We start from the raw sequence: 56,360 nt of genomic DNA, 5'->3' as shown, positions 1-56,360 counted from the left end.
CTGGCTCGCGCTCGTCGAGGATCATCTCGTTGACGAGCGGTTCCAGGAGCAGCAGTCCTTTCAGATCCTTTGCATCGGCAAGCTCGGGATCATAGCCGGTGTCGTCATAGACCTTTCGGCGCACCGGGTCCTTCAAAAGGTCATAGGAAGCCTGCAGGCGCGCAAACTGTTCGCTGTCCCCACCGCTGTCGGGATGCGCCTCCTTGGCGAGCCGCCGGTAGGCCGAACGCACCGCCTCCCCGTCGCAATCACGATCTATGCCCAGCACTTCATAGGGGTCGATCAAACCGTCACCCGTGTTGTTCCGCTTCTCAAAACGCTCACTGAACTAACGCGCCGCGCCTGCCGGTTCAAGCTGAAACGCCTGTCTGCAGCACTCTAGGGTCGTGGTTATCCAAGAATTCCACGACAACACAAAAGCGCGCCTCTTGTCGCCGCAAATTTGACTTCTGGCGGTCACAATCCTAGATACTGGCTAGCCGCTGGTCAAAACGATCTGCGACCCGCCTCCGATTGAACTAGCGGAGGCCTTGGCGAAGCCGCACAGGCTTTGCTTGTCCGCGCATTGCGGGCCACACGAAATCAAAACGGTTTTCATGTGTGCAAGCGCTGCCAACAGCGCCGAGTCCATCGGACTTTGACCGAAGAAGGAACAAGAATGAGCGTCAAACTGACCGCGAAAAACGTGTCGAAACTCTTCAACGACGATCAAGGCGAAGGTGCGCGCCGGCTGGCTGCCGGTGAAAGCAAGGAAGACATCTTCAAGGCCACCGGCGTGACCGTGGGCATCGACAATGTCAGCTTCGAGGTCAATGAAGGCGAGATCTTCGTGATCATGGGCCTGTCGGGCTCCGGCAAGTCGACAATGGTGCGCACGCTCAATGGCCTGATACCGCCGACTTCGGGCGAGATCATCATCGACAATGTCGATGTTGCATCATGCGACAAGGCAACGCTGCGCGATGTTCGCCGCCAGAAGATCACCATGGTTTTCCAGCACTTCGCTCTGTTTCCTCATAAAACGATTCTGGACAATGTCGCCTTCGGTCTGAAGCTCAAGGGCATGGGTAAGGATGAGCGCTATCAGGTCGCCCGCACCGCGCTGTCAAAGGTCGGGCTGGAGGCTTACGCCGAAAGCTATCCGAGCCAGCTTTCCGGCGGCATGCAGCAGCGTGTGGGCCTTGCCCGCGGCCTTGCCAACGACCCCGAAATCCTGCTGATGGACGAGCCTTTCGGCGCGCTCGACCCGCTGATCCGCCGGGAAATGCAGGACGAACTGATCGGCCTCCAGAAGGAACTCAAGAAGACCATCATCTTCATCACCCATGATCTGAACGAGGCGATGATCCTGGGCGACCGGATCGCGATCATGAAGGACGGCGCCTTCGTGCAGGTGGGCACCGCGCAGGAAATCGTATCTGAACCTGCGGATGACTATGTCCGCGCCTTCGTGTCTGACATCGACCGCAGCCGTGTGTTCAAGGTATCCGACATTTCCCGCGACGCGGCCTGGGTCAAGGCGGATTCATCGCTGACCGAGGCGCTGGCCGTCATGGACCGGGCAAAATCCGATTTCGCCTATGTCGTCGAACGCGGCGTGCCGGTCGGCCTTCTGATGCGCTCCGACGCAATGGAGGCCGCCCGCAACGCGCCGGTGCGCGACGTCATGTATGCCGAACCGCCGACAGTTTCGGAAGAATCCTTCCTCAACGAGGTCTACGGCGCCGCCCAGGCGGGCGTGCCGATGGCCGTGACAGATGACGACGGCAAGCTGGTCGGCGTCGTCGATCAGGAAGCGATCTTCGAGCAGCTTGCTGCCGATACGGAGGAACCGCCTCCTCAACTCGCCGAAGAAGAAGCCAAGAAGCGGGCCCCCGCGCCTGCCAGCGAATAAGACGAGAGGGCGATAGCATATGTTCGATCCATCACAATATTTCACCATTCCCTTCGACAGCTGGGTCAATGACTTTGTCCGCGGCTTTCTGGTTCCGAATTTCCGGCCGTTCTTCCGCGCCCTGCAGGTGCCCGTCAATCAGGTGCTGATCGCACTCGATTCGGCGCTGGCCTTCATCCCGATGCTGGTGCTGACCGCGATCTTTGCCCTTCTGGCATGGCGCATCGTCGGCAAGACGATGGCGCTTGTGACCATTCTCGGCTTCCTGTTCATCGATCTGATCGGCCTGTGGCCGGATACGATGACAACGCTCGCCATGATCCTGACCTCTGTGATCTTCTGCACGGTCATCGGCGTTCCGGTCGGCATCCTCGTCGCCAAGAGCGATACGACATGGAAGATCGTGCGGCCGATCCTTGATGTGATGCAGACGGTTCCGAGCTTCGTCTATCTGGTGCCGATCGTGATGCTGTTCGGCGTCGGCATGGCGCCGGGTATCATCGCCACCATCATCTTTGCGCTGCCGCCGATCATCAGGATGACCAATCTCGGCATCCGCAATGTCCGCACCGATCTGATCGAGGCGTCGGAAGCCTTCGGCGCCACCTATTCACAGACGCTCTTCGAGGTTCAGCTTCCGCTTGCCATGAGAACGATCATGGCGGGGTTGAATCAGACCCTCATGTTGGCCATGTCAATGGTGGTCATCGCGGCGCTGATCGGCGCCGGCGGTCTCGGTCAGGTGGTCAACACCGGCCTCGGTCGTCTCGATGTCGGTGGCGCAACGGCCGGCGGCGTCGGCATCGTGGTTCTCGCCATCGTGCTCGACCGTATCACCCAGGGCCTCGTCGAGCCTTCAGATCCCAACCGGATGACGTTCCGTCAGGCGTTGGGAACGCTTTTCAGCGGTCAGAAAAAGACCGCCGAATAAAATGAAAGCGGCGCTTCCGTCGCTTTCTCACAGGGATCTCCAATCCCGTCGCCAAGGTGTGTGCCGAAAATGGCGCATGCCGCAACACGTAGAAACGGAGAAACACTCATGAAACTTACGAAACTTACAGCCGCTCTCATGCTTGGTGCCGCAAGCCTCGCTCCCGCTGCCGCTTTCGCAGCGGAAGGTCCGGGCGCCGGCAAGACCATCAGCATGGCGCAGGCCGACTGGGACACCGGCTGGTTCCAGGCCGAAATCTACAAGCAGATGCTTGAAGACCTCGGCTACTCCGTCAGCGGCCCGATGACGCTGAGCGCCTCCGCCTTCTATCAGGCCGTTTCGCAGGGCGACGTCGACCTCTGGGTCAATGGCTGGTTCCCGCTGCACGAAACCTACAAGTCCACCTTCGAAGGCAAGGCCAAGGTCGATGGCGCGGTTGCCAAGGGCGGCGCGCTGCAGGGCTACCTCGTCGACAAGAAGGCCGTCGAGGAATTCGACATCAAGACGCTGGACGACTTCAAGCGTCCGGAAGTCAAGGAAGCCTTCGACCGCAATGGCGACGGCAAGGCCGATCTGGTTGCCTGCCCTCCGGGCTGGGGCTGCGAGCTGACGATTTCGCAGCACATGGAAGACTTTGATCTCGGCGACGACATCAACCCGATCAAGGCCGGCTACTCCGCCTCGATGGCCGATGCGATTGCAGCCTATCAGAACGACGAGCACATCCTGTTCTACACCTGGACGCCGAACTGGACCGTCGACCAGCTGAAGCCGGGCAAGGATGTCGTCTGGATCGAAGTGCCGCAGAAGGAAGGCGTCGAGCTTCCCGCGCCTGCCGAGGGTCTCGAAACCTGCGTGGCCGATCCCTGCTACATGGGCTTTGTCGCCAACGACATCGTACCGGTCGTCAACGACGCGTTCCTGTCGGAAAACCCGGCGGTCGATACGCTCCTGCAGGAAGTCTCGATCCCGCTCGAAGATATCTTCGCGCAGAACTCGAAGATGAATGCCGGCGATGACGACGTGAAGGCGCAGGCCACCGAGTGGATCAAGAACAACCAGGATACGGTTGACGGCTGGCTCGACAAGGCCCGCGAAGCCGCAGGCTGATCAGCCCTGTCGATTGCATGACATGACGAACCCCGGTCTTTCGACCGGGGTTTTTTCTTGGGCGCCCCGATGCGGCAATCGTGGCCGCATTTCAGTGCTTGTCGAGGCTCTTGCCCTTGGTTTCGATCCGGAAGAAGAAGGTCACCAATGCACCGATGAGCGATGTGGCGACCAGCGCATAAAGCAGGGCCGTCGTGCCGATATCGGCCAGCAACACCGGAAACAGGAATGCGGTGAGGCACGCGCCGATCTTGGCGAAGGATGCGGCAAAGCCCGCGCCCGTTCCACGGATATGCGTGGGGAAGACTTCGCCGGCAATCAGGTAGGTCTGGGCGTTGGGGCCCAGATTGGTCATGAAGTTGAACAGCATGAAGCCGGTGAAGATCAGCGTCGTCTGTGTCATGCCGGTATGGGAGCCTGCAAGGGAGGCGATGAACAGGCCGGCCGCACAGCCGACAAAGCCGAAGATCTGCAGCCTGATCCGACCGATCAGGTCCGCAAGCAGCACGGCTGCAACAATCCCGACCAGCAACAGCAGATCGAGCAGCGCGGTTCCCTTCGCGGCAATCAGGTCGTTGTGCACCAGATCGGCAATATTCTGTGCATGGGCCTTCTGATGTCCGACGGTGGCGGCAAGAATCGTCGGTGTGAAGATACCGATGCCATAGGTGCCGAGATCCTGGAGAAACCAGGGAACGGAGGCGAGTATCAGCGCCTTGCGATTTTCTTTCTGGAACAGTCCGCGATAACCGGCGATGTGTGGCCGGGCTCCGTGCCTTGCATGCCGGCTGACCAGCGACACCTTCTTGGGATAGATCGGCTTGCGGGTGAGGAGCTTTTGAAGTTCCGTTTCGGCTTCGCGGTCCCTGCCGTGCACGGCCAGCCAATGGGGGCTTTCGGGGATGAAGAACCGTCCCGCGAAGACCGCAAGCGCCGGCACGATGGCACAGCCATACATCCACCGCCATGCACCGACGGAGGGATCGAGATTGAGGATGATGAAGCCGAGAACCGTGCCAAACAGCGCACCAACCGCCTGAAACCCGAATGCGGAGAGCACGAGCCCGCCGCGCGTGGCAGAGGGCGTGCTTTCGGAAATGACGAGGTGCGCAGTCGGATAGTCGCATCCAAGCGCAAGACCCATGCCGAAAAGGCACACAATCAACCAGGGGAAATTCGGCGTGAACACGATCAGCGCCAGAAAGACGATGAACAGCCCGATCTCGAAGATGAAGACCCGTTTTCGTCCGAACCGGTCAGAGAGGCTGCCGAGCGCGCTTGCGCCGATCAGAATGCCAAAGAGCGAGGCCGAGCCGACAAGTCCGTGCTGGGCGGCGGTGAGGCCAAATTCCTTTGCAATCAGCGGCATGGCGACGCCGGTCATGAAAACCACAAGCCCCTCGAAGAACTTGCCGGCCACCGAGAGGCACCAGATGCGCCACTGCATCATCGTCATTTTCGGCGCCGGCGCTTCCGTGCCATCCGCCCAATAGGGGTGCTCATCGATATAGTGCTGGACGCTGTGGCTGTCCGCACCAGTTCTCATATCGTTGTCGACCACGTTCATGACATTCCTCCTGAACCTTTCGCGACGTCTGCGCACCTCAGGCTGAAGTCGTAATAGCGTCGAATAAGAATTTGATGACAACACCACGCATACGTGTGCCACGCCGAACCGGACGCCGTTAGAAGCGACCGAAATCAGCTGTCCAACCTGCTCTTGGCGCGGCAGGCCGCCGCAGGCGCGCGCCACGGGCGGCGCGCAAGAAAATGCAGGATGGACGCAGCAAAGGCCCAAAACGCGGCATGGCATGTCTGGGAAACAGGTGGGCCGCGACCCGATTTTACCGAAACTCCGGGCTTGGAGCCGGCTTTACATCAACTGGAAGCCCGATGGCCGCGCTTGCGGCCGAGAACGTCGAGAATGATGGCGGCCGCCCGCTCGCCCGGCGGCACGTCCGTCTCCATCAGCGAGATGACCCGCTCGAAGCCTTCGATCATGCCGCGCCGCTGATGGCTGTCGCGGGTGAGGAGCTCCATCCAGCGGGCGAGCGCACCGGCGCGCATGGTGTTGTTGAAATATTCCGGCACCAGCGGCTGATCGGCGATGATATTGGGCAGCGATGCCGACCAGATGGTGATCTTGTCCAGCAACATCCGGCCGATGAAATCCGCCTTGTAGGCCGACACCGCCGGAATGCCCGAAAGCGCCAACTCGAGAACCACGGTTCCGGATGCGGCAACGGCCGCGTCAGCCATGGCAAAGGCTTCCCACTTCGCCTCTTCCCCGACGAAAAGCGCGGGCTTGACCGGCCAATCCGCGATGGCGGCGCGCACCTGCGCCTCGCGCCGTTTCACCGTCGGGAGCACGAAGCGGCACGGGTTGTTGCGGGCTGCAAACTGGGCCGCGACATCGCGGAAGACGGGCGCGAGCGACTTGATCTCTGACCCGCGGGAGCCTGGAAGCAGCATGATCGTGGGCGATGCCATGCCGCGCTCAAGCCGGTTCTGGCGTCGTGCGGCAAGCACCCCCTGCTCCGCCGTCAACCGGTGGCCGACAAAGGTGGTGGGCGGCCCGCCGAGCCGTTCCATCGCCCGGGGTTCGAACGGCAGCACGGCAAGCACATGATCGACATAGGCCACCATGTCGCGGGCGCGATATTCCTTCCAGGCCCAGACGCTCGGGCAGACATAATTGACGATCGGAATGTCTGGCGCGGCCTTGCGCACCTTGCGGGCAACCCGGTGGGTGAAATCGGGACTGTCGATGATCAGGATGACATCGGGCCGCGCGGCAATCAGGGCATTGGCGGTCTGGCGGATGCGTTCCAGCAGTTTGGGAAGGCGCGCGATCACCTGGGTAAAGCCCATGATCGACAATTCGCTGTAATCGAACAGCGAAACCAGGCCTTCCGCCTCAAGCCCGTCGCCCCCGACCCCCACCAGCTCGACCGGCCCGCCATGGATCCTCTTCAGCGCGGCAATCGCATCCGCACCCAGGAGATCGCCAGACACTTCGCCTGCAATCACGCCGACCTTCAATGGCTTTTCCACATTGCGCTCCTCACCGAATAGACGATCAGCCGCCACCGCGCGGCGCCAATCCGTACACGAAGAGGCCCGCCGCATCGGCGTCCGCAAGCGTTTCCGCGCGCTCGAGGATCAGCGATCTCCCGGCCTCCACCGCTATGCCTGCAAGCCCCGCCTCTGCTGCAAGGCGCACCGTATTGCGCCCGATCGACGGAAGGTCGGCCCGCAGATCCTGCTGCGGCTTGCACAGTTTGACAAGCACGCCCTTTCGGCGCTGGCTGATCCGGCCGGCTTTGCGCAGCGCCGCCACCCTTTCGAGCATCTGGTCGGTGCCTTCCGCACCCTCCAGCGCGATCACGCGACCGCCGACGCTTGCAGCCCCCTGCCCGATATCCATGGCGCCGATTGCCGTGGCGGCTTTAGCTGCAGCGGCGATATCGACATGCGCGGCGTCATCGGGTGCATGGCGGCCAAGCGCGCCGGCCTTGGCCAGAAGATCGCCCGCGATCTCCTGTGCCGCGACGATCTCGAAGCCGTGCTTTTCGAAGAGGCCGATCACCATCCGCAGCACCTTGTCATCGCCGCCGCTGCGCAGGATCGACAGGATTCTCGGAATGGAGGTAAGCACCCCGAGTGTGGGCCTGAGGGTCAGAAGCTCCGGCCTGCTGTTGACCCCGCCCGACAACACGATCCGGCGGACATTGCGCTTGCGAAGCGCGGCGACCACAGGCTGAAACGCGCCGAGATCGGCAATGATATGATCGAAGCCGGACCAGTCATGCTCGCCCTGCCCCAGAAGTTGAACGATGAAGGGGGTATTTCCGGCATCGCGCGCAGCGCGCGCGACATAATGCGGCAACAGACCGTTGCCGGAGATGATGGCTATCGGATCGCTGCCGCCGGCCGGGCTCACGCCGCGCCCTTGCGGCGCCTCGAACCTGGCGTCGTCAACGCACGCTCGGCATCGCGATCAAGCACAAAACCCAGCAATTCGTCCGCTGCCGCACTTTGGCCGCCGTATTCGGCGCGCGCGAGCGCCGCATTCTCGAGCACCAGACCCGGAGAAAAGATCGCCTTGTAAACCCTGCGCACCATATGGATCTCGTCGCGCTCCATGCCGGCGCGCTGCATGCCGACAATGTTGAGCCCGCCCATCATGGCCGGGTTGTCGACGATCATGGCATAGGGGATCACATCATTGACCACGCCCGCAAGCCCGCCGACAAAGGCCTGACGGCCGATCTGCACGAACTGGTGGATCGCCGCACCACCGCTGAGGATCACTCGGTCGTGGATCACCGCGTGTCCGCCCACCATCACATTGTTGGACAGGATCACATGGTTGCCCACGCGGCAGTCGTGACCGACATGGGAATTGGCGAGGAACAGATTGTCGTGACCGATGCTGGTAATGCCGCCGCCATGGGACGAGCCGGTATTGACGGTCACGCCCTCGCGGAAGATGCACTGACTGCCGACCTCGAGCCGGGTCTCGCTGTCATCATGACGCACGCTCTGCGGCGCACCGCCGATCACGGCCATCGGGAAGACCTGGCAGCCATCGCCAAGCGTCGTTGTACCCTCAACGATCGCGTGATGCATGACCTTCACACCGTCGCCGAGCACGACATTGCGCCCGACATAGGCCAATGGACCTATCTCGACATTCTCTCCGATAACGGCTCCTTCCGCGACAATCGCTCTGGGATCGATACGGGCGGAGCTTGCGATTCTGGTCATTCTTCGTCCTTGCGCACCATCATGGCGCCGATGTCGGCTTCCGCAACAAGCTGGCCGTCCACGGTCGCCTCGCACTGAAACTTCCACACCCGGCGGCGCTGCTTCTGCTTGACCACCTTGAACCGCACCTGGTCGCCCGGCACGACCGGCTTGCGAAAACGCGCATTGTCGATCGTCATGAAGTATACCAGATTGTCGACCTCATTGGCCTTGCGCGCGCAGATCGCGCCAGCGGTCTGCGCCATGCCTTCGACGAGAAGAACGCCCGGCATGATCGGCATGGTCGGGAAGTGGCCGACGAAATGCGGTTCGTTGGCAGTCACGTTCTTGATGCCCACGGCACTGTCATCGCCATTGATCTCAACGATCCGGTCGACCAGCAGAAAAGGATAGCGATGGGGCAGGAACTTCATGATTTCGAGAAGTTCCATATGCTCCAAAGTCTCGGTCACGCTCTCATTCACCCTGCTCGTCTCCCGCTTTCTCGTTCAGCGCATGAATCTCGGCAACTTCCCGCAGGAAAATCCGGATAGGTCGAACCGGGGCGCCGCCGACGCGCGCACCCGCCGGTATCGAATTCAAAACGCCGCTCTTCGCCGCAATCTGAACGCCATTGCCGATCTCGATATGACCGTTGATGCCCGTCTGCCCCCCGATCATCACGAAATCGCCGACCTTGGTGCTGCCGGCGATGCCGACCTGCGACACGATCCCGCAATGGCGGCCAACCTGCACATTATGCCCGATCTGCACGAGATTATCGATCTTCGTGCCTTCGCCGATGACCGTGTCATCCATCGCACCCCGGTCAACCGTGGTGTTGGCACCGATCTCGACATTGTCCTGAATGATCACCCGGCCGACCTGCGGCAACTTCACCATGCCGGCGGGCCCCGGCGCATAACCGAAGCCGTCCTGGCCGATGCGCGCACCCGGATGAATGATGACATTGTTGCCGATGAAGGCATTCGTGACGCTGACATGGGCAGCAATGGTGCAGTTGCGTCCGATCTGAACATGGGCGCCGATCATGGCGCCGCTCAGAAGGCGGGTCCCTGCCCCAATGACCGCATGCTCGCCGACCACCACGAACGGCTCGATCTCGACGCCCTCCTCCAGCACGGCCGTCGGATGGATCGACGCCTTCGGCGAAATCGGTCCGTCGCCGGTGCAGAACCGCGGGCGCATGGCCTCGGGGTAAAGCAGCTCCGATGCGAGCGCAAAGGCATATTGCGGGGTAGCCGTTACCAGCACCGGCAAATCGTCCGGAAGAAGATGGCGCAGACCCTCAGGGCAGAAGATCGCCGCCGCACGGCAGGTCTTCAGCCCATCGGCAGCACTCTTCGACTGGATGTAGCAAATATCGGTGGGTTCGGCGCGACGAATTGGCGCGATGGATTGCACCATGACATCACCGGCCGAGGCCGGGGAAAGGATAGCGCCAACGCGCCCGGCAAGCTCTCTAAGCGAGAGTGCCTGCCGCGCGCCGAAAAACGGGTTCTGATCCATTTCAGATCTCCAGAACAGTTTCGATATGGTTCTGGAAAGAGAGATCAGAACGTGTTTGCGATACCGAAACGGAAACGCTGGGTTTCGTCGAAGTCTTCCTTGACGAACGGAACGGCGTAATCGAACCGCAGGTCGCCGAAGGGCGAATTCCAGATGAGGGCAACACCAGCAGAAGCGCGGATCGAGAAGTCCACGCCCTCGATCGCCGTGTTGGCAACTTCGACGGCATTACCCCAGGCCGAACCGGCATCCACGTAGGCGGCGCCACGAAGATTGATATCTTCCGGAATGCCGGGAAGCGGGAAGTTGGTTTCAGCCGAGAGCGTCGCATAATACTGCGAACCCAGGGCATCACCCTGCGTCACCGTGCGCGGACCGATACCATTCTGCTTGAAGCCGCGGATCTGCTGGCCACCGATGGTGAACTGGTCGAACACATTCAGCGTATCGTCGAACGGCGTCACGAAACCGCCGCGCGCCGTCAGCGAGCCGATGATATCAGCCTGATCGGAGATCATCTGGTACCAGCGCGCTTTGCCTTCCATCGAGTAGTAGTGCGAGTCGCCGCCAAGACCGGCCACGGTATTGGTCAACTGGGCAAGGACACCTTCACGCGGAAGCTGGCGATTGTCGACAGTTGCGAAGTTGAACTGCTGCTCGATAGACGACACGGTCCACGGACCATTGATGACCAGGTTCTGATAGACCGGCGAAAGATTTGCCGGGTTCTGCCAGTCGCCCTGCCCATCATACTCGAACTGCTGGTAGACATATTTTACCGTCGAATACAGATCGTCCGTGAGCGGCGCGGTCAGGCGCAGCGCACCAGCGGTTTCAGCATAGTTGTAGTACTCGTTGGACGAAGACGATGCCCGATAGATATCGAAGCCTGCGGCCAGACGGTAACCGAGGAAGAAGGGCTCGGTGAAGCTGAAATTGTAAATCTGCGAATCGTCATCGCCGAGACCGGCCGACGCACGGATATACTGACCGCGACCGAGGAAGTTGCGCTCCTCGACCGAGAGTTCCAGCACAAGCGAGTCGCCTTCGGCATCGTAGCCGGCGCCGATCGAGAACGAACCGGTCGGTTCATCCGTGACATTGACCTGCAGGACGACACGATCAGGCGCGCTGCCCGGAAGGGTCTTGATGTCGACTTCGCTGAAATAGCCAAGGGCCTCAAGGCGGCGCTTGGTTCGCGCGATCATCTCGCGGTTATAGGCATCGCCTTCGGCCAGATCGAACTCGCGACGAATGACATAGTCGCGGGTGCGGGTGTTGCCGACAATCTCGATGCGCTCGATATAGGCCTTCATGCCCTGATCGATCTCGTAGTTCACCGAATAGGTGTCATTGGTGAAGCTGCGATCACCGCGCGGATTGACCTGCGCGAAAGGATAGCCCTGGGACGAAACCGAAGCGGCAATCGCTTCAGCCGTCTTCTGAATATCGTCGGCATCGTAGATCTTGCCGGCCTTGGTGCGGATATCGCCGCCGAGGTTCGAAACGTCGACGCCAGCTACCGTGCTTTCCACGCCGATATCACCGAAGCGGTAACGGTCACCCTCGTCGAGATTGAACGTGATCGAATAGGAATTGTCGGTTTCATCATAATCGACATCGGTCGACAGGATACGGAAGTCCGGGAAACCATGATTGTTGTAGAACTCACGCAGGAGACGCTCGTCTTCGCGCAGCTTGTCAGGATTGTAGATATCCTTGCGCGTCAGGAAGGAGAGCGGCGTCGAGCGCTTGGTGAGGATCACCGAAGCCAGGCGCGAGTCACCATAGGTCGTATTGCCCTCGAAGTTAATCTTGCGGGTCTTGGTGCGACCGCCTTCATCAATCACGAAAGCAACGTTGATTCGATTGTCCTGAACGGTGGCGGTCTGGATGGAGACCTCGACATCCGAACGGCCGATCGACGAATAGGCATCCTTGATATGCTGGATATCGAGCTGCGCCTGGGCTTCGTTATACGGGCCGAGGGAATGGAGCTGAACGACGCCCTGGAGCTTCTTGTCGTTAACCTTGCGGTTTCCGTTGAAGACCACCTGGTTGATCAGCTGATTCTCGGTAACGTTGACGACCAGCGTCGAGCCGGAAACCGAAATCTTCACGTCGGAGAAGTAGCCCGAGCTGTAGAGGTTGCGGATCGACTGGTTGATGTCGGCATCGGTGAAGCTCTGACCGGGCTTGATCGAAAGCTTGGACTTGATCGCCTCGTTGCCAGCCTGACCGGCGCCATTGACGACGATATTCCTGACGACGGCGGCATACGCACTCGTGGGCACAGCAACGGCGGCAACAACACCCCCGGAAACGGCGACCGCCATCGTGAGCGCCGCACCTGAAACTGTGTTCAAAAATCTTGAACCGGCCATGCTACTATCTACCCTTTTTAATCGCTCGGTATCAGCGGTTTTCGGCAATGTCGTCTTACGTTCTAAAGACTTCGCATCCCCACGCAATAGAAAGCCGCCTATCAGATGCAACTTCCGACCCGAGCGTGACCAAATCGCCACGTTCTTTTATGTTTATGGTAAACCGATTGCTACGGTGAACCTCAACCGGACGGCGAAGCTGCTTTCTGAAGCGTTTCCTATCATCTCCGACGCCAAAGGCAAGGGCACATTCGCACAAGAACACAATCGCGGCAAGACAAAGGCGGGCGCAGCGTTAACCAAACACTGTCAAAGGGTTAAAAAGCTTTACCCCATACGCCCGATGGTGTCGTTCCAGGTTGCGAACACCATCAGCGCCAGCACCAGGAAGAGGCCGATCCGGAACGCGAATTCCTGAACGCGTTCGGGCAGGGGGCGCCCCCTCACCGCTTCGATTGCGTAGAACAGAAGATGCCCGCCATCGAGCATGGGGACCGGAAGAAGGTTGAACAGCCCGACGGAGACCGACATCACGGCTGCGAAATTGGCAAAGGCAACGAAGCCGAGCGAGGCCATCTGGCCTGCCATGGTCGCAACCCGCACCGGACCGCCGATCTGATCGGCCTTCATGCGCCCGGCGAAGACATTGGCGATATAATCATAGGTGCCCACGACGATATGCCAGCTTTGCAGCGCGCCCTGCCCGATCGCGGCGACCGGGCCATAGCGTTCGACGCGGAAATTGCCGCTCTCGCGGTTGCCCACGACGCCGATGCGGCCAAGTTCCATCTTGTTGCCGAATCGGTCCTCGGTCTCCACCCGCTCGGGCATGACGGTCAGTTCCACCGGCGCGCCATCGCGTTCCACGGTCAGCTTGACCGGGACGCCCGGGCGCACGCTGATATAGCGTACCACCGCATCGAATGTGTCGATATGCTGGCCATCGAGCGACGTCATTACATCTCCGACCTCGAGGCCGGCGGTTTCGGCAGGGCTTCCGGCGACGACCTCGCCGACAACGGGGTCGGACACCGGACGGCCATAGACCGAAAAGATGACGGCGAAAATTCCGATGGCGAGCAGGAAATTGGCGATCGGCCCGGCGGCGACGGTCGCCGCCCGCTTCCAGAGCGCGGCGCCGTTCAGGGTGCGGGCGCGCTCCTCTTCGGGCAGCGTCTCCATGCCCTTGAAGTCCGGCCGGCTCGCAACGTCCTCATCACCATAGAAGCGCACATAACCGCCCAGCGGAATCAGGCAGATCTTCCAGCGCGTCCCGTGGCGGTCCGTCCTGCCGATGATCTCCTTGCCGAAGCCGAGCGAAAAGGCCAGAACCCTGATGCCGCACCATCGCCCGACCAGATAATGCCCGAGTTCGTGAAAGAACACGAGAAACGAGATCGCGATGATGAAGGCGACGATCATTCCCGGGGCATTGGTGAACGCGAACGGCAATATCAGGCTCCATTGCTGGCGTGAAGAAGTCCGGCCCAGTTCATCAGAATGTCGCCCGGCGCAAAGGCCGAGCCCGTCATTCCGACGAGAAGCATGACCACATACATGGCAAAGGCGGCGGCAACGAGACCGTCAACGCGATCCATCACGCCGCCATGGCCGGGAATGAGATGGCTCGAATCCTTGACCCCGCAGCGCCGCTTCAACGCCGATTCGAAAAGGTCTCCGGCCTGGCTGCAGACCGAAAGGAAGATCGTGAGCGCTGCAATCGCAAGGGTCGGACGTCCGCCCCAGGCAAGGCACAGCACGAAGGCAGCGACCAGCGCGAAAAGCGTGCCGCCGGCAGCCCCGGACCAGGTCTTGCCCGGCGAGATGGCGGGCGCGAGCTTCGGTCCCTTCAGCGTACGGCCGACGAAATAGGCCATGATGTCGGTCGTCCAGACGACCGCAAAAAGATAGACGATCGCAAATGCGCCAGCGCCGCCGCTGTTTCTGAGCGCTGCAAGCGCGACCATGCTGCCTGCGGCATAAATCACGGATCCCGCAAACCAGTAGGGCGTCGCGACGCTCCTCGACAAAAGGACACATCCGAAACAGGCAATGACGGCGAAGACCAGCCCCACCCAATAAAGCGCGAGCATCGTGAGGATGCCGACGGCGATCATGACCGCCCAGCCGGCAAGCACCGGCGTCGATAACAGACCGCTTTCTCCGCCCGACGCCCCGGCACGCGCCCTGCTCATCGCCATCCATTCATGAAAGATCAGAAGACCGATCGCGACGGCGAGAAGATTGAAGCTGGCGCCGCCGGCCCAGGTGATCAGCAGAACCACCGCTGCAAGGATGATGCCCGATATGATGCGCAGCTTGAGCTCGCCCGACATCAGAAATCCGTCAACGCGGCCTGGGGCGAGGAAACCGCCCCAAAGCGCCTGTTGCGCCGTGCATATTCGCCAAGCGCTTCAAAAAACATGTCGCGGTCGAAATCCGGCCAGTTGCAGGGAATAAAAACCAGCTCCGCATAGGCGGCCTGCCAGAGCATAAAGTTCGAAAGCCGCTGTTCGCCGCTGGTGCGGATCACCAGATCCGGATCGGGTATGCCAAAGGTATCGAGATGTTCGCCCACCATCGTTTCGTCGATGGCATCCGGGTCGAGCGCGCCTTCCGCAACCTTGCGGGCAAGAACGCGCATGGCCGAGGCGAGTTCGCCCCGCGCGCCGTAATTGATCGCAACGACGACATGCAGACCGGTGTTGTCGCGGGTCTGGGCTTCGGCACGCGTCAATGCGGCAAGCACTTTCGGGCCAAGCCCGTGACGCTCTCCGATCATCTGGAACCGCATGTTCTGCCGGTGATAATTGTCGAGTTCACGCTCGATGAAACTCGCGATGAGTTCCATGATGCCGTTGACCTCGTCGGCCGGGCGCCGCCAGTTCTCCGAGGAGAAGGCAAACAGCGTGAGATAGCGGACACCGCTTTCGCGCGCGGCATCGACGGTCCTGCGGACCGCCTCTACACCCTTGCGATGCCCGAAAATGCGCCCAAGACCGCGGCCAATGGCCCAGCGCCCGTTCCCGTCCATAATGATGGCAACATGGGTCGGCACTGCAGGGTCAGGAATTCGGTTCATAAGCGCACTCGGTGTGTTCGAAACAGAACAGCAGTTAAACCTGCATAATTTCTTTTTCTTTGTCGGCGAGCAAGTCATCAATTCGGGAAATTGACTCATCCGTCAATTTCTGAACGTCATCGGAAAGCGACCGGCTATCGTCCTGGCTGATATCGCCGTCCTTTTCAGCCTTTTTAAGGCCGTCCATGCCGTCGCGGCGCACATGGCGGATCGCAACACGCGCCTTTTCGGCGTATTCGTGCGCGACCTTGACGAGCGAGCGGCGGCGCTCCTCGTTGAGCTCCGGCAGCGGAATGCGCAGCGTCTGGCCGTCCATGATCGGGTTCAGGCCGAGATGCGATTCGCGGATGGCGCGATCTACAGCATTGACCATGGACTTGTCCCAGATATTGACCGACAACATCCGCGACTCCGGCACGGTGATATTGGCGACCTGATTGAGCGGCACCTTCGAACCATAGGCATCAACCTGAACCGGGTCGAGAATGTTGGCCGAAGCCCGGCCGGTGCGCAACGACGTGATATCGCTGATATAGGCGTTGACGGCGCCTTCCATGCGGCGCTTCAGGTCGTTCATATCGGTTGGATCGCTCATCATCTGTCTCCCGTCACCATTGCCCCACTAAAGGCAGGTGTGATCATTCTTCGGTTACGATAGTCTTGCGGCCGCCACCGGCCATGATCTGGCCGAATCCGCCGCGTTCGTGAATGGAAAAAACGATAATCGGAATGCTGTTTTCGCGCGCAACGGCAACAGCTGCAACATCCATCACCTGAAGGCCGCGGTTCAGGACCTCGCGATGGGTCAGCGCCTCGAAACGGGTGGCATCCGGAACCTTCTTCGGATCGGCGGAATAGATGCCATCGACCTGGGTGCCCTTGAAGATCGCCTCGGCGCCCATTTCGGCGGCGCGAAGTGCGGCGGCAGAATCGGTCGTGAAGAACGGGTTGCCTGTACCGCCGGCAAAGATCACCACCCTTCCCGCTTCCATATGCATGCGGGTGGCACGCTGGGAAAACGACTGACAGATTTCCGGCATCGCAATCGCCGACAAGACGACGGTATCGACCTGCATCTTGCGCAGCGAGGTCGCCAGTGCCAGCGCGTTGATCACCGTGCCGAGCATGCCCATGTGGTCGCCTGTCACGCGCTCGCCGCCCTTGGAGGCAACGGCCACGCCACGGAAAATATTGCCGCCGCCGACAACGATGCCGACCTCGACACCCATGGCACGAACCTCGGCAATATCCGAGGCAATACGATCGGCGATATTGACGTCAATGCCGAAGCCCTGATCGCCCATCAAAGCCTCACCGGAAACTTTCAGCAGAACGCGCTTGAAAATCGGGTTCGTCAAAACCGCAAACTCCTACATAAAACCAGTGACATCCCGATACACGAAGGGCGCCGCATTGTCACGCAGCGCCCCGGGATTTCAACGACCGATTCCCATCAAGGATCGGTGATACGCAAAAGCCTCAGCCCTTGGCGGTAGCAGCAACTTCAGCTGCGAAGTCGGATTCTTCCTTCTCGACGCCTTCACCAAGCGCCAGACGGGCGATCGCGACGACCTTGATCGGCGCGCCGACGTCCTTTTCCGCTTCCTTGACGGCCTGTTCGACAGTCAGGTCAGGATTGATGACGAACTGCTGCGACAGCAGAGCGACCTCCTGGAAGAACTTGCGCATGCGGCCTTCAACCATCTTCTCGGCGATGGCTTCCGGCTTGCCGGATTCCTTGGCCTGCTCGAGGAAGACCGAACGTTCGCGCGCGGCGATATCGGCATCGACTTCTTCCGGACGGACGGCCAGCGGGTTGGTTGCTGCAACATGCATGGCGACCTGACGGCCGATTGCATTGAGAGCAGCCTTGTCGCCTTCCGATTCAAGGGCAACGAGCACGCCGAGCTTGCCGAGACCATCGGCAACCGCATTGTGGACATAGGTGGCGACAACGCCAGCGCCAACCGAAAGCTTGGAGGCGCGGCGCAGCGTCATGTTCTCGCCGATCGTCGCGATCGCGTCCTTGATGCTGCCTTCGACGCTCTTGCCGGTCTTCGGATAGTCCGCAGCAAGGATCGCCTCGACCGAGCCGTCCGTGCCAAGCGCTACTTCGGCGATGCCGGAAACCATGTCCTGGAACGCATCGTTGCGGGCAACGAAGTCGGTCTCGGAGTTGACTTCGACGACGACAGCCTCGGTATCGCCGGAAGCGATGCCGATCAGGCCTTCAGCAGCCGTGCGGCCCGACTTCTTGTCGGCCTTGGCAATACCCTTGGCACGCAGCCAGTCGATGGCGGCTTCCATGTCGCCATCGGTTTCGGCGAGCGCCTTCTTGCAATCCATCATGCCTGCGCCGCTCTTTTCGCGCAGTTCCTTCACCATTGCAGCCGTAATCGTGCTCATAACTTGCCTCTCGTCCATTCGCTGGGCGGCGCCTTCCGGCGCGCTGATCGGGAGTTTACCCGCATCTGTGACAGGGTGATGAAGCCCTGCGGCCAGGCCGCTGATGCGGCTGGCGCTATGAAATAGGTATCGGGCGGCCTGCATTCGAGGCCCCGCCCCGTTACCTGAAAACGATGACGGCGCTCTCACGCCGTCACGTTCAGGATTTTCGATGCATCAGGCGCAAGGCCTGATGCAGTACCGGCCTTACTCGGCAGGCTTTTCGGAAGCTTCCTCGACGGCTGCTTCTTCTTCGAGCGCCGGCTCGACCGGAGCATCGGCTGCACCGAGATCGATGCCCGAAGCGCCCTGCTGGCGTGCGATGCCATCAATGGCGGCGCGTGAGATCAGGTCGCAGTAAAGGGCGATGGCGCGCGAAGCGTCGTCATTGCCGGGGATCGGGTAATCGACTTCGTCCGGATCGCAGTTCGAATCGACGATGGCGACAACCGGAATGCCGAGACGTTTGGCTTCCTCGATCGCAATCTTTTCCTTGTTCGTGTCGATGATCACGATCAGGTCCGGTACGCCGCCCATGTCGCGGATACCGCCGAGTGCGCGGTCAAGCTTTTCACGCTCGCGGTCGAGGTTCAGGCGTTCCTTCTTGGTGAAACCCTGAGCTTCGTTGGCGAGGATTTCGTCGAGCTTGCGCAGGCGCTGGATCGAGTTCGAAATCGTGCGCCAGTTGGTCAGCATGCCGCCGAGCCAGCGGGCGTTGACATAGTACTGGGCCGAACGCTGCGCGCTGTCGGCAACGATTTCCGAAGCCTGACGCTTGGTGCCGACCATCAGAACGCGACCGTTGCGGGCGACGGTGTCGGACACGACCTGAAGGGCGCGCTGCAGCATCGGCACGGTCTGTGCGAGATCGATGATGTGGATGTTGTTGCGGTCGCCAAAGATGTAGGGCTTCATCTTCGGGTTCCAGCGGTGGGTCTGGTGACCAAAATGGACGCCTGCTTCGAGAAGCTGACGCATGGTAAAGTCGGGCAATGCCATTGCCTTGTCTCCTTTTCCGGTTGAACCTCCACAGACCTGAGAACAGACAGAAAACCGTCTGGCACCGGCGGAGCGCGCCGGATTTCTCCCGGAACACCCCATGGCCTGCGTGTGGAATGCGGCGGCGATAGCCTGTTTTGCGATGAATTGCAAGCGCGCGCGGCAAATCGACCGTGCAAAGCGGCGATTCTAGCGCTTGTTCGCCGCCGTGGCCGGCTGATCGTCGCAACGCGCCGGGTCGAGCATTTCAAGTTTTGCCAGTTTCCCGGCCATCTTGAAGTCGCCGAAATCCATCAGCAGGTCGCGGCTGACGCCGTTTTCGGCAAGCGACATCGAGATCGTATAATCGGGGGTCTGGTCGCCGCCGGCACCGGTCGAGAAATAGGCCGTGGTGATCGGCCACTGCGGGCTTCCCGCGATCTCCGCGCGGTTGCCGATCAGGGTGACCGCGCGCAGAAGGCTCTTGCCCGAACCGTCAAACGAATCGGCCTGATAGAGTTTCCTGCCGGCAACAGCCGCATCAATGACATGGGAAAGATATTCCGTCGGGAACTCCCCCTTGCCGATGTCGAGCGGGCCTTCATCGCCGACGCTGACCGCGATCGAGCGATCATCCGCGCGGCTTGCCTCTCCGGCACTTTCCGATTGCAGATTGTAATCGGTGAACATCGTGTTCGAGAAGCTGAACGCGCCTTCTTCCAGATCTTCGAAAGACGAGGAAATCTGGTCGGTGACCATCTTGCCCTGCTCGCGGGATATATCCGTCACCATGCGCATTTCGGTGACAAAGCCCTCGCAGGCCGCGCCGGTGAAGGAATAGACGAACCGCCCGTGCAGGCCTTCGATCCCCGACTGACCCGAAGCCCAGGCCAGCGAGAGGTCATAGACGGCGCGGTGCGGCTCGAGCGTGACACGCGGCTGCATCGGCATTCCGGCCTGTGCCGAGAGTGCCAGAGCGGTATAGACAAAACCGGTCAGTGCCAAAGTCCGCATCGATATTCCCCTTGGTTTTGATGATCGATCGTATAGAAAAGTCAAAGCTCTGCCAATCATCATCTCGAACCATATCTGGAGCAGGAAATGCCGGATCCCATAGCCGAAAAACTGGAGGCGCTTGCGATCACGCTGCCGGAAGCTGCAGCGCCCGCCGCCAACTACGTGCCCTTCACGATTTCAGGCAACCTGCTCTATATCTCCGGCCAGTTGCCAATGGAGAACGACCAGATGGTCGCCAAAGGTCATCTCGGGAACACGGTTTCGCTCGAGGATGGTCAGAGGGCCGCGCGCGCCTGCGCCATCAACATCATTGCCCAGGCAAAAGCCGCCCTTGACGGCGACCTGACGCGGATCACCCGCATCCTGCGCATCAACGGCTTCGTTGCCTCGACGCCGGATTTCACGGATCAGCACCTCGTGATCAACGGCGCATCCAATCTCCTGGCCGAGGTTTTCGCAGATGCCGGAAAGCATAGCCGGGCCGCCGTCGGCATGGCATCGCTGCCGCTTGGCGCTGCCGTCGAGATCGATGCCATTCTGGAAATCGCGCCATGACCGCCTGGCTCACGGCCCATCCGATCGCCCATCGCGGCTATCATGATCTCAACGGCGCAATCTGGGAGAATACGCTTCCCGCCTTCCAGCGCGCGATCGATGCGGGCTTTGCGATCGAATGCGACATCCATCTTTCTGCCGATGGCGTGCCGATGGTGTTCCACGATGACGACCTGAAACGGCTTTGCGGCCGTGAGGGCGAGATCGAGGCGTTGACGGCTGCAGAGGCGCGGCAAGTCCCGGTTGGCGGCACGACGGCGACGATCCCTTCCCTGAGCGACCTTCTCGACGCCACGGCCGGAAAGGTTGCGCTGGTGATCGAGCTCAAATCCAGCAAGGCCGATCCCGCCGCCTTTGCCCGGGCCACGCTTGACGCGCTGGAAGATTATCGCGGCCCCGTCGCGCTGATGAGCTTCGACGCCGAAATCCTCTCCGCCCTGAAACAGGCTGGCAGCAGATTTCCGCTCGGCCTGACGGCCGAAGGCAGGGATGAGGATGCCATCGCCCGCCACCACGAAGCCTTTGCGATCGGCCTTGATTTCGTCTCCTATTATTACGATGATCTACCCAATGATTTCGTCACCGGGGCGAGAGCGAAGGGTGTGCCGGTCATCACCTGGACAGTCAGAAACGAAAAAGCCCGCGCCCACACGTTCCAGCATGCCGACCAGATGACCTTCGAGGGTTTTGATCCGCGCGAAAGCGCGTGACCGCAGCCTGATGGGAACCGGTCGAGGGTACGCAGCCTGAAAGGCTCCCGCCCGCAATCGCATTTTGAGAGAAGTCTTGAGCGAAAACCTGCAGATCCGGATCGAGAACAGCTTCGCCGATATCGACCGCGAAGCCTGGGACGGTCTTTCCTCCACCACGCCATCGCTTTCCGGCAGCGGGTTTTACAGCCCGTTCCTGTCGCATGCCTTCCTGTCGGCGCTGGAGGAATCTGGCTCGGCGACCGCCGAGACGGGCTGGCTCGGCCACCATCTGCTGCTTGAAACCGAAGAGGGTCGGCTGATCGGCGCGGTGCCCTGCTATCTCAAGAACCACAGCCAGGGCGAATACGTCTTCGATCACGGCTGGGCCGATGCCTTCGAACGGGCCGGCGGGCGCTATTATCCGAAGCTGCAGGCCTCCCTGCCCTTCACGCCGGCGACCGCGCCGCATCTTCTTGTCTGCGACGGCTATGATCGCGCGACCGTGGCAAAGGTTCTCGCCGAAGGCCTTGTAGCCGTCAACGACAGGCTCGGCGTCTCCTCCACCCATGTCACCTTCGTGCCGCAGACCGAAATTGGAACCTTCGAGGATGCCGGTTTCCTGCACCGCACGGACCAGCAGTTTCACTTCCTCAACCAAGATTATGAAAGCTACGACGCCTTCCTCGAAACGCTCGCCTCGCGCAAGCGGAAGGCGCTGAAGAAGGAGCGCCGGACCGCGCTCGAAGCGGGCATCACCATCGACTGGCTGACGGGCGCGGACCTGACGGAGGAAATCTGGGACCAGTTCTACGCCTTCTACATGGATACCGGCAGCCGCAAATGGGGCAGGCCCTATCTCACCCGTGCCTTCTACTCCCTGATCGGCGAGCGCATGGCGAGGGATATCCTGCTGGTCATGGCGAAGCGCGATGGCCGCTATATTGCCGGCGCGATCAATTTCATCGGCTCCGATACGCTCTATGGACGCCATTGGGGCTGCATCGAGGATCACCGCTTCCTGCATTTCGAGGTGTGCTACCATCAGGCGATCGATTACGCGATTGCCCATGGCCTGACGCGCGTTGAAGCCGGCGCGCAGGGCGAACACAAGCTTGCGCGCGGCTACCTGCCCGTCACCACCCATTCAGCGCACTACATCGCCCATGAAGGGCTGAGACGCGCTGTCGCCGACTTCCTTGACCACGAGCGCGAGGACGTCGCCAGGTTCAACGACATTCTCACCGATCACGGCCCCTACAGGAAGGCCGGCGGTGGCACCAACGAGGAGGACTGACCGATGGCCGACTATGATAACGACAACATCTTCGCCAAGCTCCTGAGAGGCGAAATCCCCTCGATCCGGCTTTACGAGGACGAGCATGCGGTGGCGATCATGGATGTCATGCCGCAGGCGCCGGGCCATGTCCTGGTGCTCCCGCGCGCGCCCTCCCGCAACCTGCTTGATGCGGATCCGCAGGCGCTGGCCAGGACGATTCCCGTCGTCCAGAAGCTTGCCCGCGCCGTGAAGACCGCCTTCGATGCCGATGGTGTCTATGTCGGCCAGTTCAACGAGGCCGCCGCCGGCCAGACCGTCTATCATCTCCACTTCCATGTGGTTCCGCGCCACGAGGGCGTCGAGATGAAGCGCCACAGCGACGGCATGGAAGACATGGACGTGCTGAAGGCGAATGCCGAGAAGATACGCGCGGCGCTGAAGGCCTGAACGACGCTGACGCGATACCGGAGCATGTGGACCGCCCTTGCGACGCACCTTTCCCGCGCGCCGCAAGGGCGGCTTTATGACTGATGAATCGCGTTTCTAATTCAATGATTTCAAACCATTGAACCAGAAAACCGAGAATCTGCCTCAAGCACTCTCGAGCATGATGATGTCTGCCGCATCGCCCAGCGCGCGTCTCGCAATGTCGATCATGCTCGTCTCGTGGGTGAACAGGATCGTCTGGAGACCCGACAGGCCGGCAAGGGCCGAGAGGCCTGCCGCACTGCGTTCGTCATCGAAGGTCTGGAAGATATCGTCGACGATCAGCGGCGGCGGTTCGTTGCGGCCGGCATAGTCCTCCAGAAATGCGAGTCTCAGCGCCAGATAGAGCTGGTCTCTGGTGCCGTCGCTGAGCCCCTCCACGGGAACATCTTCTCCCCCGAGGCGCCTTGCGGAAAGCACCAGCGCATCCTGCTCGCCATAAGCCTGAGACAGGCCCTCGAAGCGGCCACGGGTGAGCGTGCTGAAATGGCGGCTAGCGGCACCGAGGATCGGGTCGGCCCGGCCTTCGCGGTGACGCTCCATCGCGCCGTCGATCAGGCGTCCGGCGAGTTTCAGGACCACCCATTGCCGGGCAAGCGCTTGCGCCTCCGCCTCTGCCGACTGGCGATCAAAGGCGGCGGTCTCGCTGCCCTCGCCCGCCTCAAGCGCCTGCTTGCGGTGTCGAAGCGCGGTGCGCCGTTCACGCAGGGCTTCGATTTCCGCCTTGTCTTCCTCGCCATCGGCCTCCAGATGCTGAAGCTCCTGGCGGCAGCTCGCCTCATCCAGCGTTTGCGACAGCGTTCGGATATCGGCTTCCGATGCCCCTTCGGCGAGCGTTGCAAAGCGCTGGCGCGCCTCCAAAAGCGCGCGGCGCGCATCGGCACGGGCCGCAAGGCGCGCGGAAAGCCCTGTGGGCTGAACGCCGGCGGGCAGCGTCTCTGCAATCTGGCCAAGGCGTGCGTCGATCGCGGCGCGGGCTTGCCTTGTGCCGTCAAGCTCGCGGGAAAGGCGCTCCGCATTCTGTTTCAGCGTGGCCCGTTGCGCCGCGCGCGTGGCATGCTCGGCGACGCGCTCCGAAAGACGTTCGGCAATCCGCAGCGGCGGTTCGCCGGAAAGGTCCGGCGCCACCGCCGCACAAAACTGCAGAGCCGCGGCTTCGAAGTCTGAAATCCGCGCTTGGTCGATCTCGGCCTCCCTGGCAAGCCGATCCCGGGTGCTGAGCAGGGATGGCAGCGAGGCCCAGAGCGAAAGCGCTTCGGACGCGCCTTCGAGGCCCGTTTCCGGCGGCAATCCGACGCTTTGCAGACTTTCGGCAAAACGCGCGGCCACGGTTGCCTCCTCGCGCTCAAGGCGCTCCACCTCCGCCATGGCCTTTTCAATCGCCTGTCGCGCAGCCTTGAGCGCCCCCTCATGCTCGCGTGCCTCGGCCCAGCGCTCTGCGAGACGGTTCAGGTCTGCCTCCACCGCGCGCGCCAGAGCGCTGAGCGGCAGCGTGCTGTCGCTGCCAAGCTCCGCCGCAAGCCTGCCGAGCGCTTCAAGAAGGAGGTCATTCCTGCGCGACAGAATTTGCAGCCGGTCATCAAGCGCCGAGAGTGCCGTGCGCGAATCGAGAAGCTGCTCGACTCTCTGAAGCCATTCCAGCATGATCTCCGGTGTCGCAGGCATCACATCCAGCGCGGAAAACAGCGCGGCATAGGCCTTCTCGCCCGACGCCAGCGCCGCCGCAGCTTCGGCGCGCCTTGTCTCCGCCTCGGCGCGCCGCGCCTTCTCGCCGTCGAGCCTGCGCAGATTGTCGGCGTGACGCGCCACCCGCTCGGCATCATCCAGCGCGCTGTCTGCGAGATCATCGGCAGCACGAACGGCGGCGGCATAGCCCGCTGCATCGCCGCTTTCGCCAAGCTGCGAAAACAGTTGGTCACGCCGGGCGCGGGCGGCAGAGATTCTGTCCCGGGTCGGAACCGGACCGGCTTTTCGGTCGCCAGCAATCAGCCCTTCCAGACGGGTGCATTCCTCGCTGATCGCCGCAAGCGCCGTCTCGGCCTGAGAAAGCGCGTCATGCGCCGCTGCCAGCCGGTCACGCGAGGCCTTCAGCTCTTCACGGGCCGGAAGTGCCGATCGCTTCAGCGACATGATATCGCCGGGCTGAGGCCGGAGCCGCTCCGCATCATCGAGAAGCTGACGCGCCTTGTCGGCACGCTCGACCTCCAGCGCGTCCGCCTCCCGCATGCCGGCAAGATCGTCACGAAGCGCTTCATACGCCCGACGAAGCGGCGCGGGGTCGCGCAGATGGCCGTCGCCGTGCTGCTCTTCGAGCCGCATGAGGGCGTCGCGGTTGCGGTCCAGCCCCTCTCTTGCGGCCCGGCGCGCGCGCCGCTGCTCCCGCAGGTTCTCGACCGTCGCCTCAAATTGAGAGCGCAAGATACTGTTTGGAAGACGCTTTTCCAAGTCTTCTATCGACGGGAAACCGAGCTTCATGGCGGCAGAGCGCAGCGCATCCTCCGCTTCACGAAGGCCATGCTGACGCGCAGGAAGGGCGTCGAGCGCCTGTTCGTAGAGCCCGCTGTCCCTTTGAAGGTTCCCGATTGCGGCACGCTGGACGAGCAGTTCCTCATCGACAACCAGCGCGGCAAGCTCGGCCTCCGCAGCCTCAAGCCGGGCGGTCAAGGCGGCGATCGCCTCATCTGCGCGCGCGCCATCGACTTCGAGTGTCGCAAGCTCGGAGGCAAGTCCATCGTCCACGCCGGCGATCGCTTCAAACTGATCGAGCGCGGCGCGGTGACCGTCGATCTCCGCCAGAAAGGTCCTCAACCGCTGCAGGCGCTGCAATTCGTCAACGCGGCGCTGGCGCTTGAGCTGGCGCTCCTCCACGGCAGCGAACTGATCGCCAATGTCGCGCTCCTCTTTCAGAAGCGCGTTCCAGTCGCTGGCATTGAGCTGGCGCTCACGTTCGGCCTTGCGGGCCTCGTCATAGCGATCGAGCGCCTGATAGAAGCTGCGGCTCTGCGACTTGCGCGGCGCGTAGATCGAATCCGCCTCGCGCGACAGGGCATCGCTTGCCGCGCGCAGGCCTGTCAGCCCGGACGCTGCCGAAAACAGGATCTGGCCGATCTCGCCGCCATCGGCCAGCATCTCCCGCCCACCCTGCACTAGCCGCTCGGAGTTCAGCGCGAAGGCGCGCTCGAATACCATCTGCTCCATCACGCCGAGGAACGGGCTGAGAGCGTCGTCGTTGAGCGGTTTTTCGCTATCGGGTTCAAGAAGCGTATTCTTGTCGCCGCGGCGCCTTCGGAAGGAAAGGCGCATCCCCTCCTTGTTCTCGATCGTGGCGCCGATCCTGAGGTCTGCGGCCTTGTGGGCGAAATCGAAGCCGATCCTGCGGGGAAAGCCGAACAGGAGATCCGAAAAGGCGGAAAGCGCAGAGGATTTCCCAGCCTCGTTCGGACCATAGACGATATGCAGTCTGGCATCGCGCCGGAACGGGATGGTCCGGTCTGTGAAATGGCCGTAGCGCATGAGATCGAGCGACAGGAAGCGCATGAATCAGTTCTCCAGCCGCGCAGCAAGAATGGCGCGGGCCTCGGCCAGGAGCGCGTCATACCCGTCCGGAAACGCCAGATCCCTGGCCGCGATCCCGCCGGGCAGCTTCACGGCGATCTCCTCGATCAGCCCCTCGATCTCGACGGCGATCGCATCATTGCCGGCAATCGCATCGATCATGGCGGTGATGTCGAGATCGCTTTCCTCGGCTTTCGGCTTTTCCGGAGGCACAAGCGCGATCACCAGCTTCTCAAGCCAGAGATCGGCATGAACCCGCTGACAGGCCGCCTGCAGGTCATCATGCCATTCAGCGTGGGCTGCGATCATCCGGTTGGCATCCTCGTGAACGCCGGCAAGTCTGAGGCGCAGCGCCACTGGACGCTCGTCCGCCTCTTCTGCGATGCCGCCGAGGACTCTCTCCACCGCCTGAAGGATATCGCTCTCGCGCATGTCGGGCGTCACCATCACCTCGACCATCTCGAAGCGCGCGCGATCCAGCGTCAGTCGCTCATAGCGCGCAACGCCATCCTCGACCGTCACCAGCACAGCCCCCTTGGCGCCCGTCTCGCGAATATTGCGGCCTTGCAGATTGCCGGGATAGATCGTCAGCGGTTCGCGCGAGACCTCCTCAAAGGCATGAACATGGCCGAGCGCCCAGTAATCATAACCGCGCGAGGCAAGATCTGCCGGCGTGCACGGGGCATAGACGGCATGCGGCGGACGGCCGGAGAGCGAAGTGTGGAGCACGCCGATGTTGAAATGCCCTGGAACCGCCGGCGGGTAGGAAAGCGCCAGATTGTCGCTTGCCACGCGCTCTGCAAAGCCCTGACCGTGGAGTGCAACCTTGAGGCTTTCGATGATGTAGGTCTCGGGCTTGCGCGTCGAGAACTCGTTCACGCCCGCTGGCATGGCGATGGTGCGGGTGACGATGCTTTCCGCATCGTGATTGCCGCGCAGAAAGTAGACCGGGATAGCGGCGCGCGAGAGCCGCGCGATCTCGCGGTTGAAGAACAGGCCGATGCTGTTGTCGCGCCACGCCCCGTCATAGACATCGCCCGCGATCACCATGAAATCGACGCCGCGCGCGATCGCGACATCGATCAGCGCCGTGAAGGCGTCGCGGCCGGCGGCGGCGAAGCGCTCTGCAATCTGGCGGTCTTTCAGCGCCAGGCCGGAAAGCGGACTTCCCAGGTGCAGATCGGCGGCATGGATGAAGCGGAAGCTGGTCAATCGTCCCTCATTTGTAATCTCGCCTCAAAGGGGTAAAAGAGTTTCCGATATCACATCAACCCCGAAGCGCCGATGCCGCGCTTTATCCCGTCCCATTTCGCGTGGATGGCAGCTGAAACCGGAGGAACACATGCACTATCACAATTTCGGCCGCACCGGACGGCCGGTCTCGAACGTCGGATTCGGCGCTTGGCAGATCGGCGGCGACTGGGGATCGGTCAGCGAGGATGACGGCCGTCAGGCCCTCAACGCCGCCCTTGATTCGGGAATCAACTTCATCGACACCGCAGACGTCTATGGCGATGGCCGCTCGGAAAAGATCGTGGCCGATGTGCTGGCAAGCCGCGGCGGCGAAAAGCCCTTTGTTGCCACCAAGGCCGGCCGCAGGCTGAACCCGCACACCGCCGAGGGCTACAATCTCGAAAATCTCGAAGCCTTCGTCGACCGCAGCCTGAATAACCTCAGGATGGAGCGGCTCGATCTGGTCCAGCTCCACTGCCCGCCGACCGAGGCCTTCTACCGCCCCGACGTCTTCGAAGCGCTCGACACGCTGAAGTCCAAGGGCAAGATCGCCGAATACGGCGTCAGCGTCGAAAAGGTCGAGGAAGCGCTGAAGGCGATCGAGTATCCGGGCGTCGCCAGCGTCCAGATCATCTACAACATCTTTCGCCAGCGCCCGGCCTCGCTGTTCTTCAAGGAAGCAAAGCGCCGGAATGTCGCCGTGATCGTGCGCGTGCCGCTCGCAAGCGGCCTTCTGTCCGGAAAGATCACCCGCGACACCGCCTTTGACAGCTCCGACCACCGCAACTTCAACCGCAATGGCGAGGCCTTCGATGTCGGCGAGACCTTTGCGGGCGTGCCGTTCGAGATCGCGCTCGATGCCGTGGAAGAGGTGCGCAAGCATGTGCCGGGCGGCACCGCCATGGCCGCTTTCGCGCTGCGCTGGATCCTGATGAACGAGGCCGTCACCGTCGCCATTCCCGGCGCGCGCAACGCCGAGCAGGCAAAGGCAAATGCCAGCGCCTCCGACCTTCCGGCAATCAGCGCCAACGTGATGAGCGCGATGGAGGAGATCTATCGCAGCCGCATCGCAGCCCACGTTCACCAGCGCTGGTAGCACACGGCGCTGGGCGCCTCAGGCGTCCAGCGCTTTCAGCGTGGCCTGGATGAAACTCTCGCGCGCCGTGTCCGGCTTGATGCCGCGCGGCTCGTAGACGTGGCGGTCGAGAAAGAACCCGGTCAGGCGAAAGCCTGCCATCAGGTCCTCCCGCTCGGCCGCCGCATTGATGTCGGCACGCAGGAACAGCGGCATGGCGAGCATGCGGTCCGCATAGGGCGTCCCGGCGATGCGCGAGACCGCGCGGCCGGTCTTTGGCGACACGAAGGCCAGATCGCTGGTCTCACCGCTTGCGGCGCAGCGCGCCAGATCAAGGCCGAAGCCGAGTTCGTTGAGGATCGCAAGCTCGAAGCGGACGAACAATTCTCCCGCGGCACTGGTATCGTCGAGATGGGCGATGATGACTTCCATCGCCTCGCAGAGGCTGCGGTGAGGATCGCGCTCCGGCAACAGCCTGAGCAGCGCCGCCATCGCCTGCACGCCGTGGAGCGCGGGCGCCGACAGCATCAGAAGCGCTGCCCGCTGCTCGATCGGCTCCACCCTGAATTCGCCGAGATGTTCCGAAAGCCGCGCCCGCCAGTGGAGCGAAACGCGGTTGCCGGGCTGCAGCACGGGCCGCATGGATCGCGAGCGCCCGCCGCGCACCATGCCAAGATGACGGCCGTGATCGAGCGTCATGACCTCGGCAATCACGCTGGTCTCGCCATGACGGCGGCTGCCCAGAACAATGCCCTCATCCTGCCATTCCACGCCAGCAACCTCAGTCGGAGTAGTCGAGCCCGATTTCGCGGTAACGCGCGGGATCGTCGCCCCAGTTTTCCCGCACCTTGACGAACAGGAACAGGTGAACCGGCTGATCAAGGATTTCCGACAACTCCTTGCGCGCATTCATGGAAATTGCCTTGATGGCATCGCCGTTGCGGCCGAGCGCAATCTTCTTCTGGCTGTCGCGCTCGACATAGATCACCTGCTCGATCCTGACCGAGCCATCCTTCCGCTCTTCCCATTTTTCGGTCTCGACATGGGAGGAATAGGGAAGCTCCTGATGCAGCCGGAGGAACAGTTTCTCGCGGGTGATTTCGGCAGCAAGCTGGCGCATCGGCAGATCGGAAATCTGGTCTTCCGGATAATACCACGGACCTTCCGGAAGCCGCTTGGCAAGGAAATTCATCAGGTCGTCGCAGCCTGAACCATTGGTGGCCGAAATCATGAAGGTCTGCTCGAAATCGACGGCCTCATTGGCGGCGGAGGCAAGCTTCAAAAGGTCCTCGTGCCGCACCCGGTCGATCTTGTTCAGGACCAGGATCTTCGGCTGGCGAACCTCCTTCAGGCCTTCCAGAATGGCTTCCGCATCGCCCTTCAGCCCACGCTCGCTGTCGACCAGCAGCATGATCACATCGGCATCGCGCGCGCCGTTCCAGGCCGCCATCACCATGGCGCGGTCAAGCCTGCGGCGCGGCTTGAAGATGCCGGGCGTATCCATGAACACGATCTGCGTCCGGTCGTGGATGGCGATGCCGCGCAGCATGGCGCGCGTCGTCTGCACCTTGTGGCTGACGATCGTGACCTTGGCGCCGACAAGCCGGTTCACAAGGGTGGATTTGCCCGCATTGGTGGGGCCGATCAGGGCGACAAAGCCGGAGCGCGTCGGATCAAGCGTGATTTCAGTTTCGGTCATGGCAAACTCCTGCGGCGCGGCGCTAACGGCGCGGCCCGCATCCTATCATAATTGGAATGGCGAGGGCTCAGTTTTCGGCAGCCCACACGCCCTCACGTTCCAGCAGACGCGTCGCGGCCACCTGTTCGGCGGCACGCTTGGAACGGTCGACGCCGACTTCGGGCTCGACGCCCTCAACGCTCACCTTGACCGTGAAGCGCGGTTCGTGGTCGGGGCCGGAGCGGTCTTCGACGGTATAGACCGGCGTCTTGCCGAAGCGGGCATGCGCCCATTCCTGCAACTCCGTCTTGGCATCGCGGCGCAGCTCGAGGCCGTCTTCGAAAAGCGGCTGCCAGTAGGTTTCGATGAAGCTGCGCGCCGGCGCCATGCCGCCTTCAAGGTAGATCGCGGCAATCACGCTTTCCACCACGTCGGCGCGAATCGACAGCACCCGCTTGCCGGTCAGCTTCTTGACGTCCTGCCCGGTCTTGATGAAGCGGTGCAGCGAAAGGTCATCGGCCACGCGCGCGCAGGCTTCCGCGCTGACGAGCTGATTGAGCCGCACCGAGAGCTCGCCCTCGCTTGCGCCCGGAAACAGGCGGAACAGATTCTCGGCAATCACGAGACCGAGAACGCGGTCTCCCAGAAACTCGAGGCGCTCGTAATTGCCCTCCTTGCCGTTGCGCGCGCTCGAATGGGTGAGCGCGCGGGCAAGACGGGATCTGTCATCGGCCGGAAAGCCGATCAGCTCTGCGAAGGCCTCTACTGTACTCTTGTCGGCCATTCAGCCACCGATGACCTTGAAGATGCGGTCCCAGCGCATGTTGAACGGCCACTTCCAGATCTCGGCGAACGACGTATCATTGCCGAGCGAGAAGAAGATCAGGCTGGCACGGCCGATCAGGTTCTCCGCCGGCACGAAGCCGACATCGAAACGGCTGTCGAGCGAATTGTCGCGGTTGTCGCCCATCATGAAGTAATGGCCTTCGGGCACGATGAACTCGCGGGTATTGTCGCCTGGCGAACCACGCATCTCGTCCAGCGTGTCGTAGCTGACGCCATCCGGCAGCGTTTCCTTGAAGACCGGAATGTTGCGGCCCGGATCGCGCCTGTAGTCGGATGTAAAGGTGCCATCCGCAGTGCGGGGCACCGGCTGGTCATTGAGATAGAGAATACCGTCCTTGACCTGGACCCGGTCGCCCGGGAGCCCGATCACGCGCTTGATGTAGTCGACCGAAGGATCCGGCGGATAGCGGAACACCACGACATCGCCGCGATCCGGCGACCTGCCGAAGATGCGGCCTTCGAACAGGTCCGGCGAGAACGGGAGCGAATAGCGCGAATAGCCGTAGGAAAACTTGTTCACGAACAGATAGTCGCCGACGAGAAGGGTCGGCATCATCGAACCTGAGGGGATCGTGAAAGGCTGAAACAGGAATGTTTTGATCACGATCGCAAGCAGCAGCGCCTGCACGATGACCTTCACATTGCTCCAGAGCGAGCTTTCCTGTTTTTCTTCTTTTTCAGACACGCAGTGCTTCCTTTTGCTCACCCGTTTTGCCTAGAGCTTTATCCGCTTCGTGGTAACCGGGCAATGAATTTAAGAGGATTCGGGCCCTGCTTGCACCGCCTCGATGATCACGAAGGCCTGGGCGAGCGGATAATCGTCGGTGATGGTCACGTGGATGCGTGCGTCGTGCCCTGCGGGCATCATCTTCTTAAGATGGTTGGCTGCCCCGCCCGTCAGCTTCATCGTCGGCTTGCCACCGGGCAGGTTGACCACGCCCATGTCCTTCCAGAAGACGCCCTGGGCGATGCCGGTGCCAAGCGCCTTGGAACAGGCTTCCTTGGCCGCAAACCGCTTGGCATAGGAGGCCGCGCGGTTGCGCCTGCGGTCGGATTTGGCGCGTTCGATATCGGTGAAGCAGCGGGCGGTGAACCGCTCGCCGAACCGTTCGATCGTCTTTTCAACGCGCCTGATGTCGATCAGATCACTGCCAAGCCCCACTATCATCTCAACCTTCTCCGCTCAGTTGTGCGATCCGTTCACCGACGCGCTGCGCTCCAGTTCCGCCTGACGCGCGGCAATCATCGCCTGACGGCGCTGCTGGAAGGATCTGACCGCGATATAGGTCGCAGCATAGGACGCCCCGCCTGTGATCAGCCCGGGAATGATGGCGCCGACCAGCATGGGCTCCAGCAGCGGTCCCCAGATCTCGGAAAGATGGAACTCCTTCACCTGCGCCGCAAGGTTGATATGGTCTCGGCCCTCGGCGCTGCGTCCCAGAAGAAAACTGCCGATCTTCCAAGTGGACAGCCAGATGAACGGGAAGGTCAGCGGGTTTCCGAAGGCGGTGCCCAGGGCGGCTGCAAAGAAATTGCCGCCGAAAAGGAAAGCGATCGCGAAGGCGGAAACGAAATGGAGCCCGAGAAGCGGAGTCCAGGATACGATCACGCCCGCCGCAATTCCCATGGCGATCGCATGCGGGGTGCCGCGCAGGCGGACGGTGCGGTGGTAGATATAGACCGGTGCCCGCCAGATGCCCTTTTGGGGCCACACGGCGCTGCGGAATCGCTGCCAAAAACTTGCCGGAGAACGTCTCTTGAAAAGCATGGCCCAGTTTCGACAGGTGAGCGCGCGAATGCAAGCGCGATCTGTTGATCGTCAGTCCGAAGTTACGCGTCTGCGCGCCTCGGGATCGTCATCGACCTGGTAGTCTGCAGGTTTCGGTCGCTCAGGATCGAAATTCTCGTCGATGTTGTCGAAGACATGCTTCATGCCTTCTGCCTCGGTTTCGCTCACCTTCGGCTGCGTGAAACGCTTGAAGAAGTCGCGGATACCATCCCACATGCTATTCCTGCCTTTCGTCGGTTTCAAAGGTTAGACGCAGCGGGAGGTGAAATGTTCCATGTCGAAAGAGGCGGTTTTCAGGCAAATTCCCGTTTGACCGTGGCAACGCAATCGAGCGCCTTCAGCTGGTTGATCGTCTGCGTCAACTGCCGGAGATCCCAGACTTCCATATCCATCTCGACCTCGGCGAAATCCTCGGCAATGACATCCATGCGGATTGAGCGGATATTGACGTCGAGCGTGGCGATGGTGGACGTAATGCGCGCAAGCGTTCCGGGCTCGTTCAGCACATTGACGCCCAAGCGGGCAAGGAAGCGCTTGTCATTGGTCGAATCAATATCCCAGCGGATATCGATCCACCGGTCCGGCTGGTCCTCGTACTGTTGCAGACCGGGCGACTGGATCGGATAGACCGTGATGCTGCCGTCATCTTCGGTAATGCCGACGATCCGGTCCCCGGGCACGGCGCCCGACGGTGAAAACCGGACGATGGCAGCGCCGTTCAGGCCCCTGAGCGGAACGCCCGTCTCGCCCTCGCCTTCCGGGAGACGGAAAGCCATGCCCGCACCTTTGGGAAGGCTCACCCACCCATCTTCCGGGCTCGGCTTGATGGTGACCCGCTCATCCTTGTGATCGGGGAACACCGCTTTCAGCACATCGCTCGAGGACAGCTCGTTGCGGCCGACGGCGGCAATGACATCCTCGACATCGCTCTGGCCCAGCCGGTGCAGGACGCTTGCCAGCACTTCGCGGGAGAAGGTCTTGCCGGAGCGCGCGAATGTCCGCTCCAGGATCCGGTAGCCAAGGCCGCTATACTGTTTGCGGATCGCGGCCCGCGTCGCGCGCCGGATTGCAGCCCGCGCCTTGCCGGTGACCACGATGCCTTCCCAGGCCGGCGGCGGAACCTGCACGCCGGAGCGGATGATCTCGACCTCGTCGCCATTGTTGAGGCGGGTGACGAGCGGCATCATCCGGCCGTTGACCTTGGCGCCAACGCAGGTATCGCCGATATTGGTATGCACCGCATAGGCAAAGTCGATCGGGGTCGCGTCCTTCGGGAGCGCGATCAGCTGGCCCTTGGGCGTGAAGCAGAAAACCTGATCCTGAAACAGTTCAAGCTTGGTGTGCTCCAGAAACTCTTCGGGACTGTCGCCTTCGGCGAGCGCTTCGATGGTCTTGCGGAACCACGAGAACACGTTGGTCTCGTCACCGCCGGCCTTGCGGCCTTCCTTGTAGAGAGAATGGGCGGCAATACCGTATTCGGCGACGTCATGCATCGCCCTCGTGCGGATCTGCAGCTCGATACGCTGGCGCAGCGGCCCCACGATCGTGGTGTGCAGCGACTGGTAGCCGTTCTGCTTCGGGTTGGAGATATAGTCCTTGAACCGCTCCGGCACCATGCGCCAGCGGGTGTGAACGAAACCGAGCGCGCGGTAGCAGCTTTCAAGCTCATCGACGATGATGCGGAAACCGTAGAGATCGGACATCTGCTCGAAGGAGAGCGACTTCGACTGCATCTTGTTGAAGATCGAGAATGGCTTCTTCAGCCGACCCTTGACCTTGACGCCCTCCAGGCCATGTTCGGTCAGCAGCGCCCTCAGCTCGTCCTCGATGCTCTTGACCAGCGCCTTGTTCTGGCCCGAGAGATCCTCGAGCTTGTCCTTTATGGTCTGATAGGCTTCCGGATTGATGTACTGGAAGGACAGGTCCTCCAGCTCCTCACGCATGTCCTGCATGCCCATGCGGCCGGCAAGCGGCGCATAGATTTCCATCGTCTCCTCGGAAATCCGGCGGCGTTTGTCAGCACGCATGTAATAGAGCGTGCGCATGTTGTGGAGCCGGTCGGCCAGCTTGACCAGCAGCACGCGAACATCGTCGGCGACGGCCAGAAACAGCTTGCGCAGGTTTTCCGCCTGCTGCGCCTTGCGCGATACCAGGTCTAGGCGCTTGATCTTGGTAAGTCCCTCGACGAGCGCTCCGATCTCGTCACCGAAAAACGCATCGATCTCGGCCCGCGTGGCGGATGTGTCCTCGATCGTGTCATGAAGCAGAGCAACAGCGATCGTCGACTCATCCATGTGGAGTTCGGTCAGGATCGCAGCCACTTCGAGCGGATGGGAAATATAGGGGTCGCCGCTTGCGCGCTTCTGGCGGCCATGCTTCTGCATGGCATAGACATAGGCCTTGTTCAGCAGAGCGATGTCGGCATCAGGCTTATATTTCTGTACCCGCTCAACGAGTTCGTATTGCCGCATCATGGCTGAGTGACCGGGCCCGTCGGGGGCGCATTGCGGGTGATTTCAGCGCCCGCCAGAAATGAAAAGAGCGGCGCGGGGCCAAAGCCCCGCTGCCGGCAATATCAGTAGTCGTCGCCTTTTTCCGGCGGAACCAGGCCCTCGATGCCGGCACGAAGCTCTTCTTCGGACATCTGGTCGAAGGGGATGGCATCCGGCATGTCCGGACGCTCGGCGCCTTCGCCTGCATCCTCATCGGCCGCGGAGCTGGCCGAGGTATCGGCTTCCGGCTCGTCCACTTCAACATGACGCTGGAGCGAATGGATCAGGTCTTCCTTCAGATCGTCGGGCGAAAGGGTCTCGTCCGCGATTTCCCGAAGGGCGACGACCGGGTTCTTATCATTGTCGCGGTCGACGGTGATCTGGGCGCCCTGGGAGATGAGACGCGCACGGTGCCCTGCAAGCAGAACAAGATCAAACCGGTTGTCGACTTTGTCGATACAGTCTTCAACTGTGACACGAGCCATTGACTGTCCTTTTAGGAGATTTGTTTGGAAAGGCACCTCATAAAGCGTCCGCGACAGGAATTCAAGGGCGCAAATCACATAGCAAGCGGCACTATAGATTGCGAACGGTTCCGAGACTTGAAAAACTTTCGATTGAATTCGATATCAGGTGTGACTAAATCGAGACCTAGTTATAAATTTAGCGGGCACCAATTCTGGATGTCGGCGTTAGGCCTTTTATAGCCTCCGCGAGTTTGAGAACGGCGGCGGCACACTCGGTTTTCATTGAGGATAATGTTTAATGTTTGATCCGCGCGAGAAAATTGCGCTCTTCATTGATGGTGCGAACCTCTACGCAGCATCGAAGAGTCTCGGCTTTGATATCGACTACCGCAGATTGTTGAAGACTTTTCAGGGCAAGGCCTATCTGTTGCGCGCCTATTATTACACAGCGCTAATAGAAGACCAGGAATATTCCTCGATCCGTCCGCTCATCGACTGGCTCGACTACAATGGGTATAAGGTCGTGACCAAGCCCGCCAAGGAGTTTACCGATTCCATGGGTCGCAGGAAGATCAAGGGCAATATGGATATAGAGCTTGCGATCGACGCCATGGAACAGTCAGCGACTGTCGACCATCTCGTGATCTTTTCCGGCGACGGCGATTTTACCACGCTCGTCGAAGCGCTGCAGCGAAAAGGCCGCAAGGTTTCGGTCGTCTCGACCATGGCGACCCAGCCGCCGATGATTGCCGACGACCTGCGCCGCCAGGCCGATCACTTCATCGATCTTGTGACGCTGAAGGCAGAGGTCGGGCGCGAACAGGCAGAGCGCCACCAGCGCACCGCCGAAGTGGTGGAATCCGACTTCGACGACTGACCGGCGGCCGATCCATTTGGCAGGTTCGTTTTTTTGCTGGGTGGACTCTGGTGCCCGTTGGCCGCTCCGGGAGGAACGATCCCGCTTCGGCTGAGCCCAGGTCGCAGGGTATATCCGCAACCAGACGAGCCGAACAGCTGACCGCCAAGGCGGTCAGCCCATGTTTTTCAGCAAGCGGCTCTTCTCCCGGTTCCAGTCCCGCTTCTTTTCCGTCTCGCGCTTGTCGTGAAGCTTCTTGCCCTTGCCGAGCGCAAGCTCAAGCTTGGCCCTGCCGCGATCGTTGAAATAGAGCTTCAGCGGGATCAGCGTCATGCCTTCACGGTTGACGGCGGAGCGCAGCCGGTTGATCTCGCGCTTGCCGAGCAGGAGCTTCCTGCGGCGGCGCGGTTCGTGGTTGAAGCGGTTGCCCTGGAGATATTCCGGCAGATAGGAATTGATCAGCCACATCTCGCCATCCTCGTCCGAAGCGTAGGATTCCGCGATATTGGCCTTGCCTTCGCGCAGCGATTTCACCTCGGTACCCGTCAGCACCAGACCCGCCTCAAGCGTGTCGATGATTTCGTAGTTGAACCGCGCCTTGCGGTTTTCGGCGACGATGTTCTTGCGCTCGCCCTTGCTGCCTTTCGGAGCCATTACAATCTTCCAGTCTGCAAACCGCCGGGCGCGGTCAACCCAAAAGCCCGGCGTGCTTCAATGCCGCGTCGATCTCGGCGGCTGTCTTTTCTTCCACCGGCATCAGCGGCAGACGGACCGTATCGCTCATTCGACCGATCCGCTTCAGGGCGTATTTAGTGCCGCAGACACCCGGTTCAAGAAACAGCGCGCGATGGAGCGGCATCAGCTTGTCCTGATATTCCAGCGCCTTGGCGAAATTTCCCGCCAACAGCGCATTCTGGAACTCGGCACAGAGCTTCGGCGCCACATTGGCGGTGACCGAAATGGCGCCGACGCCGCCCTGCGCTGCAAAGCCGAGCGCCGTCGCATCCTCGCCCGAAAGCTGGATGAAATCCTTGCCGCACGTCATGCGCTGCTCGGAGACACGCTCGAGCTTGGCGGTCGAATCCTTGACGCCCACAATGTTGGAATGCGCCTTGACCAGCGCGCCCATCGTTTCCGGAAGGAGATCGATCACCGAACGCGGCGGGATATTGTAGATGATGATCGGCAGCTTGACCGCTTCGGCGATCGCCGAGAAATGGGCAAACAGGCCGCGCTGGGTCGGCTTGTTGTAATAGGGCGTCACCACAAGCAGCGCATCCGCACCCGCCTTTTCGGCGTGCAGCGCAAGCTCGATCGCTTCGCGTGTGTTGTTGGAGCCTGCACCGGCGATCACCGGAACGCGTCCGGCAACCACTTCCACGCAGAGATCGACCACCCGTTTGTGCTCGGCATGGCTGAGTGTCGGACTTTCGCCGGTGGTACCGACCGGTGACACGCCATGGCTGCCCTCGCCGATCTGCCAGTCGACATGCGCGGCAAAGGCCTGCTCGTCGACAGCGCCATCGGCTGTGAAGGGCGTAACAAGGGCGGGTATGGACCCCTTGAACATGCAGATTCTCCTGGCGGCCTTCATTTTAAAGCCGCATTCCTGTTATCAAATCGGGCGCACCATAATGCCGGACATAGGGCACTGCAAGCATTTGCGTTCGGTGGTTGATCAGCGGCATTTGTGATATGTATTAAAGCGTTCTTAACCGAGAGCAACGATAGTGGGAGAGCCCCCCTGAATTCGACCCCTGGGACGATCGAATGAAGAAAACGCTTTGCATACTCTCGCTCGCCGCCACCGTGACGGCTGCGGACCTGACATCTCTCGCCGCGCAGGATTTTCCTTCGATGGCGCCCATCCCCTATGCGCGCCCCGACCGGGCTGCGCTGCCGCCCTCCCTTGAGGTAACCGGCGCGATCACCCAGCCGGTCTCCACCCCAGCCTCTAACTCGATCCTGAAGCAGGGCCTCGATGCGCTGAAGGCCAGCAATGTGTCCGGCGCGATGCAGGCACGAGCACGGCTTGCAACCGGCAGCCTCGATCATCAGATCCTCAGCTGGGCGATCGCGAAATCGGGCGAGCCGGGCGTCCCCTCCTCCGAAATCGCCGAAGCCCAGCAGGAGCTGCGCGGCTGGCCGGGCCTTTCGTCCCTGCGCGCCAATTCCGAACGCGCCTTCGCCCGTGAAAACCCTGCGCCCAACACCGTATTGGCCGCCTTCGGCAATTCGCTGCCGGAGACCGCTGAAGGCACGATCCTGGTCGCACGCGCCTATCTGGCCACCGGCCAGAAGCAGAAGGCGCATGACATCATCATGCGGGCCTGGAGCGGATGGGCGCTCGACACGAGCTCGGAAAACCAGATCCTCAAGGAATTCGGTCCGATCCTGAGCAAGAACGACCACAAGAACCGGATGATCTACCTGATGTATCGCGACCGCGCGACCCAGGCGAAGCGGTTCTCCGAAATGGGCGGAGCGCAGTCTCTCTACAATGCCTGGGCAGCCGTCATCCTGCGGCAGAACAATGCGGGCAGCCTCATCAACGCGGTGCATTCTTCATGGCGCAGCGATCCGGCCTTCCTCTATATCCAGATCCGCAATGCCCGGCAGACCAATCAATATGATACGGCCGCAGCGCTTCTCAACAAGATGCCGCGCAATCAGGCAGCGCTCGTCAATCCCGATCAGTGGTGGGATGAAAGCCGGATCATCGGCCGCCAGTATTATGAGGATGGCAAGCCGCGCCAGGCCTATCAGGTGGTGGCATCAGCTATGCCCACCGGCCGTCTTGATCGGCTCGATGCATCCTTCACCGCGGGCTGGTTCGCGTTACGCGGGCTGAATGACGGCCGCACAGCGTCGAAACATTTTGCCGATATCGTGGCCGTTTCCAACACGCCGATCTCGGCATCGCGCTCCTATTACTGGCAGGGCCGCGCCGCTGAAGCCGGCGGCCCGGGCAATGCGCGCGACTTCTACCGCAAGGCGGGCTCCTACGAGACCACCTTCTATGGCCAGCTTGCGCTGCAGAAGCTCGGCCAGACCCAGATCAAGGCGCCCTACCCGAGCCCGTCTGCCACCGACCGCTCCAATTATCAGCGCAACCCGGCTGTCCAGGCGATCAACCGGCTCGAATCGGTCGGCCATGGCTGGCGCGCCGATGCGCTTTATCGCGGGCTTGCCGAGCAGCTGACGAGCCCCGGCGAACTTGCACTTCTCGCCTATCAGGCCGAGAAGGATCGCAGCCATCTTCTGTCGCTTCAGGTCGGCAAGATCGCCTATGGCCGCGGCATCGATGTCGCAGCGCTGGCCTTCCCGATCGGCGTCATTCCCTCCAACGCCAACATTTCCGGCTCCGGCATGGCGCTGGCCTATGCGATTGCACGGCAGGAAACCGAGTTCAATCCGGGAGCGGTGTCGCCCGCCAATGCCCGCGGCCTGCTGCAGCTTCTGCCAACGACCGCCCAGCGCGTGGCAAGCCGCCACGGCCTTGCCTATTCGGCAAGCAGGCTGACGACGGACCCGGCCTATAACGCGACGCTAGGCGCGCATTACCTTGGCGAGCAGATCGACCGGTTCGGCGGTTCCTACATTCTCACCTTCATCGCCTACAATGCCGGTCCCGCGCGCGTGCCGCAATGGATCGAGCGTTTCGGCGACCCGCGCGGCAAGAACCTCGATTTCGTGATCGACTGGATCGAATCGATCCCCTATCCCGAGACGCGCAATTACGTGCAGCGCGTGATGGAAAACTACGAGATCTACAAGGCCCGATTCGGCCAGCCGACCGATATTGCCCGGGATCTGATCTACGGCCGCACCTGATTTTCCTCAAGTCAGACGGCCGATGCCCGCCATCGGCCGTCCGAATGCGCCGCATGACCGCCGCGCCCTAACCCCAGATAGCTCCGATGGACATGATCGCTGATTTCGACCTGACCGCCCACAACACGTTCGGGCTGAAATCGACGGCCGACCGGGCTGTTCTCATCGACGACGCCGCAATGCTGCCGGAGCTTGCAAAGGCGAGCGCCGAAACCGGTAGGCCTCTGAAAATCCTCGGCGGCGGCAGCAACGTCGTGCTGGCGGAACGGCTCGACGCGATCGTCGCCATCATGCGCATTGCCGGGCGAAGCGTTAACCAACAGACCACGGACGCGACCATCGTGACGGCGGGCGCCGGGGAAAACTGGCACGATTTCGTGGTCTGGACGGTCGATCAGGGCATTGCCGGGCTCGAGAATCTGGCGGGCATTCCGGGAACCGTGGGCGCCGCCCCGATCCAGAACATCGGCGCGTATGGCGCGCAGCTTTCCGATTTCTTCCAGTCCCTGACCGCCTACGATCTCAAGACCGGCACGATCGAGACCTTCGATGCCGAAGCCTGCCGGTTTGCCTATCGCCAGAGCGCGTTCAAGAGCGAACCCGGCCGCTACGTCATTCTGACCGTCACACTCGCCCTTCCCCGCACATGGAAGGCGAAACGCGACTATGCCGGCCTCGACAGGCTGCCTGAGGACGCAACCGCAAGGGCGGTTCTCGACCATGTGGTGGCGCTGAGAGCATCGAAGCTGCCGGACTGGCGCGTGCTCGGCAATGCCGGCTCCTTCTTCCACAATCCGGTCGTGAGCGCCGAGGCGGCCCGCGCTTTCGAAGACGCGCCGCAATATCCCCAGGTGGACGGCACCGTCAAACTCTCGGCTGGCTGGCTGATCGAGCAGAGCGGGCTCAAGGGCTTCCGTCTCGGCCCCGCCGGCACCTATGACCGCCACGCCCTCGTCCTCGTCAACCACGGCGGCGCCACGGCACGGGACATCGCCGCCCTCGCCACCCATATCCGCGACAAGGTACGCATCCGCTACGGCGTGGATCTGGTCCAGGAACCGATCGTGCTCTGATGTTATTTTCTTGGAAAATGGTCGGAGTGGAGAGATTCGAACTCCCGACCCTCTGGTCCCAAACCAGATGCGCTACCAGGCTGCGCTACACTCCGACGATGCGGCCCGGATACACGGTTCGCGGGACGACCGCAACCGTTAATCCGCGCTTTGTGCGCTATTGAGGAAGCGCCGGGCCGCTGATCGTGTCGCCGGGCTTGAGATCATAGGCCTGAACCTGGCCTCCGGCGAGCTCGAGAACGTACTTCACCGGCTCTTCCGAGGAAATCACGCGCTTTGAACCGGGTTCGGCGCCCTCGTAATAGCCTTCGACAGAGCCATCGGCGCGGATGAACACCATGTCGAGCGGAATCAGCGTATTGGCCATCCACATCGTTGCCTGGCGCGGCTCACCGAGATCGAAGATCATGCCGTGGTCCGGTTCCAGCGCCGTGCGATACATCAGGCCGCGCTGGCGCTGTGATTCCGTGAGCGCCATTTCGACGACGATCTCGTGATCGCCGGAAGCAGTGTGCAGCGTCAATGACGAGGTATCGAACGTGATCTCGCTCTGCGCAAGGGCGAGCCCGCCGAGAATCAGGCAGAAAGCGGCTGCGAGCATGGTGCGGATGCCGAAAAAGCGTGTCATGGGGTCCTCGTTCAAAGCACGGTCCGCGGTGCGCGGCAGCCGTGACCTTATGCCTGCAAAGCTGGAAGTTCAACGCGTTGCCGAAGCGAGCGAAGACAGGCGAGCCCGACCGGTGTGCGAAACTGGCCCACCCTGGCTCGTTGAACGCGGCAAACGAGATGCGCACTGGTTTCACCGGCACGTGGCGAAGCGCATTTCGCGGAAAGAGGCTTTGGAAGGCTCAGTTGGTCCGCATCTGCGGCGCAGGCATATCGGGATGGACTTCCGCTGCCATCAGACCTTTCGGTCCATTGCCGAATCGCACCAGCAGCGTCTGACCCTGGAAGAGTTCGGTCAGGCCGTAACGGCGCAGCGTTTCCATGTGGATGAAGATGTCTTCGGTGCCCTCGCCCCGCGTCAGGAAGCCGAAGCCCTTCTCGCGGTTGAACCATTTGACGATGACCCGTTCCAGCCCGCTTTCGGCTTCCACCTGTACATGGGTCTTCACCGGCGGCATCTGCGAGGGATGAACGGCGGTGGTCTGATCCATGGAAAGAATGCGGAAGGCCTGATAGCCGCGCTCGCGCTTCTGCACCAGCGCAACCACGCGGGTGCCTTCGAGAATCGTCTGGTAGCCATCCTTGCGCAGGCAGGTGACGTGCAGAAGAATATCTTCCATGCCGTTGTCGGGCACCACGAAGCCGAAGCCCTTGCCGACGTCAAACCACTTCACGAAGCCGGTCACCTCGATCAGTTCGCCCGCATCCAGGCCCGCATCCTCTGCGACAGAGTATCTTTCCGATTGAGACCTTTCGGCCATGTCGCCCCGCTCCTTGAAAAACGCCGGATGCGAATTAACTGATTCTTTGCACAAGAATAACATTCATCCGTCTGATTCCCGCAAGAGCCAAACGCAGGAAATCGGGCCTGGCGGCCAAACTCCGCCCAAATTCATGACCAGCCCACAGGAAAGTGACACAATGCATTATCTCCACACCATGGTCCGCATTACGGATATCGACGCCTCGCTGCACTTTTATTGCGAGCTTATGGGGCTGAAGGAAGTTCGCCGGGTGGAAAACGAAAAGGGCCGGTTCACGCTGATCTTTCTCGCAGCGCCCAAGGATCTCGAAAAGGGCGACGGCGAGCATGTGCCGAAGCTCGAGCTTACCTACAACTGGGACAAGGAAGAGTATTCCGGCGGTCGAAACTTCGGTCACCTCGCCTATCGGGTCGAGAACATCTACGACTTCTGCCAGAAAATGGCCGATGCCGGGGTCACCATCAACCGTCCGCCGCGCGATGGCCATATGGCTTTCGTCCGCTCGCCGGACGGCATTTCGTTCGAGATTCTCCAGGAGGGCGACGCACTTGCGCCACAGGAGCCATGGGCTTCGATGGAGAATACCGGAAGCTGGTAAGCGGCTTTTCATCAGGCCCTGAAGGCCTGAGAATTATGCACGCCAAAACAACAGCTTACGGAGGCGCCCCGGTCGGCGCCTCCCATATGTCTTTTTTTTGAAGAAATCGCTGATTTGCGCTTGCGGCAATTCATCTGCCTGATTATAAGGCCTCCCAGCAACCGCACGCGCCCTTCGTCTATCGGTTAGGACGCCAGATTTTCATTCTGGAAAGAGGGGTTCGACTCCCCTAGGGCGTGCCATTCCTTGCTCAAGGTCAGCGACCTTTTGTGAAGATGGTTGCGAGGGTTTTGCCTTCGCGTTGCTGTTGCGACGGTTCCGTTTGCGGTAATCGTCGGTCTTGAAATGTGCGCCCTTCGTCTATCGGTTAGGACGCCAGATTTTCATTCTGGAAAGAGGGGTTCGACTCCCCTAGGGCGTGCCATTTCAATCTCCTTCGGGAGTCCCCTTTAAAATCATAGGATCTGATCGGTCCGTCGCTTTCGACACATTGTGCTGCCGTGAGCACCCCTTCTCATGTCCGCATTTCAGGTGGGCATGGCCGAATCGATGATTCGCAACTGCACCCTGCGTTGCCCCTGCCAGTGATCGCCGGCAAGCGTGCCTGCCACATGAAGGCTGCGGCCGCGCGCGGATAGAAGCGCCTCGCCAAGCGGCTTGTCGGCCGCCCGAAACGCGATCGCATCGAGCGGCGTTCCCTCGGCACTGACCAGCCGGACCTTCACATGGCCTCCTGCCCCGATCACGCGCGCATCGCCGATGCGGTGCTGCGGCAGCGCGAACACCGGCTGGGGATGGCCCGAGCCATAGGGCCCTGCGGCCTCAAGCCTGTCGATCAGGTCGAGCGTCGCACCGGAGGCGCTGAGCGCTCCGTCGATTTTCAGCACCGCATCCGCGGCAAGCTGTTCCACCGCGTCGCGGGCATGATCCTCGAAAAAGGCCCTGAGCGACGACAGCTTCTCGCGCGTCACCGTAAGCCCCGCCGCCATGGCATGCCCGCCGCCCTTGACGAGAAGCCCGTCCTCGACGGCAAGGCGCACCATGCGCCCGAGGTCGAACCCGGCGATCGAGCGCCCGGAGCCTGTTCCCCTGCCATTGGCATCGAAGGCGATGGCAAAGGCGGGTCGCGCGAACCTGTCCTTCAGGCGGGAAGCCAGCAGGCCGACAATGCCCGGATGCCAGCCCTGCCGTGCGGTCACAATCACGCCGACGCCCGCGCCATCGCCAAACTCGGCGATCGCATCGGCCTCGGCCTCCTGGAGCATTGCCGTTTCAATCGCCTGCCGCTCGCGGTTGAGCTGGTCCAGGCGCTCGGCGATCGCCTCCGCCTCTTCCGTGTCTTCAACCGTCAGAAGCCGGCTGCCGAGCGCCGCATCGCCGATCCGGCCGCCCGCATTGATGCGTGGGCCGATCAGGAACCCCATATGATAGGGCGTCACCGGGCCGGAAAGCCCGGCACGGCGGAAGAGTGCCGCAAGACCGGGATTGGACATGGCGCGCGCCACGATCAGCCCCTTGACCACATAGGCCCTGTTGAGGCCCTTCAGGGGCACGACGTCGCAGACGGTCGCAAGCGCCACCAGATCAAGCCAGGACAGAAGGTCGATCCGCCCTGCCCGCATGTCGCCGGATTGCCGGAGCGCGCGCAGTGCCGCGACCAGCACCAGAAACACGACGCCCGCCGCACACAGATGCCCCTGCCCCGACAGATCATCCTCGCGGTTGGGATTTACCAGCGCCCGGCATTCCGGCAGGTCAACGCCCACCTGATGGTGATCGATGACCACCACATCAATGCCGCGGGCCTTGGCGACGGCAAGTGATTCATGGCTGGTCGAGCCGCAGTCGACCGTCACGATCAGCTTTGCGCCATCGGCAATCAGGCTCTCGATCGCCTTGGGGTTCGGGCCGTAGCCCTCGAAAATCCGGTCCGGGATATAGATCTCGGCCTCAAGGCCGAGCGTGGTGAGGAACTTGTAGAGAAGAGCCGAGGAACAGGCGCCGTCGACATCGTAGTCGCCAAAGATCGCGACCTTTTCGGAGCGCTTGATGGCCAGCATCAGGCGCTCGACAGCAGCGTCGCAATCCGTCAGCGTTGCCGGATCTGGCATCAGCGCGCGCAGCGTCGGGTCGAGAAAGGCCGGAGCGTCGTCAACCGGAACATCGCGCCCGACCAGCACGCGTGCAATCAGTTCGGAAAGGCCGTGGTTCTGCGCCATGGCCAGCGCACGGTTCTCGCCGGCCTGGCCCAGTCTCGGCACCCAGCGCAGACCGGACGCGGATCGCTCCACCCCCAGAAATGCCCTCTGGACCGGTTTTCTCGGCGCACTATCAGTCATCAGGCCTCCGCTTCGACGTTCTCACCCCTAGATAGTGACAGAAAGGCCGCAATGCACCGGCTCAGGGCTTTTCGATGCGGATCACCTGCGGCTTGCCGACAATATAGCCATCGCTTTCCATCGCCGTCACCGCATTGCGGACCGAAAGTTCGGTCGTCGCGTGGGTCACCATGATGATGGTCTTGGTCGGCGCATCGTCGCTTTCGCCATTGGTCGAATGCTGCACGATCGATTCCAGCGAGATCTGGTTATCGGCCATGCGCCGGGCGATCGCAGCGATTACGCCGATCCGGTCGGCAACCCGCATCCGGATGAAATAGCCGCCCTCGTGGCTGCGCATCCGCGCCCGCTTGTAGGGCTCCAGCGATTTCGCCGGCCGGCCGAGCGCTGGCACCGTCTGGGCGCCGGGCCGCGACTTGGCGATATCGGCAATGTCACCGAGGACGGCAGAGGCCGTGGCGTCGCCGCCGGCACCGGGGCCGACCATCAAGAGGTCGCCGAGAATGTCTGATTCGATCGCGACCGCATTGGTGACGCCATCCACCTGGGCAATCACCGTGTCATGCGGCACCATGGTGGGATGCACGCGCTGCTCGATGCCGCTGCCGGTGCGCTGGGCAACGCCCAGGAGCTTGATCCGGTAGCCGAGTTCGGCGGCTGCGCGAATATCGTCCTGGGTGATATTCGAAATGCCTTCAAGATAGATATCGTCGGAGGAAATCCTGCAGCCGAAGGCGAGCGAGGTCAGGATCGCAAGCTTGTGGGCCGTGTCATTACCGTTGATATCGAAGGACGGATCGGCCTCCGCATAGCCAAGGCGCTGCGCCTCCTTGAGGCAATCCTCGAAGGAGAGCCCCTCCTTCTCCATCCGCGTCAGGATGTAGTTGCAGGTGCCGTTCATGATGCCGTAGACGCGCGTCATAGCGTTGCCGGTAAGCGATTCCCGGATCGCCTTGATCACAGGGATACCACCTGCCACCGCCGCCTCGAAATTGAGAAGCACACCCTGCTCTTCCGCTTTCGCTGCAAGCTCGACGCCATCTGCGGCCAGCAGCGCCTTGTTGGCGGTCACAACGTGGATGCCTCGCGCAAGGGCTGCGTTCACCGCATCCTTCGCAGCGCCCCGCGCGCCGCCAATCAGCTCGACCAGAACGTCGATATCGGCCTCGCGCGCCATTGCCACCGGATCGTCGTACCATGTCGCTGTCGAGACATCGACACCCCGGTCCTTGGTGCGGTCACGCGCCGAAACAGCCGTCACCGTAATGGCGCGGCCGCAGGATACGGCGAGGTTGTCATGTCGCTCGCTGATGATGCGCACAAGCGAGGCGCCGACGGTTCCAAGACCGGCGACGCCGATTTTCAGGGCATCTGCCATGGGGTATTCCTACTGACCCGAATTTCACGTTCGGACTAACGCGTCCGCGCTTCATTTAGATCGTTTCGGCGGCAATTGGAACATTCTGAACCGGGAAATTTGGAAGGGCCAGCAGAGCGCCGGCCTTGCGCAGGTGCGCGCCTGCGGCTGCCTCACCGCCGCGCCGGAAGAACACTTTTGCCGGGCGCGCGCGTTGTGAACGGTTTCGACCAGATCACCGACGGTTTTGCTGGAGAGCAGATATTCATCCATGATCATCACATCAAACTCCTCCTCCAGGGCCATGCCCAGTTCAAGGAGATCGAGCGAACCGATGCCAAGCTCGTCCAGGCTCGCGCTCGGGTTCACGTCACGCTCGGCCGATCCGATGACGGCGATGATGATCCTCTTAACGCGGATAAATGTCTCGCTCATCTGCAAATACTCTTAGTTCGCAAAAAAGCCCTGCCGAAAGGAACTTTTCGCCGCCGATGTCCCCGAAAATCTAACTGGAAACGACTCCCTCCAGCCAAATCCCCTTGTACGTGATAGCGCTATCATTTTCTATCGAAAATTGCTCCGGTCGAAAGATAAACCGGATAAGGTGCAGGAGCGAAACCGGTAGTCGTTGGTACCTCTGGAACTTGGTGCCGGCCAGACAGGGAGGCTCACGCCACCCTGTCCGCAAGATACAACAGCACGAAGGGTCGAGCGCCCTTCTCTCCCGATGCTAACGATGCGCCTTCAGCGGCACGATATTGTCGGGGGCGATCTGGGTCGTGGAGAAGAAGCGCTTCAGATTGCGCGCGGCCTGGCGAATGCGATGCTCGTTTTCGACCAGCGCTATGCGGACGTGCTCGTCGCCATGCTCGCCAAAGCCGATACCGGGAGCCACCGCCACGTCGGCCTTTTCAACCAGCAGCTTGGAGAATTCGAGCGATCCCATCGCAGCGAACGGTTCGGGGATCTTTGCCCAGGCGAACATGGTCGCCGCCGGCGGGGTGACCTGCCAGCCGGCCTTCCCGAAGCTTTCCACCATCACGTCGCGACGCTTGTGATAGATGGAGCGCACTTCCTCGATATCGGAACCATCGCCGTTCAGCGCATGGGTGGCCGCCACCTGGATCGGCGTGAAGGCGCCGTAGTCGAGATAGGATTTGACGCGGCTCAGCGCCGAGATCAGCCGCTCATTACCGACGGCAAAGCCGATGCGCCAGCCCGGCATCGAGAAGGTCTTCGACATCGAGGTAAACTCGACGGCGACATCCTTGGCACCCGGCACCTGCAGAACGGAGGGCGGCGGCGCGCCGTCGAAATAGATCTCCGAATAGGCAAGGTCGGACAGCACGATGATCTCGTGCTTCTTCGCAAAGGCGACGACCTCACGGTAGAAGTCGAGGCCTGCGACCTTCGCCGTCGGGTTCGAGGGATAGTTGAGGATCAGCGCCAGCGGCTTGGGGATAGAGTGTTTCACGGCCCGCTCCAGCGGCGCGAAGAAACTATCATCCGGTTCCACCGAGATCGACCGGATCACGCCGCCCGCCATCAGAAAGCCGAAGGCATGGATCGGATAGGTCGGGTTGGGGCAGAGGATCACGTCACCCGGGGCGGTGATCGCCTGTGCCATATTGGCAAAGCCTTCCTTGGAACCGAGCGTGGCGACGATTTCGGTTTCCGGGTTGAGCTTGACGCCGAAGCGGCGCGCATAATAGCTCGCCTGCGCCCGCCTGAGGCCGGGAATGCCCTTGGAGGACGAGTAGCGGTGGGTGCGCGGGTCGCGCACAACCTCGCACAGCTTGTCGACGACCGATTGCGGGGTGGGAAGATCCGGATTGCCCATGCCAAGGTCGATGATATCGGCGCCCGCCGCTCGCGCGTTCGCCTTCAAACGGTTGACCTGTTCGAAAACGTATGGCGGCAGTCGCCTGACCTTGTGGAACTCTTCCATCTTCTTCCTCTTGGAACTTTGGGTTGATCGACCCTCCTTTTTCGAAGGTTCAACGAAACGAGAGCAGCAAAAACCGGCTCCACGCAAGAATCAACTGCACTTGCGTCGATTTTGCGGCAGAAATCCTAATACTCTGTTTCATCCTTGCCACAGATGGAGGGCGCAAAAGCGCCTTGAGGATCGCCTGCTATTGCGGCGGCTTGATGCCCGCAAGTCCGTCAAGCTTGGTGGTCATGGTCGATACATCGTCGTCGGTGAACTGCGGATAGGCGGCCGTGCCCGTGTCACAGACATCCGGCTTGCCGCATGTCTGCGTGGAGCAGGCCGAGGTAAAGACGGCGAGAACCATCACGCACAGGATCATCCAGCCGAATTTCATGGTCGCATCCTCTCAACAGGCGCCATCCGGGCGCAAATCATCTCGGCGGAACTTGCCCGCTTTGGCGTCGAGGCGCAAGCGCGCGATGGCGCTGCCGTCTCACGTGGCAGGACAAGCCTTGGAGCGCCTGCGACGGCCCCTAATCCTCACTCCGCCCGTTACGCTCGCGGTCGTGGGTGTAATGGTGGATGACGGGCAGGCCTTCCAGCCAGGCTTCTCGCCGGACAGTCCAGAGTTCATAGCTGGGCATGAAGCGATCCGTTTCGTCGAACGTTCCGAGATTGACCTCGATCTCATCCCCGCTCACCGCATAGACCGGAGAGCCGCATGTCGCGCAGAAGTAGCGCCCCTCGAAGGCGCTGGCGTCACCTGCGGTACGGACCGCATCCGAAGGGAATACCGCAAAGGCCTGAAACGGCGCGCCGTGATGCTTGCGGCAGTCGAGGCAGTGGCAGAGCCCGACGCGATAGGGCTTACCCGAGACCACGATCTTCACCCGCCCGCAAAGGCATCCTCCCGTGATGCGATCCATCCGCAACCTCCTTTTTGACAGCCGCCTCTTGCAAGCGGCGTTTCCAGGGTTAAAACCCTCACCCATGCAATTCGATCCACCGCTGATACCGGCAAGGCTGACCCGCCGCTACAAGCGCTTCCTGTTTGACGCCGTGCTTGAAGACAGCGGCGAAGCCATCACCGGCTCCTGCCCCAACACGGGCTCGATGCTGGGCCTCAACACGCCCGGCTCCCGCATCTGGCTCTCGCGCAATGATGACGGCAAGCGCAAATATCCGCATCGCTTCGAGCTGATCGAAGCGGACGGCACCGTCGTCGGCGTCAATACCGGCCTGCCCAACCGGCTGGCGGAAGAGGCGATCCGTGCCGGAATGATCGCCGATTTTGCCGATTATCCCATGATCCGGCGCGAACAGAAATACGGAGTCCAAAGCCGCGTCGACCTGCTGCTTAGCGGCGCAGACCGCCCCGACCTTTACGTCGAGGTGAAGAATGTCCATTTCACCCGGGAACACGGGCTTGCCGAGTTTCCGGACACGCCGACCGCACGCGGCACGCGCCACCTCAGCGAGCTTGCCCAGATGGTGGCGGAAGGCAAGCGCGCGGCCATGGTCTACCTGATCCAGCGCAGCGACTGCGACCGCTTTGCCATCGCCGCCGGTCTTGACCCGACCTATGCCCAAGCGTTCAGAGCGGCCCGTCGCGCGGGCGTCGAGGCCTATGCTATAAAATGCGATGTATCCCGTGACAGCATCACGCCAGATGCTACAGTATCAGTTGAAGAGATGTAAGGACGCACGCCCAGGCGGTGCAGAGGATGACCATGGTAAATTACGTCGACGCGGCCACCGCGCCCTTGAAGAATGACGGTTCGATCCGCCTTTATGACGCGGCCGGTTTCGACAAGATGCGCCAGGTCTGCCAGATCACCGCGCGTTGCCTCGACAGCCTGTACGATCTCATACAGCCCGGCGTCACCACCGCCGAGATCGACCGCCACGTCTTGCAGTTCGGCCTCGACAACGGCGTGGTGCCGGCAACGCTCGGCTACCGCGGTTACAAATACTCAAGCTGCACCTCCATCAACCATGTGGTCTGCCACGGCATGCCGAACGACAAGCCGCTGCGCGACGGCGACATCGTCAATGTCGACGTCACCTACATTCTCGATGGCTGGCATGGCGATTCGAGCCGGATGTATGCGGTTGGCCAGTTGAAGCGCGCGGCAGAGCGGCTCCTTGAGGTCACCTACGAATCGCTGCTGCGCGGCATCGCGGCCGTAAAACCCGGTGCGCGCACCGGCGCGATCGGCGAAGCGATCCAGAGTTACGCGGAAAGCGAGCGCTGCTCGGTTGTGCGCGATTTCTGCGGCCACGGCGTCGGCCGGCTTTTCCACGATACGCCGAATATCCTGCATTACGGCCGCACCAATGACGGGCCGGTGCTGAAGGAAGGCATGATCTTCACCATCGAGCCGATGCTCAACATCGGCAAACCGCACGTCAAAGTGCTGAATGACGGATGGACGGCTGTCACGCGCGACCGCTCGCTGTCGGCGCAGTACGAGCACACTGTGGGCGTTACCAAGGATGGCTGCGAGGTCTTCACGCTTTCGCCGGGCGGCCATGACCGGCCGGGTCTGAAGCCCCGGCCTTAGCCGCCTGCCTACCGGGACATCGCCAGGGGAGCCGCATGAAAAAGCCACCTGCCAAAGACAAGCCCGCCCTGCCCGGCATGCAGGAGGACGGCCCGGACGAGCGCGCATTCTTCGCCGATCAGCCGCCGGAACGCCCGTTCCAGGGCGGCGAGATCCGAAGCAAGACGGCGAGCCACGTCCACGGCCATCGCGACCGCCTGCGGGCCCGCTTTCGCGAGAGCGGCGCCAATGCGCTTGCCGATTATGAAATCCTCGAGCTGTTGCTGTTTCGCCTGATCCCGCGGCGCGACACCAAGCCGATCGCCAAGGCGCTGATCGAACGGTTCGGCTCGCTCGGCGGCGTCTTCGGCGCACCGGCAGAGCTTCTGCAGGAGGTCCCGGGCATCGGCGAAAGCGTCGCCTTCGATCTGAAGCTGATGTCGGCGCTTGCCCAGCGCAGCCTCAAGAGCTCGCTGAAGGAGCGGCCGATCCTTGGCTCGTGGTCCTCGGTGATCGACTATTGCAGTGCCGCGATGGCGCACGAGACCCGCGAGCAATTCCGACTTCTCTTTCTCGACAAGCGCAACAAGCTGATTGCCGATGAAATCCAGGGGATCGGCACGATCGACCATACGCCGGTCTATCCGCGCGAGGTGATCAAGCGCGCGCTCGAGCTTTCGGCAACAGCCATCATCCTCGTCCACAACCATCCATCCGGCGACCCGACGCCCTCGCGCGCCGATATCGACATGACGCATATGATCATCAACTCGGCAAAACCGCTTGGCATCACGGTGCATGACCACATCATCATCGGCAAGGACGGATATGTGAGTTTCAAGGGTCTGAAGCTGATCTGAGGCCATGGACTCCTGTTGCAGCTTATGGCTGTATGTTATCAAAATATCACGGAGCGGGACCATATTGCGCCGCAAAGCCGGGCGCTGTTGCGGCGCGGGAAACATTTCCCTTCAACGGCGAAACATTCTAAATGTGCCACACGGCATTTTCATCGGCATTTGAATACTCAAATCGAGGTGGTTTCATGAATTCTTACGATCTGGTCGTCATCGGCAGCGGCCCGGCCGGCCGGCGCGCTGCGGTGCAGGCCGCCAAGCTCGGCAAGACGGCACTCGTCATCGACAAGGGATCGCAGGTTGGCGGCGTCTCCGTCCACACCGGCACCATCCCTTCCAAGACGATGCGTGAAACCGTGCTGAACCTCACCGGCTGGCGCGAACGCGGCTTCTATGGCCGTTCCTACAAGGTGAAGCAGAAGATCACCGCGGATGACCTGCGCGCACGGCTGATCAAGACGCTCGATTACGAAATCGATGTGCTGGAGTGGCAGTTCGAACGCAACCGGGTCGAACAGATCCGTGGTTTTGCCCATTTTGTCGATGAACACACCATCGAGATCGAAAAGGACACTGGGGAGATCCAGCGGGTTCATGCCAATGCCGTGCTGATCTCCGTCGGCACCAGGCCCTATCGTCCGCCGAACGTCCCCTTCGACGGAAAGACCGTGCTCGACAGCGACGAACTCCTCAACATCCCGCAAATTCCGCGCTCCATGATCGTCGTTGGCGCTGGCGTTATCGGCATCGAATATGCAACGATCTTTTCCGCGCTCGACACCCAGGTGATCGTGGTCGAGCCGCGCGACAGCATGCTCGACTTCATCGATCGCGAGATCCGCGACAATTTTGCGGCCCAGCTGCGCGACCGCAACGTCAAGCTTCTGTTCGGCGCCGGCGCCGACAAGGTCGAGAAGATTGCAGACGGCAAGGCGCGCGTGACGCTGTCGAACGGCCGCGTGCTGATGGCCGAATCGGTGCTGTTTGCGGCTGGCCGCCAGGGCGCCACCGATACGCTGAACCTGCAGGCCGTCGGCCTTGAGGCCGACCGGCGCGGGCGGATCAAGGTCGATCCGATCACCTTCCAGACAGACGTTGCGCATATCTATGCCGCCGGCGACGTCATCGGCTTTCCCGCCCTTGCTTCGACATCGATGGAACAGGGCCGCATCGCCGCCCGCCATGCCGTCGGCGCGGAAGCCGAGGAGCCGCCGCAATTCTTTCCCTACGGCATCTATGCCGTGCCGGAAATGTCGACCTGCGGCATGACCGAGGAGGAGATCCAGGAGCGCGGCATCGCCTATGAATGCGGCGTTGCCTTTTTCCGCGAAACGTCGCGCGGGCATATCATGGGGCTTCAGAACGGCCTCCTGAAGATGATCTTCTCATTGAAGACCCACCGCCTGCTTGGCGTCCACATCGTCGGCGAAGGTGCGACCGAGCTGATCCACATCGGCCAGGCGGTTCTGAACCTCAAGGGCACGGTCGAGTATTTCGTCGAGAACACCTTCAACTATCCGACCCTTGCCGAGGCCTACAAGATCGCTGGCCTCGACGCGTCCAACAGGATCGCGATGCTGGAGGCCGCCCAGCAGCAGCAGGGCTGAAACGTGTTTAGCGAACAGATTCGGGCGTGGGCTCTCACGCCTGCGGGCGCGGCGATCACCACTGCGACCGGCACGCTGTTGCCGGTTGAGGCTGGCGGGACGCCCGCGATGCTGAAGCGGTTTACCGATCCGGAGGAAGCGCGCGGCGTCGGCCTGCTCACATGGTGGGATGGCGAAGGCGCTGTCCGTATACTCGCCGCTGCAAACGACGTCATCCTGATGGAGCGTGCAACCGGGCCGGCCCTGAGTGCTCTGGCGCTTGCGGGCGACGACGAGAGGGCCTGTGGCGTGCTCTGTGATGTCGCAGCAAGGCTCCATGCCGGCCGCACCTCGCCCCCGCCCCCGCTTGCGCCGCTTGCGCCGCGCTTCGATGCCCTGATGCGCCGCGCGGAAAGCGACCCACGTCTTTCACCAGCGGCAGCGATTGCCGCGCAACTGCTTGAGCAGCCGGAGGACATCCGCCCGCTCCATGGCGATCTGCACCACGACAATGTCCTCGATTTCGGTGCGCGCGGCTTTCTCGCGATTGACCCCAAGGGGCTCGTCGGCCCGCGCGCTTTCGACTTCGCCAATATCTTCTGCAATCCCGATCTCGCCCACCCAGACCAGAAGATCGCACGCGATCCGGCACGTTTTGCCCGCAGGCTCTCCCAGATTTCCCGAGCGGCAAAGCTCGATCCGCAACGACTGAGGGCCTGGATCATCGCCTGGTGCGGCTTGTCGGCCGCCTGGTATCTGGAAGACGACAACCGGCTTGCAGATATTCCGCTCGAGATCGGCAGGATCGCACGCCAAGCGAAGGGCTGACCTGCGGAGCGTCGAAAGCCTGGACGAGCAGGAGAGCAACTGAACGGTTTTCCTGAAAGCAAAACGCCCGGCACTTTCATGCCGGGCGTTCGCAATCAGTTCGAGAAGAAGCGAGGACTCAGGCCTCGTCAGCCTTCTTCTTCGGAGCGGCCTTCTTCTTCGGCGCAGGCTTTTCTTCGCCCTCGGCATCGGCCTTCTTGGCAGCAGCCTTCTTCGCCGGCGCCTTCTTGGCGGCAGGCTTTTCCTCGGCGGCGTCTTCAGCCGCTTCGTCAGCCTTGGCGGCAGCCTTCTTCGGAGCAGCCTTCTTCTTGGCGGCGGGCTTCTTGTCTTCAGACGCTTCGCTCGAAAGCTCGTCCTCGTCGTCCGCCATCAGCTCTTCCTTGGAGACCGTGACATCCTTGACGTCGATGTTTTCGAGGAGATGGTCGACGACCTTCTCTTCGAAGATCGGCGCGCGGAGCGATGCCTGGGCACCGGGGGTCTCGCGGAAGAACTTCAGGATTTCCTGCTCCTGACCGGGATACTGGCGCATCTGGTCGTACAGCGCGCGCTGCATTTCCTCGTCAGAGACCTGAACCTCGGCCTTTTCGCCGATCTCGGAAAGAACGAGACCAAGGCGGACGCGACGCTCTGCAAGCTTGCGATAGTCGGCGCGGGCGTCTTCTTCGGTCGTGTCTTCATCTTCGAAGGTCTTGCCCGAACGCTGCAGGTCGGCCTGGACCTGGCGCCAGATGTTTTCGAACTCGGCGTCAACCAGGGACTGCGGCGCTTCGAAGGAATACTGGGCGTCGAGCTGGTCGAGGATCTGACGCTTTACCTTCTGGCGGGTGAACTGGTTGTACTGGCCAACGATCTGCTCGCG

55 protein-coding genes and 3 tRNA genes (2 of these 58 running past the window's edge) are annotated in these 56,360 nt (G+C 61.6%); 19 read left to right on the top strand and 39 right to left on the bottom strand.

Annotated elements, in window-relative coordinates; genetic code table 11:
- Nucleotides 1–286, bottom strand: the 5' end (the start) of a protein-coding gene (locus HPQ62_RS01895) for a J domain-containing protein (protein ID WP_174800808.1). It extends 335 nt beyond the left edge of the window; only the first 286 of its 621 coding nucleotides appear in the window; its start codon is at nt 284–286; the stop codon falls past the left edge of the window.
- A gap of 372 nt (nt 287–658) precedes the next feature.
- On the opposite strand from HPQ62_RS01895, the gene HPQ62_RS01890 reads away from it, so the two are divergent.
- From HPQ62_RS01890 to proX, 3 genes are all read left to right on the top strand, one after another.
- Entirely contained in the window at nt 659–1,894 is a 1,236-nt protein-coding gene (locus tag HPQ62_RS01890; protein ID WP_174800807.1) for a quaternary amine ABC transporter ATP-binding protein, read from the top strand.
- 19 nt (nt 1,895–1,913) lie between these two features.
- A complete protein-coding gene (locus tag HPQ62_RS01885; RefSeq protein ID WP_174800806.1) occupies nt 1,914–2,825 on the top strand; it encodes an ABC transporter permease in 912 nt (303 codons plus the stop codon).
- 108 nt (nt 2,826–2,933) lie between these two features.
- Nucleotides 2,934–3,935 (top strand): glycine betaine/L-proline ABC transporter substrate-binding protein ProX, encoded by a 1,002-nt coding sequence (gene proX / locus HPQ62_RS01880; RefSeq protein WP_174800805.1) that lies wholly within the window; start codon nt 2,934–2,936, stop codon nt 3,933–3,935.
- A 91-nt stretch (nt 3,936–4,026) separates the two neighbouring features.
- Here proX and HPQ62_RS01875 read toward each other — a convergent pair whose 3' ends face one another.
- From HPQ62_RS01875 to HPQ62_RS01805, 15 genes are all read right to left on the bottom strand, one after another.
- Nucleotides 4,027–5,502, bottom strand: coding sequence for an MFS transporter (locus HPQ62_RS01875; RefSeq protein ID WP_174800804.1), 1,476 nt, complete (start codon nt 5,500–5,502; stop codon nt 4,027–4,029).
- A 311-nt stretch (nt 5,503–5,813) separates the two neighbouring features.
- Complete coding sequence (gene lpxB, locus HPQ62_RS01870; protein ID WP_342343662.1) at nt 5,814–6,989, bottom strand: lipid-A-disaccharide synthase; 1,176 nt, start codon at nt 6,987–6,989, stop codon at nt 5,814–5,816.
- 25 nt (nt 6,990–7,014) lie between these two features.
- Nucleotides 7,015–7,878, bottom strand: a complete 864-nt coding sequence (locus tag HPQ62_RS01865) for a UDP-2,3-diacylglucosamine diphosphatase LpxI domain-containing protein (protein ID WP_174800802.1) — start codon at nt 7,876–7,878, stop codon at nt 7,015–7,017.
- Nucleotides 7,875–8,705 carry an acyl-ACP--UDP-N-acetylglucosamine O-acyltransferase gene (gene lpxA / locus HPQ62_RS01860; RefSeq protein ID WP_174800801.1) on the bottom strand — a complete coding sequence of 277 codons (831 nt, stop codon included), beginning with the start codon at nt 8,703–8,705 and terminating at the stop codon, nt 7,875–7,877. Before lpxA ends, HPQ62_RS01865 begins: the two co-directional genes overlap by 4 nt.
- Nucleotides 8,702–9,136, bottom strand: a complete 435-nt coding sequence (fabZ, locus tag HPQ62_RS01855) for a 3-hydroxyacyl-ACP dehydratase FabZ (protein WP_174801407.1) — start codon at nt 9,134–9,136, stop codon at nt 8,702–8,704. The genes lpxA and fabZ overlap by 4 nt, the downstream gene beginning before the upstream one ends.
- A gap of 25 nt (nt 9,137–9,161) precedes the next feature.
- Nucleotides 9,162–10,214: a UDP-3-O-(3-hydroxymyristoyl)glucosamine N-acyltransferase gene (gene lpxD, locus HPQ62_RS01850; RefSeq protein WP_174800800.1), complete on the bottom strand. Its 1,053-nt coding sequence runs from the start codon at nt 10,212–10,214 to the stop codon at nt 9,162–9,164.
- Between the two features lie 44 nt (nt 10,215–10,258).
- Entirely contained in the window at nt 10,259–12,598 is a 2,340-nt protein-coding gene (gene bamA, locus HPQ62_RS01845) for an outer membrane protein assembly factor BamA (RefSeq protein WP_174800799.1), read from the bottom strand.
- A 327-nt stretch (nt 12,599–12,925) separates the two neighbouring features.
- Nucleotides 12,926–14,020, bottom strand: a complete 1,095-nt coding sequence (rseP, locus tag HPQ62_RS01840; protein ID WP_174801406.1) for an RIP metalloprotease RseP — start codon at nt 14,018–14,020, stop codon at nt 12,926–12,928.
- 32 nt (nt 14,021–14,052) lie between these two features.
- Nucleotides 14,053–14,934, bottom strand: a complete 882-nt coding sequence (locus HPQ62_RS01835; RefSeq protein ID WP_174800798.1) for a phosphatidate cytidylyltransferase — start codon at nt 14,932–14,934, stop codon at nt 14,053–14,055.
- Nucleotides 14,934–15,758: an isoprenyl transferase gene (locus HPQ62_RS01830; RefSeq protein WP_280516248.1), complete on the bottom strand. Its 825-nt coding sequence runs from the start codon at nt 15,756–15,758 to the stop codon at nt 14,934–14,936. The genes HPQ62_RS01835 and HPQ62_RS01830 overlap by 1 nt, the downstream gene beginning before the upstream one ends.
- Complete coding sequence (gene frr / locus HPQ62_RS01825; protein ID WP_174800796.1) at nt 15,715–16,275, bottom strand: ribosome recycling factor; 561 nt, start codon at nt 16,273–16,275, stop codon at nt 15,715–15,717. Before frr ends, HPQ62_RS01830 begins: the two co-directional genes overlap by 44 nt.
- 43 nt (nt 16,276–16,318) lie before the next feature.
- Nucleotides 16,319–17,038, bottom strand: a complete 720-nt coding sequence (pyrH, locus tag HPQ62_RS01820; RefSeq protein WP_174800795.1) for a UMP kinase — start codon at nt 17,036–17,038, stop codon at nt 16,319–16,321.
- 121 nt (nt 17,039–17,159) lie between these two features.
- On the bottom strand, nt 17,160–18,086 hold the full coding sequence (tsf, locus tag HPQ62_RS01815; RefSeq protein WP_174800794.1) for a translation elongation factor Ts: 927 nt from the start codon (nt 18,084–18,086) through the stop codon (nt 17,160–17,162).
- A gap of 246 nt (nt 18,087–18,332) precedes the next feature.
- Nucleotides 18,333–19,124 (bottom strand): 30S ribosomal protein S2, encoded by a 792-nt coding sequence (gene rpsB / locus HPQ62_RS01810; RefSeq protein WP_174800793.1) that lies wholly within the window; start codon nt 19,122–19,124, stop codon nt 18,333–18,335.
- A 189-nt stretch (nt 19,125–19,313) separates the two neighbouring features.
- Nucleotides 19,314–20,117 carry an EipB family protein gene (locus HPQ62_RS01805; protein WP_174800792.1) on the bottom strand — a complete coding sequence of 268 codons (804 nt, stop codon included), beginning with the start codon at nt 20,115–20,117 and terminating at the stop codon, nt 19,314–19,316.
- 87 nt (nt 20,118–20,204) lie between these two features.
- Between HPQ62_RS01805 and HPQ62_RS01800 the strand changes: the two genes are divergently transcribed.
- The 4 genes from HPQ62_RS01800 to HPQ62_RS01785 all read left to right on the top strand — a co-directional run bounded on the left by HPQ62_RS01800 (nt 20,205) and on the right by HPQ62_RS01785 (nt 23,090).
- Nucleotides 20,205–20,675, top strand: a complete 471-nt coding sequence (locus tag HPQ62_RS01800) for a RidA family protein (protein WP_174800791.1) — start codon at nt 20,205–20,207, stop codon at nt 20,673–20,675.
- The gene (locus tag HPQ62_RS01795; protein ID WP_174800790.1) at nt 20,672–21,385 is read left to right on the top strand and encodes a glycerophosphodiester phosphodiesterase; all 714 of its coding nucleotides are present in this window, start codon (nt 20,672–20,674) and stop codon (nt 21,383–21,385) included. Before HPQ62_RS01800 ends, HPQ62_RS01795 begins: the two co-directional genes overlap by 4 nt.
- Nucleotides 21,386–21,461: 76 nt before the next feature.
- Nucleotides 21,462–22,661 (top strand): GNAT family N-acetyltransferase, encoded by a 1,200-nt coding sequence (locus HPQ62_RS01790; protein WP_174800789.1) that lies wholly within the window; start codon nt 21,462–21,464, stop codon nt 22,659–22,661.
- A 3-nt stretch (nt 22,662–22,664) separates the two neighbouring features.
- Nucleotides 22,665–23,090 (top strand): HIT family protein, encoded by a 426-nt coding sequence (locus tag HPQ62_RS01785; protein ID WP_174800788.1) that lies wholly within the window; start codon nt 22,665–22,667, stop codon nt 23,088–23,090.
- A gap of 144 nt (nt 23,091–23,234) precedes the next feature.
- On the opposite strand, the gene HPQ62_RS01780 is transcribed toward HPQ62_RS01785, so the two are convergent.
- Both HPQ62_RS01780 and HPQ62_RS01775 read right to left on the bottom strand, forming a co-directional pair.
- Complete coding sequence (locus tag HPQ62_RS01780; RefSeq protein WP_174800787.1) at nt 23,235–26,666, bottom strand: ATP-binding protein; 3,432 nt, start codon at nt 26,664–26,666, stop codon at nt 23,235–23,237.
- Nucleotides 26,667–26,669: 3 nt separating this feature from the next.
- Nucleotides 26,670–27,896 (bottom strand): metallophosphoesterase family protein, encoded by a 1,227-nt coding sequence (locus HPQ62_RS01775; RefSeq protein WP_174800786.1) that lies wholly within the window; start codon nt 27,894–27,896, stop codon nt 26,670–26,672.
- Between the two features lie 130 nt (nt 27,897–28,026).
- On the opposite strand from HPQ62_RS01775, the gene HPQ62_RS01770 reads away from it, so the two are divergent.
- Complete coding sequence (locus tag HPQ62_RS01770) at nt 28,027–29,013, top strand: aldo/keto reductase (RefSeq protein ID WP_174800785.1); 987 nt, start codon at nt 28,027–28,029, stop codon at nt 29,011–29,013.
- Nucleotides 29,014–29,031: 18 nt separating this feature from the next.
- Here the strand turns inward: HPQ62_RS01770 and recO are convergent, their stop codons facing one another.
- From recO to rpoZ, 9 genes are all read right to left on the bottom strand, one after another.
- On the bottom strand, nt 29,032–29,763 hold the full coding sequence (gene recO, locus HPQ62_RS01765; protein ID WP_174800784.1) for a DNA repair protein RecO: 732 nt from the start codon (nt 29,761–29,763) through the stop codon (nt 29,032–29,034).
- 10 nt (nt 29,764–29,773) lie between these two features.
- Nucleotides 29,774–30,691, bottom strand: a complete 918-nt coding sequence (era, locus tag HPQ62_RS01760; RefSeq protein WP_174800783.1) for a GTPase Era — start codon at nt 30,689–30,691, stop codon at nt 29,774–29,776.
- Between the two features lie 67 nt (nt 30,692–30,758).
- Nucleotides 30,759–31,454 (bottom strand): ribonuclease III, encoded by a 696-nt coding sequence (gene rnc / locus HPQ62_RS01755; protein ID WP_174800782.1) that lies wholly within the window; start codon nt 31,452–31,454, stop codon nt 30,759–30,761.
- On the bottom strand, nt 31,455–32,201 hold the full coding sequence (lepB, locus tag HPQ62_RS01750; protein ID WP_174800781.1) for a signal peptidase I: 747 nt from the start codon (nt 32,199–32,201) through the stop codon (nt 31,455–31,457).
- 69 nt (nt 32,202–32,270) lie between these two features.
- Nucleotides 32,271–32,684: a holo-ACP synthase gene (gene acpS, locus HPQ62_RS01745; protein WP_174800780.1), complete on the bottom strand. Its 414-nt coding sequence runs from the start codon at nt 32,682–32,684 to the stop codon at nt 32,271–32,273.
- 15 nt (nt 32,685–32,699) lie between these two features.
- Nucleotides 32,700–33,230 (bottom strand): DUF2062 domain-containing protein, encoded by a 531-nt coding sequence (locus HPQ62_RS01740; RefSeq protein ID WP_342343661.1) that lies wholly within the window; start codon nt 33,228–33,230, stop codon nt 32,700–32,702.
- Nucleotides 33,231–33,335: 105 nt separating this feature from the next.
- Nucleotides 33,336–33,521, bottom strand: coding sequence for a hypothetical protein (locus HPQ62_RS01735; protein ID WP_174800778.1), 186 nt, complete (start codon nt 33,519–33,521; stop codon nt 33,336–33,338).
- 77 nt (nt 33,522–33,598) lie between these two features.
- Nucleotides 33,599–35,779: a RelA/SpoT family protein gene (locus tag HPQ62_RS01730; protein WP_174800777.1), complete on the bottom strand. Its 2,181-nt coding sequence runs from the start codon at nt 35,777–35,779 to the stop codon at nt 33,599–33,601.
- 101 nt (nt 35,780–35,880) lie between these two features.
- Nucleotides 35,881–36,282 carry a DNA-directed RNA polymerase subunit omega gene (rpoZ, locus tag HPQ62_RS01725; protein WP_174800776.1) on the bottom strand — a complete coding sequence of 134 codons (402 nt, stop codon included), beginning with the start codon at nt 36,280–36,282 and terminating at the stop codon, nt 35,881–35,883.
- A gap of 280 nt (nt 36,283–36,562) precedes the next feature.
- On the opposite strand from rpoZ, the gene HPQ62_RS01720 reads away from it, so the two are divergent.
- A complete protein-coding gene (locus tag HPQ62_RS01720) occupies nt 36,563–37,141 on the top strand; it encodes a LabA-like NYN domain-containing protein (protein WP_174800775.1) in 579 nt (192 codons plus the stop codon).
- A gap of 153 nt (nt 37,142–37,294) precedes the next feature.
- Here HPQ62_RS01720 and smpB read toward each other — a convergent pair whose 3' ends face one another.
- Nucleotides 37,295–37,774 (bottom strand): SsrA-binding protein SmpB, encoded by a 480-nt coding sequence (gene smpB / locus HPQ62_RS01715; protein ID WP_174800774.1) that lies wholly within the window; start codon nt 37,772–37,774, stop codon nt 37,295–37,297.
- 34 nt (nt 37,775–37,808) lie between these two features.
- Complete coding sequence (gene dapA, locus HPQ62_RS01710; RefSeq protein WP_174800773.1) at nt 37,809–38,690, bottom strand: 4-hydroxy-tetrahydrodipicolinate synthase; 882 nt, start codon at nt 38,688–38,690, stop codon at nt 37,809–37,811.
- Between the two features lie 200 nt (nt 38,691–38,890).
- Here dapA and HPQ62_RS01705 point away from each other — a divergent pair, with 200 nt between their 5' ends.
- Both HPQ62_RS01705 and murB read left to right on the top strand, forming a co-directional pair.
- Nucleotides 38,891–40,954, top strand: coding sequence for a lytic transglycosylase domain-containing protein (locus HPQ62_RS01705; protein ID WP_174800772.1), 2,064 nt, complete (start codon nt 38,891–38,893; stop codon nt 40,952–40,954).
- Nucleotides 40,955–41,040: 86 nt separating this feature from the next.
- Nucleotides 41,041–42,027, top strand: a complete 987-nt coding sequence (gene murB, locus HPQ62_RS01700; protein WP_206678028.1) for a UDP-N-acetylmuramate dehydrogenase — start codon at nt 41,041–41,043, stop codon at nt 42,025–42,027.
- 18 nt (nt 42,028–42,045) lie between these two features.
- Here murB and HPQ62_RS01695 read toward each other — a convergent pair.
- The 3 genes from HPQ62_RS01695 to HPQ62_RS01685 all read right to left on the bottom strand — a co-directional run bounded on the left by HPQ62_RS01695 (nt 42,046) and on the right by HPQ62_RS01685 (nt 43,454).
- Nucleotides 42,046–42,122, bottom strand: a tRNA-Pro gene (locus HPQ62_RS01695).
- Nucleotides 42,123–42,184: 62 nt separating this feature from the next.
- The gene (locus tag HPQ62_RS01690) at nt 42,185–42,655 is read right to left on the bottom strand and encodes a DUF192 domain-containing protein (protein WP_244629518.1); all 471 of its coding nucleotides are present in this window, start codon (nt 42,653–42,655) and stop codon (nt 42,185–42,187) included.
- A 220-nt stretch (nt 42,656–42,875) separates the two neighbouring features.
- Nucleotides 42,876–43,454: a cold-shock protein gene (locus tag HPQ62_RS01685; RefSeq protein ID WP_174800771.1), complete on the bottom strand. Its 579-nt coding sequence runs from the start codon at nt 43,452–43,454 to the stop codon at nt 42,876–42,878.
- A gap of 160 nt (nt 43,455–43,614) precedes the next feature.
- Here HPQ62_RS01685 and HPQ62_RS01680 point away from each other — a divergent pair, with 160 nt between their 5' ends.
- The 3 genes from HPQ62_RS01680 to HPQ62_RS01670 all read left to right on the top strand — a co-directional run bounded on the left by HPQ62_RS01680 (nt 43,615) and on the right by HPQ62_RS01670 (nt 44,479).
- Entirely contained in the window at nt 43,615–44,055 is a 441-nt protein-coding gene (locus HPQ62_RS01680) for a VOC family protein (protein ID WP_174800770.1), read from the top strand.
- A gap of 167 nt (nt 44,056–44,222) precedes the next feature.
- Nucleotides 44,223–44,297, top strand: a tRNA-Glu gene (locus tag HPQ62_RS01675).
- 107 nt (nt 44,298–44,404) lie between these two features.
- Nucleotides 44,405–44,479: transfer RNA gene (locus tag HPQ62_RS01670), tRNA-Glu, on the top strand.
- Nucleotides 44,480–44,582: 103 nt separating this feature from the next.
- Here HPQ62_RS01670 and recJ read toward each other — a convergent pair.
- The 6 genes from recJ to HPQ62_RS01640 all read right to left on the bottom strand — a co-directional run bounded on the left by recJ (nt 44,583) and on the right by HPQ62_RS01640 (nt 50,610).
- A complete protein-coding gene (gene recJ, locus HPQ62_RS01665; protein ID WP_174800769.1) occupies nt 44,583–46,394 on the bottom strand; it encodes a single-stranded-DNA-specific exonuclease RecJ in 1,812 nt (603 codons plus the stop codon).
- 61 nt (nt 46,395–46,455) lie between these two features.
- Entirely contained in the window at nt 46,456–47,772 is a 1,317-nt protein-coding gene (locus HPQ62_RS01660) for a homoserine dehydrogenase (protein ID WP_174800768.1), read from the bottom strand.
- A 51-nt stretch (nt 47,773–47,823) separates the two neighbouring features.
- A complete protein-coding gene (locus HPQ62_RS01655; protein WP_174800767.1) occupies nt 47,824–48,186 on the bottom strand; it encodes an acyl carrier protein in 363 nt (120 codons plus the stop codon).
- Between the two features lie 295 nt (nt 48,187–48,481).
- Nucleotides 48,482–49,699, bottom strand: a complete 1,218-nt coding sequence (locus HPQ62_RS01650) for an LL-diaminopimelate aminotransferase (RefSeq protein WP_174800766.1) — start codon at nt 49,697–49,699, stop codon at nt 48,482–48,484.
- Nucleotides 49,700–49,886: 187 nt separating this feature from the next.
- Nucleotides 49,887–50,078, bottom strand: coding sequence for a hypothetical protein (locus tag HPQ62_RS01645; RefSeq protein WP_174800765.1), 192 nt, complete (start codon nt 50,076–50,078; stop codon nt 49,887–49,889).
- A 139-nt stretch (nt 50,079–50,217) separates the two neighbouring features.
- Nucleotides 50,218–50,610, bottom strand: coding sequence for a GFA family protein (locus tag HPQ62_RS01640; RefSeq protein WP_174800764.1), 393 nt, complete (start codon nt 50,608–50,610; stop codon nt 50,218–50,220).
- Nucleotides 50,611–50,674: 64 nt separating this feature from the next.
- On the opposite strand from HPQ62_RS01640, the gene sfsA reads away from it, so the two are divergent.
- The 5 genes from sfsA (at nt 50,675) to HPQ62_RS01615 (ending at nt 55,498) form a co-directional block, all read left to right on the top strand.
- Nucleotides 50,675–51,382, top strand: a complete 708-nt coding sequence (gene sfsA / locus HPQ62_RS01635; RefSeq protein ID WP_174800763.1) for a DNA/RNA nuclease SfsA — start codon at nt 50,675–50,677, stop codon at nt 51,380–51,382.
- 32 nt (nt 51,383–51,414) lie between these two features.
- A complete protein-coding gene (map, locus tag HPQ62_RS01630) occupies nt 51,415–52,248 on the top strand; it encodes a type I methionyl aminopeptidase (protein WP_174801403.1) in 834 nt (277 codons plus the stop codon).
- A gap of 35 nt (nt 52,249–52,283) precedes the next feature.
- Complete coding sequence (gene radC / locus HPQ62_RS01625) at nt 52,284–53,087, top strand: RadC family protein (protein ID WP_174800762.1); 804 nt, start codon at nt 52,284–52,286, stop codon at nt 53,085–53,087.
- A 185-nt stretch (nt 53,088–53,272) separates the two neighbouring features.
- Entirely contained in the window at nt 53,273–54,691 is a 1,419-nt protein-coding gene (gene sthA / locus HPQ62_RS01620; RefSeq protein WP_174800761.1) for a Si-specific NAD(P)(+) transhydrogenase, read from the top strand.
- A gap of 3 nt (nt 54,692–54,694) precedes the next feature.
- Nucleotides 54,695–55,498 carry an aminoglycoside phosphotransferase family protein gene (locus HPQ62_RS01615; RefSeq protein ID WP_174800760.1) on the top strand — a complete coding sequence of 268 codons (804 nt, stop codon included), beginning with the start codon at nt 54,695–54,697 and terminating at the stop codon, nt 55,496–55,498.
- Nucleotides 55,499–55,616: 118 nt separating this feature from the next.
- Here the strand turns inward: HPQ62_RS01615 and tig are convergent, their stop codons facing one another.
- Nucleotides 55,617–56,360 carry the end of a trigger factor gene (gene tig, locus HPQ62_RS01610; RefSeq protein WP_174801402.1) on the bottom strand. It continues 828 nt past the right edge of the window, so the window shows 744 of its 1,572 coding nt (coding positions 829–1,572); the start codon falls outside the window, past its right edge; its stop codon occupies nt 55,617–55,619.

The sequence above is a fragment of the Martelella limonii genome (assembly GCF_013344475.1).
Lineage (GTDB): Bacteria > Pseudomonadota > Alphaproteobacteria > Rhizobiales > Rhizobiaceae > Martelella > Martelella limonii.
Note: the sequence above shows the minus strand (reverse complement) of the source record. Positions and strands in the feature narration are given on the sequence as shown.

Excerpts from the sequence above, each read along its gene's own strand:
- HPQ62_RS01890 (WP_174800807.1), top strand. The coding sequence starts at position 659 with ATGAGCGTCAAACTGACCGCGAAAAACGTGTCGAAACTCTTCAACGAC.
- HPQ62_RS01885 (WP_174800806.1), top strand. The coding sequence starts at position 1,914 with ATGTTCGATCCATCACAATATTTCACCATTCCCTTCGACAGCTGGGTC.
- proX (WP_174800805.1), top strand. The coding sequence starts at position 2,934 with ATGAAACTTACGAAACTTACAGCCGCTCTCATGCTTGGTGCCGCAAGC.
- HPQ62_RS01875 (WP_174800804.1), bottom strand. The coding sequence starts at position 5,502 with ATGAACGTGGTCGACAACGATATGAGAACTGGTGCGGACAGCCACAGC.
- lpxA (WP_174800801.1), bottom strand. The coding sequence starts at position 8,705 with ATGACCAGAATCGCAAGCTCCGCCCGTATCGATCCCAGAGCGATTGTC.
- fabZ (WP_174801407.1), bottom strand. The coding sequence starts at position 9,136 with ATGGAACTTCTCGAAATCATGAAGTTCCTGCCCCATCGCTATCCTTTT.
- lpxD (WP_174800800.1), bottom strand. The coding sequence starts at position 10,214 with ATGGATCAGAACCCGTTTTTCGGCGCGCGGCAGGCACTCTCGCTTAGA.
- bamA (WP_174800799.1), bottom strand. The coding sequence starts at position 12,598 with ATGGCCGGTTCAAGATTTTTGAACACAGTTTCAGGTGCGGCGCTCACG.
- rseP (WP_174801406.1), bottom strand. The coding sequence starts at position 14,020 with ATGATCGTCGCCTTCATCATCGCGATCTCGTTTCTCGTGTTCTTTCAC.
- HPQ62_RS01835 (WP_174800798.1), bottom strand. The coding sequence starts at position 14,934 with ATGTCGGGCGAGCTCAAGCTGCGCATCATATCGGGCATCATCCTTGCA.
- HPQ62_RS01830 (WP_280516248.1), bottom strand. The coding sequence starts at position 15,758 with ATGACTTGCTCGCCGACAAAGAAAAAGAAATTATGCAGGTTTAACTGC.
- frr (WP_174800796.1), bottom strand. The coding sequence starts at position 16,275 with ATGAGCGATCCAACCGATATGAACGACCTGAAGCGCCGCATGGAAGGC.
- tsf (WP_174800794.1), bottom strand. The coding sequence starts at position 18,086 with ATGAGCACGATTACGGCTGCAATGGTGAAGGAACTGCGCGAAAAGAGC.
- rpsB (WP_174800793.1), bottom strand. The coding sequence starts at position 19,124 with ATGGCATTGCCCGACTTTACCATGCGTCAGCTTCTCGAAGCAGGCGTC.
- HPQ62_RS01805 (WP_174800792.1), bottom strand. The coding sequence starts at position 20,117 with ATGCGGACTTTGGCACTGACCGGTTTTGTCTATACCGCTCTGGCACTC.
- HPQ62_RS01800 (WP_174800791.1), top strand. The coding sequence starts at position 20,205 with ATGCCGGATCCCATAGCCGAAAAACTGGAGGCGCTTGCGATCACGCTG.
- HPQ62_RS01795 (WP_174800790.1), top strand. The coding sequence starts at position 20,672 with ATGACCGCCTGGCTCACGGCCCATCCGATCGCCCATCGCGGCTATCAT.
- HPQ62_RS01785 (WP_174800788.1), top strand. The coding sequence starts at position 22,665 with ATGGCCGACTATGATAACGACAACATCTTCGCCAAGCTCCTGAGAGGC.
- HPQ62_RS01780 (WP_174800787.1), bottom strand. The coding sequence starts at position 26,666 with ATGCGCTTCCTGTCGCTCGATCTCATGCGCTACGGCCATTTCACAGAC.
- HPQ62_RS01770 (WP_174800785.1), top strand. The coding sequence starts at position 28,027 with ATGCACTATCACAATTTCGGCCGCACCGGACGGCCGGTCTCGAACGTC.
- era (WP_174800783.1), bottom strand. The coding sequence starts at position 30,691 with ATGACCGAAACTGAAATCACGCTTGATCCGACGCGCTCCGGCTTTGTC.
- rnc (WP_174800782.1), bottom strand. The coding sequence starts at position 31,454 with ATGGCCGACAAGAGTACAGTAGAGGCCTTCGCAGAGCTGATCGGCTTT.
- acpS (WP_174800780.1), bottom strand. The coding sequence starts at position 32,684 with ATGATAGTGGGGCTTGGCAGTGATCTGATCGACATCAGGCGCGTTGAA.
- HPQ62_RS01735 (WP_174800778.1), bottom strand. The coding sequence starts at position 33,521 with ATGTGGGATGGTATCCGCGACTTCTTCAAGCGTTTCACGCAGCCGAAG.
- HPQ62_RS01730 (WP_174800777.1), bottom strand. The coding sequence starts at position 35,779 with ATGATGCGGCAATACGAACTCGTTGAGCGGGTACAGAAATATAAGCCT.
- rpoZ (WP_174800776.1), bottom strand. The coding sequence starts at position 36,282 with ATGGCTCGTGTCACAGTTGAAGACTGTATCGACAAAGTCGACAACCGG.
- HPQ62_RS01720 (WP_174800775.1), top strand. The coding sequence starts at position 36,563 with ATGTTTGATCCGCGCGAGAAAATTGCGCTCTTCATTGATGGTGCGAAC.
- smpB (WP_174800774.1), bottom strand. The coding sequence starts at position 37,774 with ATGGCTCCGAAAGGCAGCAAGGGCGAGCGCAAGAACATCGTCGCCGAA.
- dapA (WP_174800773.1), bottom strand. The coding sequence starts at position 38,690 with ATGTTCAAGGGGTCCATACCCGCCCTTGTTACGCCCTTCACAGCCGAT.
- HPQ62_RS01705 (WP_174800772.1), top strand. The coding sequence starts at position 38,891 with ATGAAGAAAACGCTTTGCATACTCTCGCTCGCCGCCACCGTGACGGCT.
- murB (WP_206678028.1), top strand. The coding sequence starts at position 41,041 with ATGGACATGATCGCTGATTTCGACCTGACCGCCCACAACACGTTCGGG.
- HPQ62_RS01690 (WP_244629518.1), bottom strand. The coding sequence starts at position 42,655 with ATGACACGCTTTTTCGGCATCCGCACCATGCTCGCAGCCGCTTTCTGC.
- HPQ62_RS01685 (WP_174800771.1), bottom strand. The coding sequence starts at position 43,454 with ATGGCCGAAAGGTCTCAATCGGAAAGATACTCTGTCGCAGAGGATGCG.
- HPQ62_RS01680 (WP_174800770.1), top strand. The coding sequence starts at position 43,615 with ATGCATTATCTCCACACCATGGTCCGCATTACGGATATCGACGCCTCG.
- recJ (WP_174800769.1), bottom strand. The coding sequence starts at position 46,394 with ATGACTGATAGTGCGCCGAGAAAACCGGTCCAGAGGGCATTTCTGGGG.
- HPQ62_RS01660 (WP_174800768.1), bottom strand. The coding sequence starts at position 47,772 with ATGGCAGATGCCCTGAAAATCGGCGTCGCCGGTCTTGGAACCGTCGGC.
- HPQ62_RS01655 (WP_174800767.1), bottom strand. The coding sequence starts at position 48,186 with ATGAGCGAGACATTTATCCGCGTTAAGAGGATCATCATCGCCGTCATC.
- HPQ62_RS01650 (WP_174800766.1), bottom strand. The coding sequence starts at position 49,699 with ATGGAAGAGTTCCACAAGGTCAGGCGACTGCCGCCATACGTTTTCGAA.
- HPQ62_RS01645 (WP_174800765.1), bottom strand. The coding sequence starts at position 50,078 with ATGAAATTCGGCTGGATGATCCTGTGCGTGATGGTTCTCGCCGTCTTT.
- HPQ62_RS01640 (WP_174800764.1), bottom strand. The coding sequence starts at position 50,610 with ATGGATCGCATCACGGGAGGATGCCTTTGCGGGCGGGTGAAGATCGTG.
- sfsA (WP_174800763.1), top strand. The coding sequence starts at position 50,675 with ATGCAATTCGATCCACCGCTGATACCGGCAAGGCTGACCCGCCGCTAC.
- map (WP_174801403.1), top strand. The coding sequence starts at position 51,415 with ATGGTAAATTACGTCGACGCGGCCACCGCGCCCTTGAAGAATGACGGT.
- radC (WP_174800762.1), top strand. The coding sequence starts at position 52,284 with ATGAAAAAGCCACCTGCCAAAGACAAGCCCGCCCTGCCCGGCATGCAG.
- sthA (WP_174800761.1), top strand. The coding sequence starts at position 53,273 with ATGAATTCTTACGATCTGGTCGTCATCGGCAGCGGCCCGGCCGGCCGG.